This window comes from Mitsuaria sp. BK041, assembly GCF_014193085.1.
Taxonomy (GTDB): domain Bacteria; phylum Pseudomonadota; class Gammaproteobacteria; order Burkholderiales; family Burkholderiaceae_C; genus Roseateles.
On the sequence record NZ_JACHYT010000001.1, the window covers coordinates 3,384,662 to 3,440,725 of the forward strand.

Genomic DNA, 56,064 nt, shown 5'->3' on the forward strand with positions numbered 1-56,064 from the left:
TCCCTCCGGCGCATCGGTGCAGCACATCAGCTGGCTGGCGGAACGCCTGCAGCCGGGCCAGACGCTGGTCGTCGACGGCCAGGTGCTGGGGCTGGCGCTCGCGCAGCAGCTGCGCTCGGCGATGGGCGCCAAGGGCGTGCGCATCGACACCACGCTCGACCTGATCGACCACGCCTGGGACGAGCGCCCCGGCCTGCCCGACGCCCCGATCTACGAGCACGCCGCACCGCAGGCCACCGTCAGCCGCGCCGACAAGCTCCGGCAGGTCCGCGAGGCGATGACGCGGCACGGTGTCACCCACCACCTGATCTCCAGCGTCGACGACGTCGCCTGGCTGTTCAACCTGCGCGGCTCGGACGTCAGCTACAACCCGGTGTTCCTGGCGCACGCGCTGCTCGACGCCAACGGCGCGACCCTGTTCGTGCAGCCCGGCAAGATCGACGCCGCGCTCGCGCAACGCCTGGCCACCGACGGCGTGCGCATCGCCCCCTATGCCGATGCGCGTACCACGCTCGGCGCGCTGCCCGCCGATGCCCGGGTGCTGATCGATCCGCGGCGCGTGACCCTGGGCCTGCGCGAGTCGCTGCCCGCGACCGCCACCATCGTCGAGGCCATCAACCCCAGCACGCTGCTCAAGAGCCGCAAGAACGCCGCCGAGGCGCAATTCGTCCGCCAGGCGATGGAGCAGGACGGCGCGGCGATGTGCACCTTCTACGCCTGGTTCGAGGCGGCGATGGCCCGCGGCGAAGCGATCTCCGAGCTCACCATCGACGAGCGCCTGAGCGCCGAGCGCGCCAGACGACCCGGTTTCGTCGGCCTGTCCTTCCCGACCATCGCCGGCTTCAACGCCAACGGCGCGATGCCGCATTACCGCGCGACCGAGGACGCCTTCGCCCGGATCGAAGGCGACGGCCTGCTGCTGATCGACTCCGGCGCGCAGTACCTGGGCGGCACGACCGACATCACCCGGGTGTGGCCGATCGGCCGCATCACCGACGACCACCGCCGCGACTACACGCTGGTGCTCAAGGGCACGATCGCGCTGTCGCGCGCCGCCTTCCCGCGCGGCACGCTCAGCCCGATGCTGGACGCCATCGCCCGCGCCCCGCTGTGGGCCCATGGCCTGGACTACGGCCACGGCACCGGGCATGGCGTCGGTTACTTCATGAACGTGCATGAAGGCCCGCAAAGCATCTCCAAGGCCGTGCCCGACGCCAACATGGCGATGGAGCCCGGCATGATCACCTCGATCGAACCCGGCCTCTACCGCCCCGGCCAATGGGGGGTGCGGATCGAGAACCTGGTGCTGAACGTGTCCTTCGACACCCCCGAGAAGGGGCAGTTCGGCGAGATGCTGGCCTTCGAGACGCTGACGCTGTGCCCGATCGACACCCGCTGCATCGCGGTGGCGCTGCTGTCGGACGACGAACTGGCCTGGCTGAACGCCTATCACGCCGAGGTCCGCCGCCGCCTGGCGCCGCTGGTCGATGGCGAAGCCCTGGCCTGGCTGAACACCCGCACCGAGCCGCTGAACCGCTGAGCCGCAGCGTCGCTGCGCCGCTGACCGCGGCGCCGGTCGCAGGGATCCCGTCCACCTCCTGCGACCGGGTTTGCGACGGAGGGGGCAAAAGCGTGGCTGAGCCGCGCTTTTTTACCCGCGGCCTCGCTGGAAGCCCTTGGGGCCGCCACCTAGACTTGTTGCAGGCTGTCGGCTCGCGTGCCGCTCGATGTCTTCATCGCCGGGGCATGTCCGGTGAACCGGGCGGGCGATCCGACGGCCCTCGCAGAGACCAGGACCAGAGGACTTCGAGGAGCAGGCCATGGATACCAGACTCTCCCAGGCGTGGCACGGTTGGCGCCTCCACGCGCGCGCCGGTTCGCCGACCAACGACGAGCGGTCGATGCATCGCTTTTCCGACGGCGCGATGCACACCGCGCTGATGGCGGCAGTCATCGCGGTGGCCGTGATGGCGGTGGTGCAGATGATCAACGTCGGCGTCCAGATGTGGCAGCTGGAGCCGGTTGTCGTGCAGGGCAAGGCGCAGAACCTGCCGCTGCCGGCGGCGCCCCAGCCGCTTGAACCGGCGCAGCCCTCGCGCTGAACATCGATCCGGCGCCGTGCAGGCGCCGGCCTCGCGTCGACCTCGCGCCGGACCCCGGCGCGCTACATCTGCCGGAACAGATGCAGGTAACTGCGGCTGACCGGCAGCACTTCGGGGCGGGCCTTCAGGTGGAGGTCCGCGGTTTCGTTGGGGCCGCGGGTGACGTGGCTGATCGCATGCAGGTTCACGACCACCGACCGGTGGACCTGCACGAAGCGCTGCGGATCCAGCCGCTCGATCAGTTCGCGGATCGGCGTGCGGATCAGCGCCTCGCCTTCGGCGGTGACCACCAGCGTGTACTTCTCGTCCGAGCGCAGGAACAGGATCTCGTCGACCGGAATCAGCTTCAGCGTCGAGCCGACCGAGGCGCGTATCCACTGCAGCGGGCCGGTGTCGGCCGCCAGCGCGCCGCCGGCGGGCACGGAGAGCGCCGGCGCACGCGCCATCCGGCGCGAGAGTTCATCGATCACCGCCTCGAGCGCCGCCGGGTGCGCGGCCCCCAGCCCCGGACGACCGCCGAGCCGCTCCTTCAAGCGCCCGATCGTGTCGGCCAGCCGCGCCTCGTCGACCGGCTTGACGAGGTAGTCGATCGCGCCGCGTTCGAAGGCCTGCAGCGCGTATTCCTCGAAGGCGGTGACGAACACCACCTGCGCCTGACGCGCGATCTGCCGCGCTGCCTCCATGCCGTTGACGCCCGGCATGTGGACGTCGAGGAAGGCGATGTCGGGCCGGTGAAGCTCGAACATCTCCACCGCCTCGCGGCCGTTGCGCGCCTGCGCGACGACGCGCAGTTCCGGCCACAGCAGCGCGAGGCTGCGTTGCAGGCTGTCGCGCAGCAGCGGTTCGTCGTCGGCGATCAGGGCGGTTGGCGCGGTCGACGCGGTCGACACGGGGGGAGCAGCGGCACTCATCTCGTCGCGGGGGTGAAAGTCAGTTCGGCGCGCAGGCCGTGCGGGCGATTCTCGGTGAGCGCCAGGGCCGCGCCCAGGCCGTAGAACAGCGTCAGGCGCTCACGCAGGTTGCGCAGCCCGGTGCCGCTGCCCATCGCCTGCGTCATGCCGACGCCGGTGTCGCTGACCCACAGCCGCACCTGGTCGTCGACGCGCTCGCCGCCGACCTCGATGCGACCGCCCTCCTCGCTCGGGTCGATGCCGTGGCGCACCGCGTTCTCGACCAGCGTCAGCAGCGCCATCGGCGGGAAGCGCAGGCTGCCGAGCTCGGGCGGCAGGTCCACGAAAAAGTCCAGTCGGTCCGGCATGCGCAGGTGCATCAACTCGAGGTAGGCGCGCACCAGGCCCAGTTCGTCCGACAGCGTGGTGGCGTCGCCCTGCAGGCGCGGCATCGCGGCGCGCAGGTAGGCGATCAGGCTGCGCAACACCGGCGCCGCCTGCGGCGAGCCGGTTTCCACCAGCGCCCGGACATTGGCCAGGGTGTTGAACAGGAAATGCGGCTCGACCTGGGCCTGCAGCAGGCGCAGCCGGGCGTCCAGCGCCTGGCGTTCCAGCTCGCTGCGCTCCAGCTCGAAGCTGAGCGCCTGGCTGCGGGCTTCGGCATCGCGCTGGCGGTACAGCGCGCCCATGGCCAGCAGCGGGCCGACAACCAGGCCGGAGCCGGCGATCCAGAGGAAGCCGAGCATCCGGGATTCGGACTCGACGAAGCTGGAGAAGTCGCCGCCGACGGCGACCATGTAGACCGCCAGGGTGGCCAGCGGCACGGCCGCCGCGACCACGACCACCTGGAACAGCCAGCGCGCCCACCAGCGCGGCAGCCGGCGCGGCCACTGTCCGGCCGCGGAAAAGGCCAGCAGCGCCAGCATGCCGACGAACATCGTCCGTCCCAGCAGCACCGGGAAGGGCGTGATGAAGATCGGTTGCAGCGCCAGCGCGAAGACGGTGGCCAGCGCGAGCGCGAGCAGGACCCGCTGCGGCGTCAGGTAGGAGACGAAGCCGTGCCAGGCCGGATGCGCCGGTTCGGGCGGGTGGGCGGGAAGGACCGGGGTCGACATGCCCGCACGATAGCGGGGGCGCGGCGGTGAACCAAGGGCGCGGCGGGTCTCGCGCGACGAAGCACGGGTTGAGCCGCTTGAGCCACGGGCGCCGGGCCGGCAATCGCCCGCTCACGCTGGGCCGCTGGCGCGGCCACGCGGGGGAGCGTGGCGAGGAAGTCCTCGAACAGCGCGTCGGCCTTCATGCGTACATCCCGATGCGGCACATCACCGCTTCCTTGCCTGCGCTGATCGCGAAGCGCAGCGCCTCGGCCGGCGTCGCCCAGCCGTAGCCGCCGGCCAGGTTCTCGTCGCGGAAGGCCTCGCGCTTGTTCAGCGCCGGCGTGCCCTCGACCCGCATCACCACGACCGCGGCCACATAGCCGAACTGGCGCGGGCGCTCGATCGCCCCGGCATAGATGCGGTAGTCCCCGGTCTCGACTTCGGCGAAGTGCATGGCTGACTCCTTGAACGCGCAGCGGCCGGTGAGGCCGCGATGGAGTCAACTTTGCGCGCTGGAACGCGCACTGCCTACCCGACTGAGGAGGGCCCTCGGAAGGGGGAGGTCTCGACGAGCCCCCCTTTGGAGCGAAGCTCCCCGTGGATCAGAACTGCTTGTTGGCGATGGCGGTGTACTCGCGCAGCTCGGCGTCGACGACGCGCTTGGGCGGCACGTCCGCCGCGCGCTGGCCCAGGGTCGGATGGACGACGTCGTAGGCCCGGCGCTCGGCCGGCGAGATGACGCCGTTCTGGTCCGAATCGGCCTCGGCGTAGACCAGGTTGGGCACCAGGCTGATCGGCTCGGGGAATTTCTCCGGCTCCTCGGCCGCCAGGGACACGGTCTGCGTCGCGGCGGGCTGGGTGGGCGGCGCGGCGGTCACGGGCTGCGAGGTCGCGGTCTGCACGGCCGTGGCCGGACCGGTCGCCGCCTGGGCCGGCGCGGCGGCGCCCGACGCCGCCAGGCTCGCCGCCTGCGGCGACAGGCTCACCACGGCGGACGCCTCGGCCTGCGAGGTGGTCGAGGGATCATCGGCTTCGCGCACGCGTGCCGACTGCCCGGTGGTCGCACCGGGACCATTCGATGTCGTTATGTTGTTCAGGGCAGCAATCATGGCGAGCCTCCCAGGAGGTTTCCGCACATTTCGGCCAGCGGACGCCGGACCCGGAGCGCATTCCGGGTCGAAGCCCCTTCAGGGCATGTTCGGTTTATCGGCGGGCGATCTCCGGACTTTAGGCCTCGATTCCAGGGAATCGCACTTTCTTGATAGGTGAAAACCCTCAGTCTGGCGACGCGCGGGCGCGTGGAGGCTCAAGTCCACTCGTCGGAAACCCCTGCTGCCATCGGTTAAATTTCCACGCATGGGTCTCCGCTCCTTCGCCACCGCTCACATCCCCGGCCTGACGGGCCTGGCCGGTTCACGAACCGCGCCGGACACGGCCGCCGAGGCGTCGTCCTTCGACGCGCTCGTGGACCGCCTGCATTACCTGCCCAAGGCGGACGTCAAGCGCATCCGGGAGGCCTACAAGTTCGCCGACGAGGCCCACCTGGGCCAGTTCCGCGCCAGCGGCGAGCCCTACATCACCCATCCGATCGCGGTGGCCGGGCTGTGCGCCGACTGGCGCCTGGACGCGCAGGCCATCATGGCCGCGCTGATGCATGACGCGATGGAGGACTGCGGCGTCACCAAGACGGAGCTGATCGAGCGCTTCGAGGCGCCGACGGCGGAACTGGTCGACGGCCTGACCAAGCTGGACAAGCTGCAGTTCTCGACGCGCGAGGAATCGCAGGCCGAGAGCTTCCGCAAGATGCTGCTGGCGATGGCGCGCGACGTGCGCGTGATCCTGATCAAGCTGGCCGACCGGCTGCACAACATGCGCACGATGCAGCACATGGCCTTCGACAAGCGCCGCCGCATCGCCCGCGAGACCCTGGACATCTACGCGCCGATCGCCCACCGGCTGGGCCTCAACGAGATCTACCGCGAGCTGCAGGAACTCTCCTTCCAGTACATCCATCCGTGGCGCCACGGGGCGCTGGCCAAGGCCGTGACGAAGGCGCGCGGCCACCGCCGCGACCTGGTCGCGCGCATTGAACGCGACGTCCAGAAGGCCTTCTCCGAGGCCAACCTGCGCGTCGAGATCCAGGGCCGCGAGAAGACGCTGTTCAGCATCTACAAGAAGATGCGCGAGAAACACCTGAGCTTCGCGCAGGTCAGCGACATCTTCGGCTTCCGCGTGATCGTGCAGGACCTGCCCCAGTGCTACTGGTCGCTGGGCGTGCTGCACCAGCTCTACAAGCCGCAGCCAGGCAGATTCAAGGACTACATCGCCATCCCCAAGCCCAACGGCTACCAGTCGCTGCACACGACGCTGGTCAGCCCGCTGGGCACGCCGGTGGAATTCCAGATGCGGACCGAGGCGATGCACATGGTCGCCGAGAAAGGCGTGGCCGCGCACTGGCTCTACAAGAGCAAGGGCGACGCCAAGGGCGCGCAGCAGCTGGGCTCGCGCTGGCTGCAGTCGCTGCTGGACATCCAGGACGAGACCCGCGACGCGACCGAATTCCTGGAGCACGTCAAGATCGACCTGTTCCCCGACGCGGTCTACGTGTTCACGCCCAAGAGCAAGATCATGGCGCTGCCCAAGGGCGCGACGCCGGTGGACTTCGCCTACGCGATCCACTCGGACGTCGGCGACCACTGCGTCGCCGCCAAGGTCAACGGCGAGCCGGTGCCGCTGCGCACCGAGCTGCGCAGCGGCGACGTGATCGAGATCGTGACCGCCGCGGGCGCTCGTCCCAATCCGGCCTGGCTGAGCTTCGTGCGCACCGGACGTGCGCGCTCCAAGATCCGCCATTTCCTGAAGAACCTGGAGCAGGAGGAATCGCGCGAGCTCGGCCACAAGATGCTGGCCCAGGCGCTGCGCGCCGAGGGCCTGGCACTGCCCAGCCTGAAGGAAGAGGACGAGGCCGCCGCCGCGCTGTGGCAGGACCTGGCGCGCTGGGCCGGCAACCGCCATGTCGACGAACTGCTCGTCGAGATCGGCCTGGGTCGCAAGATCGCCACCATCGTGGCCAAGAAGCTGGCGCGCACCCTGTCCGACCAGGGGCAGCGTCCGGACGCGGTGCTGCTGACGATGGGCCGCTTCGCCACCGACGACGCACCGGCCCAGGGCCAGGTGCTGCTGGACGGCAGCGAAGGCGCGTCGGTGCGGCTGGCCACCTGCTGCCGGCCGATCCCCGGCGACGACATCAAGGGCTACCTGGGCCGCGGCGAGGGCCTGGTGGTGCACACCGCGGAATGCTCGGTGGGCCGGCGGCTGTTCCAGCGCGACAGCGAGCACTGGATCGCGGTCGGCTGGGCGGAGGAACTGACGCGCAGCTTCGAGGCCGAGGTCGGCGTGCTGATGCGCAACGGCAAGGGCGTGCTCGCGCAGATCGCGACGGCGGTCAGCAGCGCCGAGGCCGACATCACCCACATCGCCATGAGCGACGACTCGCAGCAGCGGGAGACGGCGGAAATGACACTGCTGCTCGCGGTGCGTGACCGGCTGCATTTGGCCGACACCCTGCGCACGCTCAAGCGCTCGAGCGCGGTGATGCGGGTCTGGCGCGTCAAGCCGTGATCGCGCCCTGACCAAGCGCGCGGCAATCGGAGCATGCGGGCCTCAAGGCCCGCATGCCTCCGCTTTCGGCCGACGGCCGCGAGTCAGGCGCCGGGCTTTGGATAACGGACTTCGACGACCTCGATCGTCTCGACGCCGACCGGCGTAACCAGCTGCAGTTCGTCGCCCTCGCGCGCCTTGAGCAGCGTGCGCGCGATCGGCGACACCCAGCTCACCTCGCCCGCGAGGCTATCCGCCTCGTCGATGCCCATGATGGTGATGGTGCGCTCCTCCCCCTTGGCATTGGCATAGGTCACCGTCGCGCCGAAGAAGACCTGGTCGCTGCCGTGGTGCGCGCTGGGATCGACGACTTCCGCGATGTCCAGCCGCTTGGTCAGGAAGCGCAGCCGGCGGTCGATCTCGCGCAAGCGCTTCTTGCCGTAGAGGTAGTCCCCGTTCTCGGAACGATCGCCGTTCTTCGCAGCCCAGGAGACGGTCTCGACGATCTTGGGCCGCTCGACATCGAGCAGCTGCATGAACTCCGCCCGCAAGCGCGCGTAGCCCGCCGGCGTCATGTAGTTGCGAGAGCCCTTGGGCAGCGCCGGCAGCGAGGGGCCGTCGTCCTCGTCGTCGTCCGGGGCGGCGTCGTTTTCCTTGGTGAATGCCTTGCTCATGGGGTTGGATTGTGTCGCCCTTCCACGGTGGCCGCGCGAGGGACGACGGAGCCCCGCGCGCGAACGCGGTATGGTGTCGCGACCCATCCCCCCGGAGGCACCGAGGCATGAGCGACACGACGGAAACCGGCAGCGGCCCCTTGGCCGGATTGAAGATCGTCGAGTTCGCGGGCATCGGGCCGGCGCCCTTCGCGGGGCTGGTGCTGGCGGACTTCGGTGCGACCGTTACCGTGGTGGAGCGACCCGGCGGCGAGCAGCGTCTTGGCGGCGGCGCCGCGCTGAACCGCGGCAAGCAGGTGGTGCAGGCGGACCTGAAATCAGCGCTGGGTCTGGCGAGGGTGCGGGAGCTGATCGCGCAGGCCGATGCGCTGATCGAGGGCTTCCGGCCCGGCGTGATGGAGCGGCTGGGGCTGGGTCCCGACACGCTGCTGGCGGCGCATCCAAGGCTGGTCTACGCGCGGCTGACCGGCTGGGGCCAGACCGGCCCGCTGGCGCGCACCGCTGGCCATGACATCAACTACGTGGCGCTCAGCGGGCTGATGCCTTTCGCGGGTCGGCCGGGGCAGGCGCCTGCGCTGCCGGCCACCTTGCTGGGCGACGTCGGCGGCGGCGCGTTGACGATGCTGTTCGGGCTGATGTGCGCACTCTGGGAGTCGCGTCGCTCCGGTCGGGGCCAGGTCGTGGACGCCGCGATCATCGACGGCGTCGGCTACATGGGGACGCTGATCCAGGCGCTGCGCGCGGGCGGCCGATGGGACGAGGACCCGGAACGCAACTTCTTCCTGCATCGCTCGCATTTCTACGACAGCTTCGAATGCGCCGATGGGCGCTGGTTGTCGCTGGGCGCCATCGAGGCGCCCTTCCACCACGAACTGATGGAGCGCCTGGGCCTGACGCCGCTCCCGGCGCAGGACGATCCGAGCCAGTGGCCGGCGCTGCGCGAGCGGGTGGCCGCGCTGATCCGCGAACAGCCGCTGGCGCATTGGGCCGCGGTGTTCGAGGACAGCGATGCCTGCGTCGCGCCCGTGCTGACGGCCTCCGAGGCGCCCCTGCACCCGCAGCATCAGGCGCGGCGCAACTTCTTCATGCAGGATGGGCTGGCGTGGCCGATGCCGGCGCCGAAACTCTCTCGCACGCCGGCGATGCCCGGTCCCGCGGCCGGGGCGACGAGTATGCCGCCGGGTTTATCCGACGCGGACGATATTCGCACCGGATAACCGGCCCGGGTATCCGGCCGGTATTCAGGAACGGTCTTGGGCAAACAAGCGCAGGGCGGAAATGAATCAGGCAAAGAAAAAGGCCAGTGTTTTTCAACACTGGCCTTTCGATTTGGCGCGGCTGGCAGGATTCGAACCCACGACCCCTTGGTTCGTAGCCAAGTACTCTATCCAACTGAGCTACAGCCGCACGACTTTTACTGATCAGGAACCGCCGTCGTGGAAGCGATTCCAGGTTTTTGTTGTTGCTTCTTCTTTGTTGCCGAATCTTCGGTTGCCCTGGGATTCAACAGTTTTTCTGGCGCGGCTGGCAGGATTCGAACCCACGACCCCTTGGTTCGTAGCCAAGTACTCTATCCAACTGAGCTACAGCCGCTGAAAGACTGCGACTATAGCATGCGTTTTTGGAGGTCCGCAAGAATCTCCCCGAAAAATCCTTCGGGCGACCGGTCGCGGTGCTTCAACCCAGACGCGCCGCTGCCTCGAAGCAGCGGGCGCGGCGCTCGCCGTCGTCGTCCTGGTCGGCCATCTCCGCCAGGCGCAGCCAGCTGCGGCGACGCGCGGCGACGGACAGTTCCCGGTCCTCCGCCGCCTGCTCCAGCATCAGGCGCGCCTTGCCCCACAGCTGGCGCTCCGCCAGCGCGTGGCCCAGGGCCAGCGCCATCGTGCCGTCGCGCGGGAAACGCTGCACCGCGCCCTCCAGGCGCTGCAGCCATTCGGGGCCCAGCCCCGGCGTGCACAGCACCAGCGCCTCGGCCAGGGCCTGGCGCTCATCGGCGCCCTGCTCCGTGATCGCTTCCCAGAACGGACGCAGCCAGCCGCGGCCATCCTCCGGCGCGCCCAGGGCCGCCGCGCAGTTCGCCGCGCGCGCGGCGACGAACACGTCGCGCCGGTCCGACGCATCCAGCTGCTGCCAGACCGCGCGCAGCTGATCGATGTCGCGTGCGGTCTCCAGCGCCTCGCAGGCCAGCGAGCGCAACAGCCCCTGCGCCGCCGACTTCGAAAAGCCCTGGTGCTTGGCCAGCAGGCGCGCGGTGCGCAGCGCCTCCAGCGGCTGATGCGCCAGCCGGCTGCCCTGCAGCTTCAGCCGCAGCGCCTGGGTGCGGCGCGCCACGCCGGGGGTCAGTTCGCCCAGCAGGCCGAGCGCGCGCGGCGCGTCCCGGTCGTCGAGCGCCCATTCGGCCGCCAGCAGCCGGGCGCCCTCTTCCTGCACCCGCGCGCCGGCCGAGGTCGCCGCCACCTGCAGCGCCTGGCGCAGGTGCTCGTCGCGGTTGCGCCGGTCCTGCAGCTTGTGCGCGCTCTGCGCGGCCACCAGGTGCGCCAGCGCCATGAACGCGCCGTCCTGCGCCAGGTCCGGCGTCTGCGACTGGATGTTGAGCGCGCGTTGCGCCGCCTTCTGGGCGCGGCTGTAGCGCGCGCCGAAATACTCGGCCCAGGCCTCGCGCAGCGCGACCTGCGCGCTGCGCTCCCGCTGGGCCATGCGCCAGAGCCGCGCGCGCTTGGGCAGCGTCAGCAGCGCATCCAGCGTCTGCATCAGCGTCATCAGCGCGAAGCAGCCCGCCACCAGCAGCAGCAGGAACAGGTTGAGCGACAGGTCCATCCGCCAGCCGCGCCAGTAGAAACTGGCCAGGCCGTCGTTGTTGCCCAGCGTCAGCGCCGCGACCACGGCCGCGACGAACAGCAGCACCAGCCAGATCACCATCCGCATGGCGATCTCCTCAGCGGGCCACCGCGCTCAGCGCGGCAAGCGTGTCGTCGGGCCGCGGCACGCTGACCTGGCGGGACTGGCCCTGCACCTGGCGCAGCAGCTCCACCGTCTGGGACAGCTTGCGCGACCGCGCGTCGAAGTAGCGGTCCAGCATCGCCTGCGCCTCGCGCAGGTCGACCTGCGCGGTGTCGAACTGGCGGCTCAGCAGCGCCAGGCGGGCGTTGAGCAGTCTGAGCTTCAAGTTCTCGCGCAGGAAGAAGGCCTGCTCCGGCGCGATCAGGGCCGCCTCCGGATGATCGATGCGCGTCACGCGCAGCAGCCCGCGGGCCTCGCGCCAGACTTCGCCCGACAAGTGGGTCCAGCGCTCGCCGGCCTGGTCCCACAGGCGCGACCACCAGCCCGGCTCGCCGTCGGCGGCGGCGAGCGACGCCGAGGACGCCGGCCGGCGCGCCGCGACCGGCTTCACCGCCGCCGCGCTGGCCGACGCCTGCGGCGGCGGCCCGCCTTCGCGGCCGGGCTGGGCCACGGCCAGCAGCGGCAGGTCGTCGACCTGGCGCACCACCTCGTCGAGCTTGATCGTCAGCGTCGAGACGTCGACGACGCTGACCGCCTTGATCCGTTCCAGGTCCCGCGTGACGGCGCGGCGCACGCCCTCCAGGCGCGGCTGCTTGTAGCGCGCCAGCCGCTCGTCGGCTTGGCGCAGCGCGGCCACCAGCGGCTCGGCGCTGCCGGTGATCGTGCCCTGCTGCATCGCGACCCGCAGCGAGGCCTCGATGTCGCCGACGACGTTCTCGTCGCGCGACCGGTTCATCGACTGCATCAGCCCCTCGAGCTGCTCGCGCTGGACCGCCACCTCGGCCAGCCGCGCGTCGAGCAGCGCGACCTTGGCCGCCGTGTCGCGGCTCAGGTCCTGGGCCTGGCGCGCCTGGTCGCGGGCGATGTTGGCCTCGCTCTGGCTGCTGTCCTGGCGCCGGACGAGTTCCTGTTCGACCTGCTTGAGCCGCTGCTGGCTCTGCCAGGCCAGGCCGAGGGCCAGCAGGGCCACGAGGCCGACGCCGGCCACGACGGCCTGGGTCAGCGTGGCGCCGGATTGCCGGACGGGCTTGTGGGGCGACGAAACGTCGGCCGCTGGGGTGTTGGTCTCGCTCACGTCGGCGATTCTAGGGTGGACCCTGACAGCATCCGGAACCCGGCCGCGACGGCCGCCGCGTCGGGTCGCACCAAAACCACATGCCCCACCCCGAGGGCCCGCGCACGGGCGGCGATCCGCTCATGGGTCGCGAGTGCCCTCACCCGCCCCCAGTCGGCGGGCATGGGCAGGGGGTCGGACGGGGGGGCGGCGGGATCGCGCGTCCCCTGTTCGAGGGAAGCCAGGTGGCCGATGGCCTCCGAGCTGCTGAAGAGCCAGACATGGCGGTCCGGCGCCTCGAGCGCCTCGCGCAGCAGGCGGCGCCCCGGCGCATCGAGGACGGGACAGGCGCGGCGGTAGACGCTCACGGCCGACACCGCCGCGCCCGCTTCGCGGAGGCGGTCGCCGAGCCATTCCCGCCCGCCATCGCCGCGCACCAGCAGCGCCCGGCGGCCGGTCCAGTCCGCGCCAGCGACGCGGCACAGCTCCGGCCAGAGATGTTCCGAATCGAGGCTGTCCGCCTCGGCCGGCGGCTGGACGATGCGGGCCGCGGGCACGCCGCGCTCGACCAGCGCGCGCGCGCTGCCGGGGCCCACCGTGGCGGCCCAGGTGCGGTCGGGCCATGCGTCCTGGCTGCCGTCCGCCCGGCGTCGGTCGAAGAAGTGCTCGACGGCATTGGGGCTGACGAACATCGCCAGGTCCGTCGCCGGCAGCGCCGACCACGCTTGCGCCAGGCCGGCAGGATCGGCGGCGGGGGCGATGTCGATCAGCGGCAGCGAGGCGGTGGGCACATCCAGCGCCGCCATCCGCCGGACCCAATCGTCGGCCTGGGCCCGGGGACGGGTCAGCAGCAGTCGGACCGGGGCGACCTCGCCCGGCATCAGGCGTCCTTCAGGTACTCGGCGGCGCCCCGCTCGCGCAGCGCGTTCGCGGCGGCGACGCCCAAGCCTTCGGCCTGGCCCAGGTCGGACACGGTCGCGGCCGCCTCCGCCCGCAGGAGGGCCCGCTCCGGCTGGGTCGGGTGCCCCAGGGCGGCGGACAGCGTCAGCCGGCCGTCAGCCGCCCAGACCGCGTGCGCGGCCAGCGGCATCGAGCAACTGCCGCCGAGCTCGCGCGACACCGCGCGTTCGGCGGCCGCGGCCAGCCAGGTGGGCGCGTGCGCCAGGGCGGCCAGGTGCTCGGCCAGGGGCGCCTGCCCGGCGCGGATCTCGATGCCCAGCGCGCCCTGTCCGGCGCACGGGATCATCTCGTCGACGCCGAAGTACTGGCGGATCCGGCCCTCGAGTTGCAGGCGCTTGAGGCCGGCGGCGGCCAGGACGATCGCGTCGTACTGGCCCTCGTCGAGCTTGCGCAGCCGCGTGTCGAGGTTGCCGCGCACCGGCTCGATGCGCAGGTCCGGCCGCATGTTCTTCAGCTGCGTCACGCGGCGCAGGCTGGAGGTGCCGACGCAGGCACCCTGCGGCAGCGCGGCGAGGCTGTCGTACTTCGAGGACACCAGCGCGTCGCGCGGATCCTCGCGCTCCAGCACCGCGGCGAGCACGAAGCCCGCCGGCAGCTCCATCGGCACGTCCTTGAGCGAGTGCACCGCGAGCTGGGCGCGACCGTCCTCCAGCGCCGTTTCCAGCTCCTTGACGAACAGGCCCTTGCCGCCGACCTTGGACAGCGTGCGATCCAGGATCTGGTCGCCTCGGGTGGTCATGCCCAGCAGCCGCACCGCCAACCCCCGTGCGCGCAGCAGGGCCTGCACATGTTCGGCCTGCCACAACGCCAGCCGGCTCTCGCGCGTGGCGATCACGAATTCTTGGTTCATGGGGCGGGATGCTAGCCGAGCAGGCACGGCCTTCCTCCCCGCCCCCAGGGACCACCGCTTGCCGCGAAGCGTCGCTTGCGCGATCCCGGAGCGAGTCGCGGCGTCCGCGCCACGCCGCCGTGCGGGCCGCGCACGGAGAAACTGCTAAAGTGGACCGGAGGTAACTCCGTTACATCACCAGTCTCCGCTCACCCCTCCGGTCTCTGACGAACTCCTGACGCCACCATGCCCGCCAGTACCGCTCCCCGCCCCGCCCGCCCCGCCGCCCGTTCCGCCGCCAAGCCGTCCTCGACCCCGCGTGCCAAGGCCGCCGCCACGCCCGCCTCGAAGAAGGCCGAGAAGGCCGGCAACGCCAAGGCCACCACGCGCTCGATCCAGATCGTCAAGGACAAGAACCAGCCGCTGATGGACGACATCCGCCTGCTGGGCCGCATCCTGGGCGAGGTGATCCGGGAGCAGGAGGGCCGCGAGGCCTACGAACTGGTGGAGCGCGTGCGGCAGCTGTCGGTGGCCTTCCGCCTGAAGCGGGATGCGCAGGCCGGCAAGCAGATGGACAAGCTGCTCAAGAGCCTCTCGGGCGAGCAGACGGTCAGCGTGATCCGCGCTTTCAGCTACTTCTCGCACCTGGCCAACATCGCCGAGGACCGCCACCACGTGCGCCGCCGCGAGGTGCACGACCGCGACGGCTCGCTCCAGCCCGGCTCGCTCGCCTATGCGCTGGAGCGGCTCTTCGACGCTGGCGTGCGGCCGGCCGAGGTCGCGCGCACGCTGGAGAACGGCTTCGTGTCACCGGTGCTGACGGCCCATCCGACCGAGGTGCAGCGCAAGAGCATCCTGGACGCGGAGCGGGCGATCGCCGAGCTGGTCGGCGCCCGCGACCGGCTGCACACCGAGCGCGAGAAGGCCGCCAACGAGCATCTGATCCGCGCCCGCGTCACGCAGCTGTGGCAGACGCGCATGCTGCGCTACTCGAAGCTGACCGTCGCCGACGAGATCGAGAACGCGCTGAGCTACTACCACGCGACCTTCCTGCGCGAGATCCCCAAGCTCTACACCGAGCTCGAGGAGGCGCTGCCCGGCGAGGAGGTGGCGCCCTTCCTGCGCATGGGCCAGTGGATCGGCGGCGATCGCGACGGCAATCCCAATGTCACCGCCGACACGATGCGGCTGGCGCTGCGCCGCCAGAGCGAGCTGGCGCTGCGCCACTACCTGACCGAGCTGCACGAGCTGGGCGCGGAGCTGTCGATCTCGCTGCGGCTGGCGGGCGTGACGCCGGCGATGCAGGCGCTGGCCGAGCGCAGCCCCGACCAGAACGAGCACCGCATGGACGAGCCCTACCGGCGCGCGCTGACCGGCATGTATGCGCGGCTGGCCGCGACGCTGCAGGCCTTGACCGGTACCGAGGCGCTGCGCCACGCGGTCGCGCCGCAGGACCCGTACCTGACGCCCGAGGACCTGCTGGCGGACCTGCGCGTGATCCAGTCCTCGCTGGAAAGCCACCATGCCCATGCGCTGATCGCGCCGCGGCTCAAGCCGCTGATGCGGGCGGTGCAGGTCTTCGGCTTCCACCTGGCCACCCTGGACCTGCGCCAGAGCAGCGACCAGCATGAGCTCACCGTCGTCGAGCTGCTCAAGACCGCGCGCGTCTGCGAGGACTATTCGGCGCTGGGCGAGATGGAGCGCCGCGCGCTGCTGGTGGACCTGCTCAACCAGACGCGCCCGCTGCGCGTGCTGGGCGCCGACTACAGCGAGCGCACCCTGGGCGAGCTGGCGATCTTCGAGACGGCGCGCGAGTCGCTCAAGCGCTTCGGCCGCGAGGCCCTGCGCCACTACATCATTTCGCACACCGAGGACGTCAGCGACCTGCTCGAGGTGCAGCTGCTGCTCAAGGAGGTCGGGCTGCTGCGCGGCACGCTCGATGGCGAGGCGGTCAGCGACCTGATCGTCGTGCCGCTGTTCGAGACCATCGCCGACCTGCGCAACGCGCCCGGCATCATGCGCGGCTTCTACGAGCTGCCCGGCATGGCGGCGCTGGTGCGCCGCTCCGGCGGCGAGCAGGACATCATGCTGGGCTACTCCGACTCCAACAAGGATGGCGGCGTCTTCACCAGCAGCTGGGAGCTGTATCGCGCGGAGATCGCGCTGGTGCAGCTGTTCGACGAGCTGCGCGCCCAGGGGCCGCTGACGCTGCGCCTGTTCCATGGTCGCGGCGGCACGGTCGGCCGCGGCGGCGGCCCGAGCTACCAGGCCATCCTGGCCCAGCCGCCCGGCACGGTGAACGGCCAGATCCGCCTGACCGAGCAGGGCGAGGTCATCAACTCCAAGTACGCCAATCCGGAGATCGGCCGGCGCAACCTGGAGACGCTGGTCGCCGCGACGCTGGAGGCCACGCTGCTGCATCCGACCAAGCCGGCGCCCAAGGCCTTCATGGACGCGGCGCAGGCGCTGTCCGACAGCAGCTTCGCGGCCTATCGCGGCCTGGTCTACGACACGCCGGGCTTTGCCGACTTCTTCTTCGCGACGACCCCGATCCGCGAGATCGCCGAGCTCAACATCGGCTCGCGGCCGGCGTCGCGCAAGGCGACCCGCGCGATCGAGGACCTGCGCGCCATTCCCTGGGGCTTCAGCTGGGGCCAGTCGCGCATCACGCTGCCGGGCTGGTGCGGCTTCGGCTCGGGCATCCAGGAGTTCCTGGGCAAGGACAAGGCGGGCCGCGACGAAAAGCTCGCGCTGCTCAAGCGCATGTACAAGCAGTGGCCCTTCTTCCGCACCCTGCTGTCCAACCTGGACATGGTGCTGGCCAAGGCCGACCTGGACATCGCCCGCCGCTACCTGGAGCTGGTGGAGGACAAGCGCCTGGGCAAGAAGATCTTCGGCGCGATCGAGACCGAGTTCGCCCGCACCGAGGCGGCGCTGGCGCTGATCACCGGCGAGAACGACCGGCTCGCGGCCAACCCGGCGCTGGCGCGCTCCATCGAGCACCGCTTCCCCTACATCGATCCGCTGAACCACCTGCAGGTCGAGCTGATGCGCCGCTACCGCGCCATCCCGGCCGAGAAGCGCGCCGAGGACCCGCGGCTGGAACGCGTGCAGCGCGGCATCCACCTGTCGATCAACGGCATCGCGGCGGGGCTGCGCAACACCGGCTGAGGATCGCCTCAGCGCTGGCCGGCCAGCGCCTCCCGCACCGCGGCGACCTGGCGGCGCGACACGGCCAGCCATTCGTTGACGTGGGCGATGCGGACCGCCCAGCCGAGTTCGCCGCCGTTGTCGCCGTCGCCATCCGCCGGCCCGTCGGTGGGCACGTGGCGCTCGAGCTCGCGCACCGCCGCCTTCGCGACCAGCGCATTGCGGTGCACGCGCAGGAAGCGGTCGCCCAGGCGCTGCTCCAGCTCGCTCAGGGACCCGTCCATCACATGGCTCTGCGTGGCGGTGCGCAGCGTCAGGTACTTGAGCTCGGCCTTGAAGTAGAGGACCTCCGCCAGCGGCACCCGCAGCAGGCGGCCGCGTTCGGTGATGTTGATGACGGGCGCCTCGGCGGCCGGCGCGGCGCCCGGGCCGTGCGGCGCGCCCGCCTCGCGCGCCTTCGCGGCCGCGCGTTCGTCCAGGCGCTGCGCCGCCCGCGCGAGGCTGGCCTGCAGCCGCTCACGCCGCACCGGTTTGGTCAGGTAGTCCAGCGCCTCCAGCTCGAAGGCCTGCAGCGCGTGCTGCGCATGGGCCGTCACGAACACGATCGCCGGCGCGAAGGGCCGGCCGCGCAGCGCCTGCGCCAGGCCCAGGCCGTCCAGGCCCGGCATCTGCACGTCGAGCAGGATCAGGTCGCAGGCATGGTCCTTGAGCCAGGCCAGCGCCTGCTCGCCGCTGCCGGCCTCGGCGGCAACCTCGGCGCGCGGCTCCTCGTTGGCCTCGACCAGGCCCCGCAGCCGCAGCCGCGCCAGCGGCTCGTCATCGACGATCAAGACCCTCAGCGGCGGATGCGTCAGCATGTCTTCCTTCCCTGTCCTCGTTCCCGTTCCGGTTCAGCTCCGGTCGTGTGATCGCGTCATCGCGGCATCACGATGCGCACGACAAAGCGGCCCTCGCCCGGCCCGGCCTCCAGCCGCGCCGCCACGTCGTGCATCAGGCGCAACCGCTGCCGCACGTTGCGCAGCGCCAGGCCATGCCCCTGGGCGCGCGACGGCAACCCGACCGTGTTGACGACGCGGATCTCGACCTCGCTGCCGCGCGCGCGGGTCACGATGTCGACGTCGCCGCCCTGGTCGTTGGGCTCGATGCCGTGACGCACCGCGTTCTCCACCAGCGGCTGCAGCAGCAGCGGCGGCACGCGCGCGTCGGCCGCATGCGGATCGAGCTGCCAGTGCACGCGCAGGCGGTCGCCGAAACGCAGCTGCTCGATCGCGAGGTAGCGCCGCGCCAGCTCGACCTCCTGGTCCAGGCGCACGCCCTCGGCCGTCGGGCCGGCGTCCGCCAGCGCGACGCGGAACAGCTCGGCCAGGTCCTCCAGCACCTCCTCGGCGCGGTTGGGATCGACGCGCACCAGCGCGATCGCCGTGTTCAGCGTGTTGAAGAGGAAGTGCGGCCGGATCCGCGATTGCAGCTCGACCAGCCGGGCCAGCGCGTCGGCCGGCGCCTGGGCGCGTTCGCGCAGCTTCAGCCAGCCCAGCAGCACGCCGGCCGCGAGCCCGCCGGTGAGCGCCGCGGCCACGAGCGGCAAGGCGCCCAGGTGCCCCAGCTCCACCGCCTCCAGCAGCAGCGCGCCGCCGTGGGCGCAGGCGGCCCCCAGCGCGATCGGCAGCGTCCATTGCGCCCACTCCGGCAGCCGCGCCAGCAGCCGCTTGGCGGCGCACACGATCAGCAGCCAGGCCAGCACCGCGCTCAGGGCGGCGACGGACGCGCCGCCCATGGCCCAGGCCCATTGCGCCAGCGTCTCCGACATCAGCGCCAGTCCGAGCGACAGCACCAGCTGCACGCCCAGCACCGCGCGCAGCACCAGGCCGACATGGCAGACGTCGAAGCGGCGCTGGGCATCGATCAGCCGCGGCGCCTCGACCGTGCGCGCGTCCAGGCGGGTTTCCTCCCAGGCGGGCTGCGTGGGCAGCGGCTGGGTGCTCATGGGCTGGGTGCTCGCCGGCTGCGTCGAGGCCTCGCGCGTGTCGCGCGCGTTGCGAGAGGGGTCGGCCGGGCGTCGCGGCGCGTCGCCCGACGTCCGTCCGCTGCTTGCCTTGCTGGCCATCGGCTCCTCCCGTCCCCGCACTGTCCTTGCCCTCTGCCTGCGCCCGGGCGCCGGGATGGCGCCCCCTTTAGAATCGGCGGCTCATTCTCTCCCAGGCGTCCGGCCGCGACCAATGCGGGCCCGCCCGGGGCGCCGCGAAGTCGTAACGCCTTGCAAGCCGATGTCCTCCTCCCCTGCTGACTCCCTGGCCGACGGCCAACCCGCCGACAACCAGCTCGCCAACAAGTCGCAAGCCTGGTCCGCCCTCTTCTCCGAGCCGATGAGCGAGCTGGTCAAGCGCTACACCGCCAGCGTCGACTTCGACAAGCGCCTGTGGGCCGCGGACATCCAGGGCTCGCTCGCCCACGCCGACATGCTGGCCGCGCAGGGCATCATCGGCGCCGACGATCTGGCCGCGATCCAGAAGGGCATGGCGCAGATCCGCGAGGAGATCGCGTCGGGCCGCTTCGAATGGAAGCTGGACCTGGAGGACGTGCACCTGAACATCGAGGCGCGCCTGACCGAGCTGGTCGGCCTGGCCGGCAAGCGGCTGCACACCGGCCGCAGCCGCAACGACCAGGTCGCCACCGACGTGCGGCTGTGGCTGCGCGGCGAGATCGACACGCTGGTCGGTCTGCTGGGCGAGCTGCAGCGGGTGCTGGTCGAGCAGGCCGAGCGCCATGCCGACGTGATCCTGCCCGGCTTCACCCACCTGCAGGTGGCGCAGCCGGTGGCCTTCGGGCATCACCTGCTGGCCTACGTCGAGATGTTCGCGCGCGACGCGGAGCGCCTCGTCGACGCGCGCAAGCGCGTGAACCGACTGCCGCTGGGCGCGGCCGCGCTGGCCGGCACCAGCTATCCGCTGGACCGCGAGCGCGTGGCGCGCACGCTGGGCATGGAGGGCGTCGCGCAGAACAGCCTGGACGCGGTCAGCGACCGCGACTTCGCGATCGAATTCAGCGCCGCCGCCGCGCTGATCATGGTGCACATCTCGCGCCTGTCGGAGGAACTGATCCTGTGGATGAGCCAGGCCTTCGGCTTCATCGCGCTGCCGGACCGCTTCTGCACCGGGTCGAGCATCATGCCGCAGAAGAAGAACCCCGACGTGCCCGAGCTGGCGCGCGGCAAGAGCGGCCGCGTGGTCGGCCACCTGATGGGCCTGATCACGCTGATGAAGGGCCAGCCGCTGGCGTACAACAAGGACAACCAGGAAGACAAGGAGCCGCTGTTCGACACCGTCGACACGCTCAGCGACACGCTGCGGATCTTCGCCGAGATGATGGCCGGCCTGACGGTCAAGCCCGAGGCGATGGAACGCGCGGCCCTCAAGGGCTACGCGACGGCGACCGACCTGGCGGACTACCTGGTGAAGAAGGGCCTGGCCTTCCGCGACGCCCACGAGGTCGTCGCCCATGCGGTGAAGACCGCGCAGGCGCAGGGCATCGACCTGTCGGCGCTGCCGCTGGACGCGCTGCGCCAGTTCGACGCCGGCATCGGCGAGGACGTCTACGAGGTGCTGTCGCTGAAGGGCTCGCTGAACGCGCGCAACATCCTGGGCGGCACCGCGCCGGCGCAGGTGCGCGCGCAGGTCGCGCGCCATCGCGAGCGCCTGGGCGCGGCCGTCGCCGCGAAGGGCTGACCGATGAGCACGCTGGCCTGGACCGACGAGCTGGTGCTCAACCAGCCGGAGCTCGACCACACGCACGAGGAATTCGTCGCGCTGCTGAACCGCTATGGCGAAGCGCTCGATGGCGGCGAAGACGCGCTGCCGGCGTTCAAGGCGCTGCTGGCGCACACCGAGGAGCACTTCGCGATGGAGGAGCGCTGGATGGCGGCCACCGGCTTCGAGCCGGAGAACTGCCACAGCAGCCAGCATGCGATGGTGCTCAACGTGATGCGCGAGGTGGTGCGTTATGCCGAGGACCTCGGCGACCGCGAGCCGCTGGGCATCGTGCGCACCGAGCTCTCGCAGTGGTTCCCCGGTCATGCGGAGATGATGGACGCGGCGCTGGTCTACACGATGCAGCAGCGCGGCTTCGACCCGAAGACCGGCGAATGCCGCGATCCGATCCGCCCCGCGGCCGAAGCGACGGACGCGGTCTCGGCTTGCGGCTCGACGTCCTGCGGCCACTGAACCGCCCTGGCTGAAGGGCGGCTCCGGCCCTGCTGACAGCGCCTGTCAGCCGGCGCCGCCACAATCCGCCGCATGGCCGAGCCGACGCCCGCCCTGCCCGATCGCCTGATCGCCCACCTGGACATGGACGCGTTCTACGCGTCCGTGGAGCTGCTGCGTTATCCGGAGCTCAAGGGGCTGCCGGTGGTGGTCGGCGGACGGCGCGCCCACACGCCGCAGGAACGCCCCGACGGCACGCGCGAGTTCTTCAAGCTGGCCGACTACACCGGCCGCGGCGTCGTGACGACCTCGACCTACGCGGCGCGCGCGCTGGGCGTGTTCTCGGCGATGGGGCTGATGAAGGCGGCGCTGCGCGCGCCGCAGGCGATCCTGCTGCCGGCCGACTTCGATTCGTATCGCCATTACTCGCGGCTGTTCAAGGCGGCGGTGCGAGAGATCGCGCCGGTCATCGAGGACCGCGGCATCGACGAGATCTACATCGACCTGACCGACGTGCCGGGCGCGCGCGAGCCGGTCGGCCACGATCCCCTGGGCGGCGTGCGGGCGGTGGCGCGGGAGATCAAGAACTCGGTGCAGAGCGCGACCGGGCTGACCTGCTCGATTGGCGTGACGCCCAACAAGCTGCTGTCCAAGATCGCGTCGGAGCTGGACAAGCCCGACGGGCTGACGCTGGTGACGATGGCCGATCTGCCGACGCGGATCTGGCCGCTGCCGGCGCGACGGATCAACGGCATCGGCCCCAAGGCCGGCGAGAAGCTCGAGGCGCTGGGCCTGCACACGATCGGGGAACTCGCGGCCGCGCCGCTGGAGCTGCTGCAACAGCATTTCGGCCCCGGCTACAGCGCCTGGCTGCACCAGGCGGCCTGGGGCCTGGACGACCGGCCGGTGGTCACGCACAGCGAGCCGGTCTCCATCAGCCGCGAGACCACCTTCGAGCGCGACCTGCACGCACGTCGCGACCGGCCCGAGCTGTCGCGCATCTTCACCGCGCTGTGCGAGCAACTGGCCTCGGACCTGCAGCGCAAGGGCTACCTGGGCCGCACCATCGGCATCAAGCTGCGCTTCGAGGGCTTCCGCACGGTGACGCGCGACCTGACGCTGGACCAGCCGGTGCAGGACGCCGCGGCCATCCGGCATGCGGCGGGGCTGTGCCTCAAGCGGGTGGACCTGAGCCAGCGGCTGCGCCTGCTGGGCGTGCGCGTGGGCAAGCTGAGCCGCCCCGGGGAGATCGAGCCGCCCCGGCGCGGTCGCGCCGGGGCGGCCAGCAAGCCGGAGGACCCGCGACCGCGGCCGGAGAACCTCAACCTGTTCGGCTGATCAGGCGGTGGGCAGGCGCCAGAGCCAGATCCCGACCGCGAGGCAGCACACCGCCGGCAGCCAGGGCAGCACCGGCATGACTGCCCAGGAGATCGCCGAGCTCAGGGCCATCATTCCCCAGGCCAGCTGCTTGGCCCGCAGCGGCACGGCGCGACGGGCGCGCCACTGGACGACCATCGGCCCGAAGCGTGGATGAGCGAGCAGCCAGGCCTCGCAGCGCGCCGAGCCCCGCGCGAAGCAGAACGCGGCCAGCAGCACGAACGGCGTGGTGGGCAGCAGCGGCAGGAAGATGCCGATCACGCCGAGCAGCAGGCTCAGCGCGCCGCCGACCAGCCAGGGCAGGCGCCGCCACAACGCGGCCTCCTCGAGCGCGCTGGTCGTCGCGTCATCGGCGACGACAGCATCCACGGCTTCAGGAGCCTCGGTCGGGCGCTCGGGATCGACGGCTTGGGACATCGCGCGACTGTAGCGGCGACGCGCGGCGGCCGGTGCGGCGGCCGCTCAAGTCCGCTGGCGAGGCGGGACCTCCGGCGGCTACAGTCGCCGCCATGAGCGATGCCCCCAGCGACTCCCCGCGCCTGCCCTCCCTCGACGGCCTGTTGGCCTTCGAGGCCGCCGCGCGCCTGGGCAGCCTGGAGCGCGCCGCCGAGACCCTGCACGTCAGCGCCAGCGCCGTCGGCAAGCGCATCGCGACGCTGGAGGAGCGCCTGGGCCTGCCCTTGATGACGCGCCAGCCCTTGCGCCTGACGGCGGCGGGCAAGGAATACCTGGCGCAGGTGCGCACCGCGCTCGCGCTGCTGGCGGCCGTGCCGCTGCACCAGCGCGAGCGGCCACGCGTCACGCGCCTGAGCGTCAGCAGCCCGCCGACCTTCGCGCGGCAGGTGCTGGTGCCGGCACTGCCCGGCTTCGCGGCCGCGCATCCCGATGTCGAGCTCGAGCTGCTGCTGTCGACGCCCTTCCTGGATCAACCCGCGCCGCCCGCGGAGGTCGAGATCTTCGCCGGCACCGTGCCCGCGGGCGGCGAGGTCCTGCTGGACGACATCGTCACGCCGATGGCGGCGCCGGCGCTGCTCGCGCGGCTCGGCGCGATCGAGACGCCGGCGGACCTGGCCTCCGCCCCGCTGCTGCGCACGCCGCTGCAGCCGTGGCAGCCCTGGCTGCGCGCCGCGGGGCTCGATTGGCCGGAGCCCGCGCAGGGCACGCGCTTCGTGGACCTGGGTTTGACGCTGGAAGCGGCCGCCTGCGGCCAGGGCGTCGTGCTGGGCCGCCCCAGCCTGGCTGCCACCGCGCTGCGCAGCGGCGCGCTCAAGCGGCTGTTCGACCTGGCCGTGCCGGCCGCCATGCCCTATGGCCTGGTGCGCCATGGCGACGGCGAGGCGGCCCGTGTGTTCTCGCGCTGGCTGGTCCGGCATTGCGAGGCGCTGAGCGCCGAGGCGCACCCAGCCTGACGCTCACGCCCAGGGAAGTCCCTGACCGATCCGGAACGATCTTCCGGCGCGCGCGTCCAAAGTTTCCGGCCGGGCCAGCGGTGGCTCGCCTAGCATCCGGCCCCATGAGCGTCATCACCTGCATCGAAGACCTGCGCGTGCTCGCGCAGCAGCGCGTCCCGCGGATGTTCTACGACTACGCGGACTCCGGTTCCTGGACCGAGAGCACCTATCGCGCCAATGAATCGGACTTCCAGTCGATCAAGCTGCGCCAGCGCGTGGCAGTCAACATGGAAGGCCGCAGCACCGCCGCGACGATGATCGGCCGCCCGGTCGCAATGCCGGTGGCGATCGCGCCGACCGGGCTGACCGGCATGCAGCATGCGGACGGCGAGATCCTGGCCGCCCAGGCGGCCGAGGCCTTCGGCGTGCCGTTCACGCTGTCGACGATGAGCATCTGCTCGATCGAGGACGTGGCGGCGAACACGACGGCGCCGTTCTGGTTCCAGCTCTACGTGATGCGCGATCGCGGCTTCATCAACAGCCTCATCGACCGCGCCAAGGCCGCCAGGTGCGAGGCGCTGGTGCTGACGCTGGACCTGCAGATCCTGGGCCAGCGGCACAAGGACCTGAAGAACGGCCTGTCCGCGCCGCCCAAGCTGACGCTGCCCAACCTGATCAACATGGCGACCAAGCCGCGCTGGTGCCTGGGCATGCTGGGCACGCCCAGACGCCAGTTCGGCAACATCGTCGGGCACGTGAAGGGCGTGGGGGACATGGGCTCGCTGTCCGAGTGGACGGCCAAGCAGTTCGATCCGCAGCTGAGCTGGGACGACGTGCAGTGGATCCGCGAGCGCTGGGGCGGCAAGCTGATCCTCAAGGGCATCATTGACGAGGAGGACGCGAAGCTCGCCGCCGCCACCGGCGCCGATGCGCTGATCGTCAGCAACCACGGCGGCCGGCAGCTCGATGGCGCGGAGTCCAGCATCCGCGCCCTGCCCCGCATCGTCGACGCCGTCGGTGACCGCATCGAGGTCCACATGGACGGCGGCATCCGCTCGGGGCAGGACGTGCTCAAGGCCTGGGCGCTGGGGGCGCGCGGCACCTACATCGGCCGCGCGTTCCTGTATGGCCTGGGCGCGATGGGCCGCCCCGGCGTGACGAAGGCGCTGGAGATCATTCACCGCGAGCTGGACCTGACGATGGCCTTCTGCGGCCACCGTGAGCTGCGCGGTGTGGATCGGAGCATCCTGCGTTAGAACGGGAACATGCGCCCCGTGCTCGATGCGTCGTCGCCGAACACGACGACCGGGTTGGACGCCGATGTGACCAGCACGACGTCGGGATTCGTGAAGTCTCCCGCCCCGTCCCAATCGATCAGGATGGCCTCCTTCCCCTGATAGCTGCCGCGCTGGAAGCGATGCTCGCGCTCGCCGAAGAAGCGGTTGGAGTCCAGCCCCAGAGACCTCAGGTCGATGGTGTCCCGGGCGTCGAGATCCACATCGAACACGCCCTTGATGCCGCCGGAGAAGACGAAGGTGTCGAAACCGTCGCCTGAAATCAAGGCGCCTCCGCCGTTCGGGGCGGTCAACACGTCATGGCCGGACGTTCCCATGACCACCTGCGTGGCCAGGATCTCCCCGCCTTGCACCTGCACGTGCTTCATGCCGCCCGCAGTCGTCGCCGCAGCCAGGTTGCCGGCCGTGTCACTGAAGACCACGCGGTAGTAGCCATCGCGAAGCCCCGTCAGCGCCGACGGCTCGATGCGGCCGCCGGAGGCGGAGACATCGACGCGTCGGCACTCGTCGGGCGAGAGCGCATCGAGCGCGGCCATGGACGAGGTGTCGGCCGCATACGCGGAAACGACATAGGCGAAGCCCTCCTCCGAGGCATCGAATTCCGCCTTGGACCCGGCCGCCGGCATCCTGATCGTCGGGGCCACGACTAGCGTGTCCTTGTGGACCGTGATCGAGCTGTTGGCGCTCAGGTTGCCGGCACGATCGATCTGCGCGACCGTCACCGTGTTAGCGCCCTCGCTCAGCGCGCTGCCGGTGATGGTCTGGCCCGTGCCCGTCGTCCAGGTGGTGCCGCCGTCGAGGCTGTACTTCCACGTGGCGTCGCCCTCCAGCCGCGAGAGCCTGATGCCGGCATCGCTGGTCCGGCCGTCGCCGGCCACGCCGGTGTCGTTCAGCAGGGAGAGGTCGACCGCGTCGGGCGCTGTCGTGTCGAGCGTGAAGTCGAAGCTCACCGTCGCCGATTCATTGCCGGCCGCGTCGACCTGCTTGACGCGGATGGTCTTGGGGCCGTCCGAAGCGAATCCCGGCAGGTGGAAGAAGCCTGTTTCGGCGTGGGCCTCATAGACGTACCACTGTCCCTCCTTGAACACGTGGATCTTGCTGCCGACTTCCAGGCCGGACAGTTTCAGATCCGGACTGTTGGTGAGCGGGTTGCCCGGGCTGCCGCCGTCGTAGCGCAGCGAGACCTGAGGCGTGACCGGAGCGGCCTTGTCGATGGTGAAGGTGAAGGTGGATTCGGCGCTCTGGTTGCCCGCGATGTCGGTCTGACGCACGCGTACCGCGTGCGTGGCGTTGGCGTAGCCGGGATCCGCGATGGACCCTCCGGAACCGTCCTGCCAATCGCCACCATCGATGCTGTATTCCCAGCGGGCATCCTTCTCGAGTCCGCTCACGTTGAGGATGCCGCTGTTGGTGAGGCCGTCGCCGGCGGCGCCGGAATCTGTCGCCAGCGACAGCTTGGGGGCCTCGACGCGGATGTCCTTCTCAACAAGAACGGTCGACGACGCGCTGTTTCCTGCCAGGTCGGTCTGCCGAATGATGAGGATGTTGTGGCCTTCGTTCAGCACGCTGCCCGGGATCTTCGGCTCCGTGCCATCTGTCCAGGTCTTTCCGTTGTCTAGGCTGTAGGCCCACTTCGCGCCGCTTTCGATCAGTCCCACGTTCACCCAGCCTGCGTCGTTGATCGCGCCGCCCGTGCTGGTGGTCGCGGTGGGCTCATCGACCTTGAGGTCCTTGCTCACCGTGATCGCGTTGATGGCTTCATTGCCCGCGGCGTCGGTCTGCTTGACGATGACCGTGTTGTCACCTTCATTCAGTTCTGCGCCGGAGATCGCGTTGCCCGTGCCAGGCCGCCAGGTCTGACCACCGTCGATAGAGAACTCCCACTTGCCGTTGTTCTCGATACCGGAGACCGTGACCGAGCCCGTGTTGTTGATCGAACCGGTGCCAGTGCTTGTCCCAACGATCGGCTTGTCGATCAAGGTGTCCTTCACCACGGTGATGGTGGCGGTGGCGACGTTCCCTGCGGCGTCCGTCTGCTTGACGATGACCGTGTTGTCACCTTCCTTCAGATCCGCACCGGAGATCGAGCCGCCCGTGCCCGGCCGCCACGTCTGACCGCCATCGACAGAGAACTCCCATTTGCCGTTGTTCTCGATGCCGGAGACCGTGACCGAGCCGCTGTCGTTGATCGAACCAGTGCCGGTGCTCGTCCCAACGATCGGCTTGTCGATCAGGGTGTCCTTCACCACCGTGATGGTGGCGGTGGCAACGTTCCCCGCGGCGTCCGTCTGCTTGACGGTGACCGTGTTGTCACCCTCGTTCAGCTCCGTACCCGAGATCGAGCCACCGGTGCCCGGCCGCCAGGTCTGGCCGCCGTCGATAGAGAACTCCCACTTGCCGTTGTTCTCGATGCCGGAGACCGTGACCGAGCCGGTGTTGTTGATCGAACCGGTGCCGGTGCTCGTCCCAACGATCGGCTTGTCGATCAAGGTGTCCTTCACCACCGTGATGGTGGCGGTGGCAACGTTCCCCGCGGCGTCCGTCTGCTTGACGGTGACCGTGTTGTCACCTTCCTTCAGCTCCGCACCGGAGATCGAGCCACCCGTGCCCGGTTTCCACGTCTGACCGCCGTCGACAGAGAACTCCCACTTGCCGTTGTTCTCGATGCCACCGACGCTGATCGAGCCAGCGTCGTTGATTGCACCCGTGCCTGTGCTGGTCTCGAGCACCGGCTTCTCGATGAGGGAATCCTTCACCACATCGATCGTCGCCGTCGCCACGTTGCCGGCTTCGTCGGTCTGCTTGACGGTGACGGTGTTGTCGCCTTCGTTGAGCTCCGCGCCGGAGATCGAGCCGCCCGTGCCGGGCCGCCAGGTCTGACCTCCGTCGACCGAGAACTCCCACTTGCCGTTGTTCTCGATGCCACCGACGCTGATCGAGCCAGCGTCATTGATGGCGCCCGTGCCTGTGCTGGTCCCCAGCACGGGCTTCTCGATGATCGAATCCTTGATCACGACGACAACCACCGCATCGCTGCGATTCCCGTCCTTGTCGGTCTGCACGATCGTGATCGTGTTGGGACCCTCGACCAGATCACTCGCGGAAACGCCGCTGCCGTCGCCCTTGTGCCAGGTATCGCCATCGTCCAGGCTGAATTCCCATTCAGCGCCGTCCACCACACCCGAAACCGTCACCACCCCCTGGCCATTGATCGGCTTTGGGCCCACGCCAGGCACCTGCACCGGCGGCGGCCTGCTATCGCTCCCCGCTGGCTGCGACGGCACCTGCGGCTCGCCATCGTCCCCCGACGGCTGCGACGGCGCCTGCGGCTTGCCATCTTCCCCCGACGGCTGCGACGGCACCTGCGGTTTGCCATCGTCCCCCGACGGTTGCGACGGTACCTGCGGCTTTCCATCGTCCCCCGACGGCTGCGACGGCACCTGCGGCTTGCCATCGTCCCCTGACGGTTGCGAGGGCGACTGCGGCGTCCCTTTCGAGTCACCGCCGCCGCCACCGCCCGCCACCGCGGCGGCCAGACCGGCGAGCGCCAGGGCGCCAAGTCCCAGTTTCGACAGGTTCGAGCTCGTCGGCGACGCGGCCGCCGTTTCCACGGCCAGCGCCGACGACTCTTGCGCGGACGGCGCTTCGCCCGTCGCGGACGCCGCGTCCACCGGTGCCGTCGCCTCGTCGTCCCTCTGCGCTTCGGCGGTCAGCGCCGCGTCGACCGGCACGGTGGCCTCCTGATCGTGCGACGTGAACTCCTCATCGGGCAGGCGCTTGCCAGTACGCGACGTGACAGGCGAGACCGTGCTCTTGACTGCATCGGGAGGAGAAACAGCCCGCTCGGTGGACGAGGGGCCTTGCGGCGCGCTGGACAGCTTGGACTGGCTCATGGATTTGCTTTCAGGAAAGGAGGGGCGCAGTTTCCAGATCCAACTCGATGCGCTCCATGGCTTCCAGAAGGCTCATCCACCCCGCCTTTCACCACATCCAAGCCACTCCCCCACCCATCGATGCCAAAGCGAGCCGGGACGCGCCCGCTTCACCGCCCCGTTCATGCGCAGTTCGAGCCAGGCCGCACCAGGGCCAGAAAACAAAACGCCCCGCATCAAGCGGGGCGTTCTCGCGTCTGCACGCGTGCGGAGGCGTCCGGAGGACGCCTCAACCGGGTCGCGCGATCACAGCGCGTTCATTTCCTTCAGCAGACGATCCGCCTTGTCGACGACCTTCATCTGCCACAGCATGTAGCGCGCATCCAGGCAGATGCTGCGGTTCATGTGGTCGTTGTAGTCCCAGTCCGAGATCACCGCATCCAGCGTGCCGTCGAACAGCAGGCCCACCAGCTCGCCATGGCCGTTGAGCACCGGCGAACCCGAGTTGCCGCCCGTCGTGTCCAGCGTGGCCAGGAAGTTCACCGGCACCGAGTCCAGCGCCTTCACGCCGTACTTGTCGAAGCGCTTGGCCTTGATCGCAGCCAGTTGCTCGGCCGGCGCGTTGAACTCGCCATTGCCGGTGTGCTTGGCGACGATGCCGCGCAGCGTCGTGAACGCCGTCCAGGTCGTGCCGTCCACGCCCGGCGCGCGGCCCTTCACCTGGCCGAAAGCCACCCGCAGCGTGCTGTTGGCATCCGGATAGACCGGCTGGCCGCGGCTGGCCTTGAAGTCGATCTCCGCCTGCATCGTCGCGGCATAGGCCTGCTGCAGCTTGCCGGCCAGTTCCTTGTCGCGGTTCTCGCGCGCCAGCTCGTCGGCATGCAGCGCCACCGCGGCCTTGACCAGGGTGTCGTCACTCGCATCGAAGGCCGACGCGTCGCGCGACAACCAGGCGCCGCGCTCGGCCTTGTCGGTGAGCTTCGTGCCGGCATACAACGCGTCCACCCGCGCGGTCACCGCCGCGGCGTCCATGCCGGCGCGCACGCCCAGCGCGTTCAGCAGCGCGCTGTTGAGCTGGTCCGCCGGCAGCGCCAGGTACTGCGTCAGGAAGTGGCTGACGACCTTCTTCTCGGTGATCTCGTCGAAGCGGCGGTCCACCGTCTCCAGCGCCTGCCGGCGACGCAGCTGGTCGCGGTCCTGGTAACCGGCCTTGCGCTCGGCATCCGGCTTGCGGCGCTGCAGCGCCTGCTCGTACAGGTCGCCCGCGCTCTTGACCAGCGTCGGCGTCGCATAGCCCAGCAGGAACTCGCGACGGGTGATCTCCTGGCGCTCGGCGATCAGGCGGTCCACCTCGACCAGCGACGCGCCGTAGGTCGCGCGACGCTTGGCGTCGGCATTCACCCAGGCCTTCATCTCGTCGAAGGCGGCCTGCTTGCGCGCGAGGATGTCGCTGCCCGCGTAGCTGGCCATCTGGCCCTGGTAGTTCTTGTAGTAGTTGTTGACGCCGGCCACGGTGTTGGCCAGCTTGATCTCGGCGTCACGGCGGCCAGCGGTCGCCTCCTTGATCAGGTCGAGCTGCTCGCCCATCGCCTTGACGCGATGCGGGAAGTCCCAGGCGAAGGCGAAGTCCACTTCCTTGGGCAGGCGGTGGCGGTTGGTGCGGCCGGGATAACCGGCCACGGCGACGAAGTCGCCCTCGTTCAGCGGCGCGCTCGCCAGCTTCAGGAACTGCGACGGCTGGAAGGGCTTGTTGTCCTTGCTGAAGTCGGCCGGCTTGCCGTCCGGACCGACGTAGGCGCGATAGAAGCTGTAGTCGCCGGTGTGGCGCGGCCACATCCAGTTGTCGGTGTCGCCGCCGAAGACGCCCACGCCCTCGGCCGGCGCGTGGACCAGGCGCACGTCGCGGATCTCGAGCTGCTTGGTCAGCTGGTACATCAGACCGCCGTAGAACGCGCCCACCGAGCAGCGATGGCCGGCGTCCTTTTCGCAGGCGGCGACCAGCGCCTTCTCGTTGGCCTCGATCGCATCGATGCGGGCCTTGCCCTGCAGCGCGGCGGTCGCCTTGTCGATCACCTTGTCGGTGACGTCGGTCAGCGCGACCGTCACCAGGATGCGGCTGCCCGGCGCGGCCGGCAGTTCCTCGCCCAGCGAGGCGGCCAGGAAGCCGTTCTTCAGCAGGTCCTTCTGCGGCGTCGAGTTGTACTGGATGCTGCCGAAGGCGCAGTGGTGGTTGGTCACCACCAGGCCCTGCGGCGACACGAAGGACGCGGTGCAGCCGCCCAGGCTGACGACCGCCCCCATCGGATAGCCCAGCGGCTGCGACAGGCGCGCCGGATCGAATTTCAGGCCCAGGGCCTTCATGTCCTTGGCCACCAGCGGCAGCTGCTGCGGCATCCACATGCCTTCATGCGCCTGGGCGCCGGCCGCGGCGCCCAACGCCAGCGCGGCCCACATCAGTCGTTTCATTCGCGGGACTCCTGTCCACCTTCTTGAGAAGGGGCGAACCATACACGAGCCCGCCGCCCGCCCACCGTGCCGGTCGACACCCGTGCCCATGCCGCATCGCGGAATCCCCCGCGGCGCCACTCGGGCTCCTCGTTCGTGGGATGGGGGAATCCCTGACTCAAAACTTACAATTCCGCCCATTCGATCGCCGCCGTCCGATGGCCCTCCGGACGCCGCCGCGCACCCTCTCTCCGGCCGTCCAGGAGCCCGCCATGACCCTCAAGCAGCTCAGCCAGGTGAAGCGCTGGATGGTGATGCACAGCGCGCGTCACCCGGTCGAACTGGCGGTGTGGAACGTCGTGCTGACGATCTGGATGCTGGGCTTCATGGGCGTTCCGGGCGCGTTATTGATCCAGGCATGGATCGCACTGCCGTTGTGCCTGGTGGCCTGGATGCTGCCGATGGCCTACACCGGCGGCCGGCGCCGGCTGCACCGCTCGGGCCGCCTGCGCTGCGACTGGCTGACGGCGCTCTGAGCCCGCCGGCGCCTTGACATCATCGTCACTTCTGACGATGATCCGCCGCATGAAGTATCCAGGCGGCAAGGGCAAGACGTACCAGCACGTCATCAACCTGATGCCTCCGCACCGGGTGTACATCGAGACGCATGTCGGCGGCGGCGCGGTCCTGCGCCACAAGCTGCCGGCGGCGCGCTCGATCGCCATCGACGCCGACGACCGGGTCATCGCGCACTGGCGCGCCATGGCCCTGCCCGGCGTCGAACTCGTCCACGGCCGCGCGGAGGACTTCCTCGCGCGGCACGCGTTCGAGGGCGACGAGCTCGTCTACGTGGACCCGCCCTATCACCCCGAGACGCGGCGCCAGTCACGCATCTACCGGCACGAATACGGCGCCGCGGACCACGAGGCGCTGCTGGCGCTGCTGGCGACGCTGCCGTGCCGGGTGATCGTGTCGGGCTACGCCCATCCGGTGTACGACGCCCTCCTGCGAGGGTGGCGCACGACCGAGTTCCGGGCGAAGACCCACACCGACGTGCGCACCGAAACGCTGTGGTTCAACTTCGAGCCGCCCGAGATCCTTCACGACAGCCGGCACCGCGGGACGAACTTCCGCGAGCGCCAGACCAACAAGCGGCGTCTCGAACGCCTCCAAGAGCGTGTCCATGCCATGGATCCGGTCGAGCGCGCCGCGTTCCGCCAATGGTTGGACACCACCTATCCAGCCGCCCAGAGAGGCGGCGTCCTTGCAGTCCCATGACCCAGATCGTCGCCATCGTTTCCCGCCACGGCTCCCTTCACCGAGCACTTCCCGATCCCGATCACCTCCTCCTCACCGGCGTGCGCTGGGGCGCCGTCGAGGAGTTCCCGACCCCCGCCTACTGGACGCAGCAGGCGCTGCGGCACCGCCTCGACGGCCCGGCGCCCCGCGCCTCGGGCCGCTCGCTGGCCGAGGAGGTCGGTGCCGCCTTGCTGGGCGGCCCCGGCATCCCGGCGGCCGTGGGCCAGGCGGCCTTCGCGCGGGTGCGCGAGCGCGGCGCCTTCGTGCAGCCCGGCGTCTGCGAGGCGACCTTGACCGCCTGGCTCAGCGAGCCCCTGGACGTGCAGGGCCGCGCGCTCGGCTTCCGCTTCGCGGCCCAGAAGGCCAGGCACCTGGCGGCGGTGATGCCGGCGCTGCTCTCGGCGCCGGACTTCGAGGCGGGCCAGGAGGTGCGCAACTGGCTGATGGCCCTGCCCGGCGTCGGGCCGAAGACGGCATCGACCATCGTGCGGGGCTGGTCGGCGTCGGAGGAGGTCGCGCTGCTGGACGCCCACCTGCTGCGCGTGGGCCAGGTCATCGGCCTGTTCCCGCGCAAGCTCGGCATCGAGCGGCATTACCTCGAGCTCGAGGCGCGCCTGCTCAAGCTGTGCGCGGCGATGGAGGTGAGGCCGTCCGAGCTGGAGGCGGTGGTCGCGGCGGAGATGAGCCGCTCGCCGGAGACGGCGCGCTTCCTCGTCGACCACCTGAAGGCGACCGAACCGGCGCCGGCCCGCAAAGCCAGCGCGGCCCGCATCCCCGAGCAGATCGCGCTGGTCTTCACGGCCTGAGCGCCGCAGGTGTCCGCGTCAGCCGCCAGCGCGGCTTCACGACGTCGCGCACGCACCCTCGTGAGCGATGAACGACGGCGGCTGAAGTCAAGGCGAACTTGCTTCGACGGCCGGCTCGGGCCCCTCCCCTTCTCCGACTTCCGCGGACGCTGATGACGCCGATGACGCGGCCAGCGCGGCGGCCGGTGCCGCGGGCACCGCTGGCGCCGTCAACCAGTAGCGGCGACGCCGGGTCCGCTCGCAATCGGCCAACGGCAGCGTCCAACGGTCGCTGCGCCATTGCCAGGCGCCACAGTCGACGGTATTGAGCACCGTCGCGCCGGTGGCCAAGTAACGCGCCACCACCTCGGGCCGGGGATGACCGAAGCGGTTCAGATGGCCGGACTGCAGGGCCGCCACGCGCGGCGCCGTCGCCTGCACAAAGGCGGTCGCCGACGAGGTCCGGCTGCCATGGTGCGGCACGACCAGCACCTCCACGCGCAAGTCATTCGTCTCCGTCTCCGTCTCGGTCTCCGGCTCCACCTCTGCCCTGGCCTCGCCGGCCAGGCGCAGCAGCTGCGCCTCCTGTGGCGATTCGATGTCGCCGGTGAGCAGCAGGCGACGCCCCGCCGCGTCGACGCGCAGCACGCACGAAGCCCCGTTGCGCTTCGCGCCCGCCGCGTTCTCCCGCAGCGCCGGCGCCTCGAGCGGCCACAGCACCTCGAAGCGCACGCCGTCCCACGCCCAGCGCTGCCCCCGGCGGCACCCCTCCGCTCCCGGCGCCGCCCCGAGCCGCCGCTCGACCGGCAGGCCCCGCAGCAGGCTGCCGGTGCCGCCGGCGTGGTCCTGGTCCGCGTGACTGACCATCAGCAAGTCCAGGCGCCGCTCGCCCAATCCGCGCAGCAGCGGCAGCAGCACGCGCTGCGCCGCGTCGCTGTCGGGGCCCCAGCGCGGTCCGGCGTCGAAGACCATCGTGTGGCCGTGGGTGCGCAGGATCGCGGCGCCGCCCTGCCCGACGTCGGGCAACCAAAGCTCGACCGCCCCCGGCGGCGGTCGGTCGACGACCGGCCACAGCAGCGGCACGCACAGCGCGAACCCGCCCAGCCGCAGCCGCCACGGCCAGGGCATCGCCAGCAGGACGCCGCCGACCAGGCCCAGCGCCTGCGCCCAAGCGGGCGCCCAGGGCAGGTGCCAGACGGCGAGCGGCCAGGCGCGCAGGGCCTCGAGCAGCAGGTTCAGCGCGGCGACCAGCCAGGTGCCGAGCGTCCACAGCGGCGGACAGGCCGCGCCGAGCAGCGCCAGCGGCGTGATGACGTAGGACACCAGCGGGATGGCGACCGCGTTCGCGACCAGGCCGACGAGCGACAGCTGCTGGAACAGCAGCAGCGTCAACGGCGCCAGGCCGAGCGTCACCACCCATTGCGTGCGCCAGGCCGCACGCAGCGCGCCGCGCCAGCCGGGCGTCGCGCGCGAGTCGGCCGCCATCAGCAGCGCGACCGCGCAGAACGACAGCCAGAAACCAGGCTGCGTCAGCGCCCAGGGATCCGCGACGCAGACGACCGCGGCGGCGGCGCCCAGGCTCATCGGCCAGGGCCAGCGCACGCCCGCCTGCCGCAGCAGCGCGAGGATCGCCAGCAGGCCGAAGGTGCGCTGGGCCGGCACGCCCCAGCCGGCGAACAGCGCATAGCCGCCCGCCGCGGCGACGCCCAGCCACATCGCCGCGCGCGGCGCGGGCAGCCACAGGCACAGGCGCGCGCTGCGCCGCCACGCCCAGCCTCCGGCGGCGCCGGCGAGCCACGCGAACAGGGTCACGTGCAGGCCGCTGACGCTGAGCAGGTGCGCGACGCCGGTATCGCGATAAAGCGCCCAGTCGGCCGCGCTGACGGCGCCCTGGTCGCCCAGGCTCAGGGCTGCCAGCACGCCGGCGCCGCGCCGGTCGCGCGCCTGGCCGAGCTCGCGGTCGATCGCATCGCGCAGCGACTGCCGCAGCGCATCCACGCCCGGCGCCGAGGAGGACAGGCGCTGCTGCCCCTGGCCACGACAGCTCGCGGCGGCGGGCAGGTCCTGTTCGAGCATCCACAGCGCCTGGTCGAAACCCTGCGGATTCAGCAGCCCATGCGGGCGGCGCAGCTTGAGCGCCAGTTGCCAGCGCTCCCCAGCGCGCGGCGTCGCGGGCATCTGGTAGCAGGACAGCAGCAACCGCGGCGGTGCCCCGGCGACGATCGAGGCGGCATCGGCGGCGAGCACGAAGCGCCAGCCCTCGGTGCCGCCCAGGCCGGTGGTGCGCTGCGGCAGGCTGGCGACGCGGCCGGCGATCATCATGACTTGGCCCTCGCGCGCCGCCGGCAGCACCTCGGCCAGGCGCGACGCGGCGCGGTGGGCGGTCAGGCCCGCACCAGCCAGCGCCGCGAGCAGCGCCCACGCGAGCCAATGGCTCGACCATCGCGGTCGCGGTCGCGGTCGTGGTGGTGACGTCCCTCCTTGCCATGCAGGCCTCCCCAGCCATGGCGCCCATCGTGCCCATCGCGGCCAGGGCCGGTCCACGTCGCCGTCGGCCGCCGCCGATCGATCCCGCACCAGGGCGACCGGCAGCACCATCGTCAACACCAGCGCGACGACGCACGCGAGCCAGGCGCCCCATGCCTGCGGTCCGGGCAGGACCGGCAGGCGATGGACCAGCCCCATGCCGACCAGGGCTGCTGCGGGCACCAGCGTCCAGCGCCATGCCGGGGTGTAGGATTCGCGGCGCTTTTTTTCACTTCCGCGCACATCCTCATGAGCACTTCCGTCTATGACCGCCTGACCCAACTCGGCATCGAGCTGCCGCCGGTGGCGGTGCCCGCCGCGGCCTACGTGCCCTTCGTCCGGACCGGCAACCTGGTGTTCCTGTCGGGTCATATCGCGAAGAAGGACGGCAAACCGTGGGTGGGCCAGCTCGGCAAGGACACCGACACGGCCACCGGCCAGCAGGCGGCACGCGCGATCGCGATCGACCTGCTCGGCACGCTGCACGCGGCGGTCGGCGACCTGAACAAGGTCAAGCGGGTCGTCAAGCTGATGAGCCTGGTCAACAGCACCGGCGACTTCACCGAGCAGCACCTGGTGACCAACGGCGCCTCCGAGCTGATCGGCGAGGTCTTCGGCCCCGAGAAGGGCGCGCATGCGCGCAGCGCCTTCGGCGTGGCGCAGATCCCGCTCGGCGCCTGCGTCGAGATCGAGCTGATCGCCGAGATCGCGGACTGATGCGCGCGCTGACCGCCTCGCGCGTGCTGGCCTTCAGCGCGCTGGTGTCGCTCGCCGGCGTGGCGGCGGCGCTGGTGGCGCAGTACCAGTTCGGGGTCAAGCCCTGCCCCTGGTGCGTGATGCAGCGCGGCATCTTCCTGCTGATCGCCGCGGTGAGCGCGCTGGGCTGGCTGCTGCAGCGCGTGGGCGCCGCGCGCGTGGTGGCGCTGCTGCTGACCGCGGCGCTCGGCGTGGCGGGTCTGTTCGCCGCGGGCTACCAGCATGAAGTGGCCTCCAAGCTGGCCACCTGCGACATGACCTTCGCCGATCGCGTGCTGACGGCGCTGGACTTGGAAACCAGGCTTCCGAGTGTCTTCATGGTCACGGCCAACTGCAGCGAGGCCTCCGCGTACACGCTGCTCGGTCTACCTTATGAAATCTGGAGCGGCGCGCTGTTCACCCTGATCGCGCTGCTGTGTCTGCTGACGCTCAAGCGCGGCGCGGTGCATCGTCGGTGAGCCGACGCGCCGATGTCCTTGCGATCGGTCAACCTGACGGGAGTCTCCCCATGAAGCGTGTGACAGGCATCGGCGGCATCTTCTTCAACGCCAAGGACCCGGCGGCCTTGCGCGACTGGTACCGCACGCACCTCGGCGTGGACGTGCTGCCCTGGGGCGGCGCGGCGTTCCAGTGGACGGACGAGGCGGGCCAGCCCACCGGCGGCACGACGATCTGGTCGATCGGCGCGGCGGACCCGGCCGGCTTCGGCCCGCACGGCAAGTCCTTCATGATCAACTACCGCGTCGCCGACCTGGCCGCCCTGCTGCAGGCGCTGCGCGCCGAGGGCTGCGAGGTGCTCGACAAGACCGACGACTCCGAATACGGCAAGTTCGGCTGGGTCATCGACCCCGAAGGCAACCAAGTCGAGCTCTGGGAGCCGCCGGCCGGGCAGTGAGCACCACCCGCGCCGCCGGCGCGGGATCAGAAGTTCAACTGGCCGGGCCGGATGCCCAGGGCCTTCGCGATGCGCTCGCGCGACGAGCGCCGCGGTCGAGGGCTGGCCTCCAGTTGCGCGTAGGCGCCCTGCGTGATCCCGAGCCGATCCGCCACCGCTTGCTGCGTCAGCCCGAGGTGCGTGCGCCAAGCCTTGGCGCCGGTCATCTGCTCGTTGAACACCAACTGCGCCACGGCGTCGGGGATCAAGTCGCCCACGGCCTCGAAATGCCGCACGAATTCGTCATACGGAAGCACGACGAATGCGGGCAGGCCGTCCGCGCCCACGATGGTCTGGAAATCAATAGGTTTGTTCATCGCGCTTCTTCACTTCCTCGATCGAGACAATCCTGACCTCGACGGCGAAGTCGAAGAACACGCGATAGTCCCCGACTCGCAGTCGATAAGCGTAGGGATGGTTCATCAGTCGCTTCACGTTGCGCGCGGCCCGGAGGTCCGCCAATTCGATGACCACGGCTCCGGCGATCGCCTTCACCGCCTCGCGAGGCAGCTTCAGCATCTGCCGCATCGCCTTCTCGGTCCAGTTGATGCGATTCATGCATGCTATACGGTTTGATTAGCTTTATCGACACTAATCTGATGCGCATAGGGGCGCTTTGACATCACGCAACATTGGATTTCGCCTCGCCCTCAAGAGGGAGCAAATGGGGGATGGGCCGCGTTGCGAATGAGCGCGCCGTCAGCTTCGTTCAAGCCTGTTCACCGCCGCGTCATACCCCGCCGGCAGCATCGCGGGCTTTGCCACTTCGCCGGGAGACCCGCATGGACCGCCGCCGCTTCCTCCACGCCAGCACCTTGCTCGGAGGCGGCACGCTGCTGGCGCCCCACGGCCTGCGCGCGCAGGGCACGCCGCAGGCGCCGGCCCTCATCACCCGCGATGCGATGCGGCCGCAGATGCCCCATGGCATCCAGTCCGGCGATCCGATCGCCGATGGCGCCATCATCTGGACCCGCGCCGACCGCCCCGCCCGGCTCTGGCTCGAGTGGTCCACCACCGCCAGCTTCGCCAACACGCAGCGGGTGCGCGGTCCGCATCTGCTCGAGGACTCCGACTTCACCGGCCGCGTCGACCTGCGCGGCCTGCCCGCCGGCCAGGAGATCTTCTACCGCGTCATCCTGCAGGACCTGCGCAACGAGCGCGTCCTGTCCGAGCCGATGCCCGGCCACCTGCGCCTGCCCGACGCCTTCGGCAGCCGGTCGGTGCGCGACCTGCGCTTCGCCTGGAGCGGCGACACCTGCGGTCAAGGCTGGGGCATCAACGAGGCCTGGGGCGGGATGAAGATCTACGAGCAGATCCGCCGCATCAATCCCGACTTCTTCCTGCACAGCGGCGACACCATCTACGCCGACAGCCCCATCCCCGCCGAGATCACGCTGCCCGACGGCTCGCTCTGGCGCAACCTCGTCACCGAGCAGACCAGCAAGGTCGCCGAGACGCTGGACGAGTACCGCGGCCGCTACCGCTACAACCTGATGGACGCCAATGTCCGCCGCCTGTCGGCGCAGGTCCCGCAGATCTGGCAGTGGGACGACCACGAGGTCACCAACAACTACTCAGACAGCAAGGACCTCTCCGGCGACGCCCGCTACACCGAAAAGAATGTCCCGCTGCTGGTGGCCCGCGGCACGAAGGCCTTCCAGGAATACGCGCCGATGCGCCGCTTCGGCGACGCCGAGAGCGAGCGCATCTACCGCCACCTGCCGCAGGGGCCGCTGCTGGACGTCTTCGTCGTCGACATGCGCAGCTATCGCGGCCCCAACAGCGCCAACCTGCAGACCGAGGAGAGCGCCGCCAGCGCCTTCCTGGGCCGCCCGCAGATCGGCTGGCTGCTGGACGGGCTCAAGCGCTCGAAGGCGGTGTGGAAGGTGATCGCGGCCGACATGCCGATCGGCCTGCACGTGAACGACGGCAAGGACGCCGAGGGCCGCGACAAGTGGGAGGCCATCGCCAACGGCGACGACGGCGCGCCTCGCGGCCGTGAGCTCGAGATCGCGCGCCTGCTCAGCGAGATCAAGCGCCACCGCCTGCACAACATCGTCTGGCTCACGGCCGACGTGCATTACACGGCCGCGCACTTCTTCGACCCGGCCCAGGCGAAGCACACCGACTTCCTGCCGTTCTGGGAATTCGTCTCCGGTCCGCTGCACGCCGGCGGCTTCGGCCCCAACAAGGCCGATGGCACCTTCGGCATGCAGGTGGTCTACCAGAAGGGCCCGGGCGTGGCCAACGCCGCGCCGGCGGTCGACACCCAGTTCTTCGGACAGGTCGACATCGACGCGAAGACCCGCGCGATGACGGTCACGCTGAAGGACCTGGCCGGCACCGCCCTCTTCAGCAAGACGCTGGCGCCGCGGCGCGGCTGATCAACGCAGCTCGACCACGCGCAGCACGCCCTGCATCGGCGGCAGCTGCGCCACCATCGCGACCAGGTCGCGGATGCTCTCGGTGGCCGTCTTCGCGCGCACGCTCGCGATCTGCGTGCGCACCGTCGAGATCGCCACGCCGTGGCGCAGCGCGATCTCCTGCGGCTGCAGGCCGGCGCACAGCGCCTGCAGCACCTGCTGCTCGGCCGCGGTCAGCTGATGCTCGCGCGCGAAGGCCAGCATCGGCAGCTCGCCGCACAGGTTGCGCTTGCCCAGCACCAGCAGCGCCTGCGCGGTGCGCCCCAGGCCGTCCTGCAGCGGCAGCACCGACAGCGACAGTCGCCCGGCACCCCGCCCCAGGCAGATCAGGTGGCGCAGGCCGCGCTGCACGTCGGCCAGCGCGCCCTCGAGCCGGAGCTGGTCGTTGCGCTGGGGAGCCACCAGCTGGCCGTCGACGACCTGCAGCGGCGAGGTCTCGTCGAGCTGCCGCCTGGCGGTGCTGTTGGCATACAGCAGTTGCCCGTCGCCGCCGACGAGGCAGACCCCCAGGTCGATCTCCTCCAGCGCGTGGCGCCACCACCGGTCCGGCGATCCCCGCCGGCGCTCCGGACCGCGATAGGACATGAGCCGGCCCGTCTCGGGGCCCCTCCCCAACACCATGCCATCCATCTCAGCCTCCCTGTTCAGGCGCGTGTGGAACGCGGCCCCCGAACCTGCACGGTCTTCGCCGCGATGAAATGGAGGGCCTTCGGGGATGTTAGGAGAACCGCCCGACATTGCGTAGCGGAACTTCGCGCGCGCGGCCCCCTAGGGCTGGGGGGCCGGCGATGTCGGGTCCGGCGCCGATATACCGGGAGGCCTGCCGGCCGCGCGACCCGTCGTCATCGGTGATCCACGCTGGTGCACGTCAGCCCAGGAAGCCCAGGTCGGCGGCCGCGAAGTTGCCGATGTTGGGCAGCACCGTCCGCAGCTCGCTGGCCGGCACGCCCATCCACAGCGCCAGCGTCGCGGCGAGTTGGTCCACCGAGGTCGTCGGCAGCAGCCGCCCCTGGCCGACGTCGTCGGGACCGTTGACGCTCACCGACGGCGCCGTGCCGTAGAAGCGCCCGCCCCGCACCGCGCCGCCCATCACGAAGTGGTGCGCGCCCCAGCCGTGGTCGGTGCCGTCGCCGTTGCTGCTCAGCGTGCGGCCGAAATCGGAAGCGGTGAAGGTGGTGACCTGGTCCGCCATGCCCAGCTCGCGCAGCGCCGCATCGAAGCTGCCCAGCGCGCCGCCGAGCTGCTGCATCAACTGAGGGTGCCGCGAGGTGAGGCCGTCGTGCAGGTCGAAGCCGCCCATCGAGACGAAATAGACCTGCCGCGTCATCCCCAGCGAGGCGCGCGCCGCGATCAGGCTCGCCACCGTCTTGAGCTGGCGCGCCAGCGAGTCGCTCGCGAAGGCCGTCGTGATCGTGGCGCCGCCCGCCAGCGCGGTGCTCAGCGTCGACTGCAGCTCGATCGAGCGCGCCGTCACGCGGTTGAGCTCGACCTCCATGGGATGGCTCCGCTGCTCGGTGATCAGCGCCCGCAGCAGCGTCGCGCAGGAGCTGGACCCGAACATCTGGCTGCCGATGCCGTTGATCGGCTTCTTGCCGCCCGGCCCGGTCAGGTACTGGAAGGCCTGCTCGCCGGCCTGGAACACCGCGTTGCCCGAGACATTGATGCAGGTCAGCCCGGCACGGCCATTGGCCGAGAGCATCAGGTCGGCCATGCGCCCGCCCCAGCCGGTGCGCGCACCCTCGACGCTGGACGACTGCCAGAGGCTGGCCTGGTCGTTGTGCGAGAACAGCTTGGGCGGCGCCGGCACCGCGCCCGAGCGGTACTGCGCCAGCGTCATCGGCGCCATCAGCGTGCCGATGTTCAGCATCACCGCCAGCCGGCCGCCGTCGAAGACCGGCTTGATCGCCGACAGCCCCGGCGCCAGCGCCATCTGCCGACCGTCCGGCAGCGCCACGGTGGGCGCCAGCGCGGTCGCGGCCAGCGCGTCGCGGCCGATCGCCAGCGTCGGCCGGATCGCCGCGTAGGCCTGGTGGTTGACGGTGTCGTAGGGGATCACCGTGTTGCCGTGGTCGTTGCCGCCGTGCAGGAACACGCACACCAGCGCCTTGTAGTCGCCGCCGCCGGTGGCGGCCGCCGCATCGCCGATCGCGGCGAGCTGCAGCGCCCAGGGCGCGGCCGCTCCGGCCACGGACACGACCGAAGCGCGCTTGAGGAATTCGCGCCGATGCAGCGCGGACAGCTTGGACACATGGGCCACGGGAGGTCTCCGGTGTAGGTCGCGCGGACAGCGCGACGCGGTCATTTCTGGATCTGGTATTCGGGGCAGGCGAGCAGCAGCATCCAGCCGGCGCGAGCGCGGTTGGTCCTGCCGTCATCGGTGCTGGCGGCGATCGTGGCCGCCGCCGCCGCGATGCGCTGCTGCGTCGCGTCGGAGATGGCGCCGCCGCCCAGCAGCAGCGCCTGGCGCGCCACCATCGCGCGCGGGTCGGTCGAGAGCGCCATGTCGGTCGAGAGGTCCGGCTTGGCATCGCCCTGCCCGGTCGTCAGCAGCGTCTGCATGAAGTTCAGGTAGCCGGTGACCGTCACCTCGTTGAGCAGCTGGAACTCCGGCGCGGTGGTGCCGGCGGCCGTCATCGGGGAATTCGGCGGCACGTAGCCCGGCCGGTAGAAGTTGAAGACCGACGGACTGAAGAAGGGGCTCTGGCCGAGCCGCGTCTCCGGATCGCTGGTCTCCGGGATGGTCCACAGGCCGGCCGAGCTCAGCCCGACCGCGCGCGCCACCTGCACGAAGCGCAGCACCGGCTCGCGCAGCTTGCCGGAGTTGCTGGCGCCGGGCTCGATCAGGCGCGCCTCCGGGTCGAGCAGCACCGCGCGCAGCACCGCCTTCAGGTCGCCGCGCTCGCCGCGACCGTTGTCGTTGAAGGCCTGGGCGACGCGCTGCACGTAGGCGGCGCTGGGGTGCGAGCAGACGAAGCGCTGGATCAGCTGCCGGCCGAAGAACGGACCGACGTTGGGATGGTTGGCGAGGATGTCCAGCGCCTGGCGCAGCGCCGCGGGGCCGTCGGCGCCGGCGGAGATGGTGGTGCCGAGCACCGTCTTCGCGCCCTCCGAGAAATTGGCCGCCTTGTGCACCATCGGCCGTCGCATGAAGCCGGGATCGGCGCCGGCGGGCGCGTTCGTGTCGAGGTCCCAGCCGGTGAAGGCGCGCGCCAGCTGCGTCACCGTGGTCAGGTCGTAGGTCTCGACCGGACGACCGCCGGCCATCTGCACCGAGCCGTCCAGGTTCAGCTGCACCAGGCCGATGGTGAAGAGCTGCATCACCTCGCGGGCGAAGTTCTCGTCGGGCTGACGGCCCTTGCCGTCCTCCTTCTTGCTGCCGCGCATGGCCAGGAAGGCGCCCATCGCCGGCGACAGCGTCACCGCCTCCAGCAGTCCGCGGAAGGTGCCGAAGGCCTGTTCCTCCAGCACGTCCGCGTAGGCGCCCATCATCATCGTGCGCCACGGCAGCGTGTTGCCCACCGCCGAGACGACGAAGATCTCCGACAGCGCCAGCACCATGCGCTGGCGCAGCTGGTCCGGCGAGGTGATGAACTTGCGCCAGACGCTGCCCGGCAGGCCGTCGAAGTAGGCGTACTTGTTGGCCTCGGTGGCGAAGCCGTTGCGGGTCAGCCAGTCCCAGTGAGACTCGGTGCGCGGCGCCAGGAACTGCAGATCCAGCCAGGACGCGTAGCCGATCGACTTGAGCGTGGCGATGTCCGCCTCGCTCGCGCCGAAGCCGGCCTGCGCCAGGAAACGCGCGGCCTGCGCGTCGCCGGGCAAGGGCAGCAGGGTGGCGGCCGCGGGCGCCGGAGCCGGCTGCGGCGCGGGCGCCGGTGTAGGCGCGGGGCTTGGCGCCGCGCTGTCGACCGGTGCGGGCGCTGGCGCCGGTGCTGGCGCAGGTGCGGGGCTGGGCGCCGGGCCGGGGGTGCCGTCGGGCGCGGGAGCGGCGCCGTTGGGCGTGGCCGGCGTGTCGCCACCACCACCCCCGCCGCCGCAGGCGCTCAGGGCAGCGGCGGCAGCCGTGGCGGCTGCGGAAGACCAGGGAAATCGGAACATGGCGGTGGGGCGTCGGTACTGCTGACGCCCGGCACTCTAGAGAGTCCGCCCGCCCGAATCAGCCGCCAAACCGCAACAGCGGAAAGGCTCGGCAACGTCTCGGGTTACCGTGGTTTTCGACCTCGACGGCCGGCCGCGATCCCCGTCACCATCGGCCCTGCCGGCGATCAAGGGGCGATCGCGGGGTCGATCAGGGGCCGCTTCGTGCGGCTTCTCACGGCCCGCCTCCCGGCCGCGCCGGCGCTGTCCCTGCGCGAGGCCTTCAGGTCCTCGCGGCTCGCGGCCCGGCGCTGTAATTGGCCGCGACAAACCCGCCAGTTCCGGCGATCGACGCCCGAATCAGGCCGCGAAGAGACCGAGGTCTTTCTGGTTGAAGTTCACGATCCCCGGAAGGATGCCCGGCAGGTCGGTCGCCGGCACGCCCATCCACATCGCCAGCGTCGCGGCCAGCTGGTCCACCGAGGTCGTCGGCAGCAGGCGGCCCTGGCCGACGTCGTCCGGCCCGTTCACGCTCACCGAGGGCAGCTGGCCGTAGAAGCGGCCGCCCTTGACCGCGCCGCCCATCACGAGGTGGTGGCTGCCCCAGCCGTGGTCGGAACCGTCGCCGTTGGAACTCAGCGTGCGGCCGAAGTCCGAGGCGGTGAAGGTCGTGACGTTCTGCGCGACGCCCAGCTCGCCCAGTGCCGCGTCGAAGCTGGCCATCGCGTTGGCGACGGTGCCCAGCAGGCCGGGATGCTGGGCCATCAGGTTGTCGTGCAGGTCGAAGCCGCCGATCGACACGAAGTAGACCTGCCGCTGCGCGCCCAGCGCCGAGCGGGCACCGATCAGCCGGGCCACCGTCTGCAGCTGGGCCGCCAGGCCGCCGGTGTCGAAGGGTGTCTGCAGCGTCGAGTTGGCCAGCGCCGTCGAGATCGTGCCCTGCGCGCTGATCGAGCGCGCGGTGACGCGGTTGAGCTCCTGCTCCATCCAGTGCTGGCGCTCGGCGGTGACCAGGGCGCGCAGCGCTTCCGAGCAGGCCGCGGACCCGAACAGCGACCGCGTCGCGCCATTGATGGCGACGGCGCCGCCGCTGCTCATCTGGTACTGCACCGCCTGCCCGCCCGACATGAACACCGCGTTGCCGGAGACGTTGATGCAGGTGAAGGTCGCGTTGCCGTTGCTGCCCAGGAACTGGTCGGCCACCCGGCCGCCCCAGCCGGAGGTCGCGCCCTCGGGCCGGGACGATTGCCAGAGGCTGGACTGGTCGTTGTGCGAGAACAGCTTGGGCGGCAGCGGCACGTTGCCGGCCTTGTACTGGGCCAGCGTGGTCGGCTGCATCAGCGGACCGATGTTGAGCATCACAGCCAGGCGCCCGGCGTCGAAGACCGGCTTGAGCCGGGTCATCGTCGGCGCCAACGCCATCTGACGGCCGTCCGGCAGCGCCGTGGCCGGCGTCAGCGCGGTGGCGGCGAGCTGGTCGCGCGGCGTCGTCAGCGCCTGGCGGATGGTGGCGTAGGCCTGGTGGCTCGCGGCGTCGTAGGGCACCACGGTGTTGCCGTGGTCGTTGCCGCCATACATGAACAGGCAGACGATGGCCTTGTAGTCGCCGGGCGCGACGGCGGCGGCGGCCTCGTTGATCGCGGCCAGCTGCAGCGCCCAGGGCGCGGCGGTGCCCGCGACGGACAGCGCCGAGGCGCGCTGGAGGAATTCGCGGCGACGCAGCGACGCCAGTTTCGAGATGTGGGGCATGGCTGTCGCTCCGCTCACTTCTGCACTTGGTATTCGGGCGCCGCCAGCACCATCAGCCAGGAGGCCTTGACGCGGTTGAGCTTGCCGGCGTCGGTGTCCGCCTTGATCGTGGCGACGGCGGTGGCGATGGTGGTGATGGTCGTGGCCGACAGGTCGCCGCCCGCCATCACCAGGGCCTGGCGCTGCACCATCGCCGCCGGGTCGGCGGCCAGCGCGAGGTCCGCCGTGTAGTCGGGCTTCATGTCGCCGATGCCGTTGCCGATCAGGCTTTGCATGAAGTTCAGGTAGCCCGCCACGGTGCTCTCGTTGCAGAGCTGGAACTCCGGCGCGGTGACGTTGTTGGTGCCGAGCTGGGAATTCGGCGGCACGTAGCCCGGCCGGAAGAAGTTGAAGACCGAGCCGCTGCGCAGCGGGCTCTGTCCCAGGCGCGTGGCCGGGTTGCTGGTGTCGCCGATCGCCCAGAGGTCGCCGGGCGACGTCAGGTTGACGCTGCGGGCCCACTGGATCAGGCGCAGGATGGGCTCGCGCAGCTTGCCGCCGCCGGGCGCGGTCGAGGGCTGGCGGGCCTCGCTGTCGAGCAGGATCGCGCGGATCACCGCGCGCAGGTCGCCGCGCTCGCCCTTGCCGTTGTTGTCGAAGACCGCGGCGATGCGCTGCACGTAGGCGGGGCTGGGGTTGGACGCCACCAGGCGCTGGATCAGCTGCCGGCCGATGAACGGCCCGACGTTGGGATGCGCGACCAGCGTGTCCAGCGCCTGCTTCATCGCGGCGGGTCCGTCGGCGGTCTCGGGGATGGTGACGTCCAGCACCTTCTTGGCGCCGGTGGAGAAGCGGCTGGCCGTGTGCTTCATCGGCCGGGTCATGTAGCTCGGATCAGCGCCGTTGGCGTCGGTGGTGTCGAAGTCCCAACCGGTGAACACCCGTGCCAGCTCGGTGATCTGCGGCAGCGTGTAGGTGTCGATGGTCTTGCCGTTGCTGGTCTTGGGCGTGCCGTCGGGATTGAGCTGGTTCAGGCCGATGGTGAACAGCTGCATCACCTCGCGGGCGTAGTTCTCGTCGGGCTGGCGGCCGGTGCGGGGATCTTCCTTGCGGTTGCCGCGCATCGCCAGGAACACGCCCATCGCGGGGGACAGGGTCACGCCCTCGATCAGCGCGCGGAAGCTGCCGAAGCAGCGCTGCTCCAGCATGTCGACGTAGCCGGCGGTGGCCATGTTGGCCCAGCTCACCGGCAGGCCGGTCATCGACACGACGAAGATCTCCGACAGCGCCAGCACCACCCGCTGGCGCAGCTGGTCGGGCGAGCCGATCAGCTTGCGCCACAGCGTGGCGTCGACGCCGGAGAGGCTGTTGCGGAAGGACTCGGCGTTGTAGCCCTTGGCGACCAGCCAGTCGTAATGCCCCTGCGTGCGAGGCGCGGCGAACTGCTGGTCCAGCCAGCGGGCGTAGCCGGAGGACTTGACCGCGGCGATGTCGGTGGCGCTGGCCGCGAAGCCGGCCTGGCCGAGGAAACGCGCGGCCTGCGCATCGGTGGGCGGGACGCTGTTCTGCGGGTCGCTGTCGGGGCCGCCGCCGTCGGCGGTCTCGCCGCCACCGCCGCCGCAGGCGGCCAGCAGGGCCGCCGCGGCCGCCGCCGCGAGCGCGGCCGAGGTCCCGGAGGTCGACGTCGCATCGACGACGCGGTCGTCGTCGGTCGGAGCGAAGGGGGTATGAGCGGCGGCAGTCATCTCGGCATCAGCCCGAAGCAGCGGATGCGGGATGGTGGCGAGGCGGCGCGCTCAATACACCGTCATTCGTACAACAGGTGAAAGGCGCGGCAACAGGTTGTTGCCGCGTGATTTCTGCACGCGCGGAGTTTGTCGGACTCGGATACGGCGTGGAAACAAGTCGGTGAGGAATGGCGGACGCTTCGCCGGCGCCGCTCCCGCTTCGCGTCCGCGCGCGGGGCTGGGCGGGGTCGCGCTCAGGCTGGCGACGCCATGACAATTTCCCGTACCGCCGGGGGACCGCTCGCGCCGACCGTCGGCGCCGACCACGCGCCCTCGCCCGCCGCGCCGGTCACGCCACCCGCTCGCTCCCCCACGCATCCCTCGGAAGACGGCCTCCTGGACCAGCTCAAGCGCAAGCTCCGACCCGGTCCGTCGAGCGTCGCCGCGGGGCCCTTCTATCTCCGCACCTCGATCGCGCCGCTGCGGATGCCGGCGACGCCCGGCCCCGCGGTCGAGCTCCCCACCGGCACCGAGTTCCGCCCGGCGACCGCGCAATGGATCCAGGAGCGCTCGGCCGCGCTCGTGGACCGGCTGAATCCCGCGGCCCAGGCCAGCACGGGCGCTGCCGGCGCTCTCGGCGCAGCGGGCGCTGGGGCGGCGACGGATGCGACGGATGGGACAGGTGCGCCAGGCTCGATCGTCGGCACGCCAGGGCCGACGCCGGACGCGCCGCAGGCGGCCGTGCCGGTGGTCGCCAGCGCCGCGGATTTCGCGTCGGCCACGGCCGCGCTGTTCACGCGTGGCTCCCAGGAGGCGGCGGAGTCGCCAGCGCTCCAACGACTGATCGACACCTTGCTGCCCGGCGCCCAGACGCCCGCGACGCTCACCGCCGCCGGGCCATTCGGTCCATCGCTCCAGGTCGCGCGCGCCCTGTCCACCGCCACGCGCGGTGATGCGGACGCGGCGCTCGCGGCGCTCGAGCACCTGCGCCGGATGCCGATGGTGCCGTCGCTCGTGCGCGGGCTCGTTCCAGCGCACGTCCAAGGGGCCGAGGCGGCCACCGCAGACGCGGCTGGCGTGGATGGCACGCCCGGCGCGGAAGGCGCACCCGGCGGCGTCCATCACCACGCCTGGCGCGCGGCGCTGCTGCTGGGCGCCACCCGCAGCGGACTCGAGGGACTGATCCGCCTGAGCGCGGACGCGAGCCTGCGCGCCCGCGGCGAAGCCGGCGAGATGAAGCGCGAGAGCCTGCGGACCTTCCTGCAGGCCGCCGCGCACATCGAGTCGGCCGGCACCGCTGCCGCCGGGGACCCGACGCGGCGGACGCACGCCACCGACGCGTTGCTGTGCGCGGCCAAGCTGTACGCCGATCCGATGGCCACGGCGGCCCAGATCGACGACCCCGCCCAGGTGTCGGCCTACGTCTCCTGGCGCAGCGGCTACCGCGACCGCGGTCCCGGCACGCCGCTGGCCCGCACGCAAGCGCGCATGGCCAAGTTCACCACCTGGATCCGCCGCGCCGAGCGCCGGGCGACCCAGCCGCGCGCGGCCTTCGATCCCCGCCGCCTGGTGGGCATGAAGAAGTCGCCGCTGAACGCCACCGCCTTCGCCGCGGGCGGGACCAACCTGGGGCTGGCGTCCACCGAGGCCCAGCGGCTTCAACAGACGCTCGGCGAGGCGCTCGGTGCCGCTTCGGCCCGTCTCGGCGCCCTGTCGAGCTGGCGCGTGCTGCCGAACGCGCGGCGCGCGGAACTGCTGCTGCGCCAGCAGTGCCTGGCGCGCTGGCGCCATGTCGCCGGGCAAGCGGGAGCGGCGGTCGAATGGAAGCCCTCGAGCCAGGACCGCGCCACGATCGCGACCGCCGCGGCCGTGCTCGCCCCGAGGCTGGGCCTCGATCCCGCCAGCGTGAAGCACCCTCCGGCCCTGGCCGAGCTGAAGCGGCTGGACCTGAAGACGCTCGCCCGCTGGCTCCAGGAGGCGCCGCAGGTCGGGGCTCCCGGAACCGGCGACGCGCCCGGCGCCAGCGCCGAAGCGCTCCTGGCCCGGTTGCGGGACCTCGACGCCGGCCGCCCCATCCGCCCGGCGGGCCCCGCTCGCGGCGACATCCAGGCGGCGCTGGCCGAAGTCATCGACACCACGCCGCTGGGCAACAACGTCCGCTACTTCGATGGCGCGACCTACGGCCTGAACGCCAACCAGTCGCTGAACATGCAGGACTTCAAGGCCATGATCGGCCTCTCGGTGGGACCGGGCTTCAAGGCGCTGCGCGGCCGGCACGCGTTCCTCGAGATCGGCTCCTCGTCCTACGGCGGCGAGGTCTTCATGGGCATCGACCAGCGGTCCTCGAAGGGCCTGAGCCTGGGCGTGTTCGGCGGCATCGCGCTGGGCGCCGGCGAATCGACCTTCCACGCCTCGCTGGGCGGCGGTGTCGGCTACGGCTACTCGCACGACACGAGCGGGCCGAGCGGCGTGATCATCCGCACCCGCGTCGAGCGCGACGAGGCCAACAAGCCGACCGACTCGTGGCGCGGCAAGGCCAACGAGGTGCTGGCCTTCCTCTTCGCGCAGAGCGAGCGCGCCGAGGGTGCGCGCGGCGCCGCGCCGGAGCAGCTCTGGCAGGACTTCAGCGAGCACTTCTTCCGCGAGCGGGACATCTCGGTGAACTGGCGCGATCAGCGGCGCGGCAGCCACACGGTGTCCAAGGTCGCGAACGCGATGGCACGCCTGTCACTGGCGGGATGGAACTTCGGTCCGTCGCTGAGCGCCAGCCGCGATCACCTGCTGGCCGGCAAGAACGAACGCATCGACGCCAACGGATGGCTCCGCGGCGTGGAGCGCTCGCGGGCGCAGTCGTCGGCGCTCAATGTCAATGCGGCGCTGGTGTCGGCCTCGGCCAGCCCGGGCCACTTCGCCCGGCATCCGGGCCAGCCGGAATCGGTCAGCCTGCCCAGCGTGCCGCTGGTCGGCGTCTCGGCCGCGCTCGTTCCGAAGGGCGCGAGCGTGACGCTGCGCATGGTCGATGAACACGGCGACCTGCATCCGGGCTACATCCGGCGGCTGGTCGAGTTCGTGGATCCCGCTTCCTTCAACGAGTACCTCGGCGCGCGCGCCAACGACATCGCGAAGACGCCGCAGAGCAAGCAGCGGCTGCAGGATTTCGTCTCGGAAGTGAACCAGGCCGCGGTGCGCGGCAATCAGTCGTTCGGGGAAAGCCTCAAGCTGCGACCCGAGGTGGTGGAGACGATCAACCTCCAGCGCGATGAGATCGAGATGATCCGGCGATGCGCGGCGGTGTCGCGCGGCGAGCAAGGCCTGGCCCTGGAGGGCGGTGCCGCTGCGAGTGGAAATCCGGAGAGCGACGCGTCCGTCGACGCCCAGGCCGCGCGGCTGGAAGCGGAGATCGCGCGGCTGCTCAACGAGCCGGCGAGCTGGAAGGTCTCCGGCTACTACACCTACGAGATCAACACCACCGGCTACACCGCCGGGCCGGCCTTCATCGCGCAGGCCACCGCGAGCACCGCCACCAACGGCGAACGCGTGCTGGCCGAGCTGGCGGTGAGCGAGCTCGAAGCGCTCGACCTCACTCCCTCTCCCGCTTGCGGGAGAGGGCGGGGGTGAGGGCTGGCGGTCGTTGCAGGAATCAAGCCCTGCGGGAGGTTGCTCACCCTCACCCCTGCCCTCTCCCGCAAGCGGGAGAGGGAGCTCAAGAGGGGGAGCTCAAGAGAGGGAGCTCAGGAGAAAGAGCGAAGTGAGCGCGCGAGCAGCCGCGCGCGGACGGCGACTTACAGCAGGGTCACGCCGGTCTTGCTCTGCACGAAGTCCCGCGTGACCTCGGGCGCCAGCTCCACCAGCTTCAGGCCCTGGGGCGTGACGTCCATGACCGCCAGGTCCGTGATGATGCGGTTCACCACGCCCACGCCGGTCAGCGGCAGCGTGCACTTCGGGATGATCTTCAGGTCCTCGGTGCCGTCCTTCTTGCGGGCCACGTGCTCCATCAGCACGATCACGCGCGGCACGCCCGCCACCAGGTCCATCGCGCCGCCCATCCCCTTCACCATCTTGCCGGGGATCATCCAGTTGGCCAGGTCGCCGTGCTCGCTGACCTGCATCGCGCCCAGGATGCTCAGGTTGATCTTGCCGCCGCGGATCATCGCGAAGCTGTCGTGGCTGCCGAAGATCGACGAGCCGGGAATCGTCGTCACCGTCTGCTTGCCGGCGTTGATCAGGTCGGCGTCGACCTCGTCGTCGGTCGGGAACGGGCCGATGCCGAGCATGCCGTTCTCGCTCTGCAGCCACACTTCCTTGTCGGCCGGCACGAAATTCGCGACCAGCGTCGGAATGCCGATGCCGAGATTCACATAGAAGCCGTCTTCCAGCTCCTGCGCGGCGCGTGCCGCCATCTGGTCTTGGGTCCAGGGCATGTCGGTCTCCTCAGGCGGCGGGTCGGGTGGTGCGCTTCTCGATGCGCTTCTCGGGATTCGGGTTGTGCACGATGCGGTGCACATAGATCCCGGGCAGGTGAATGCTGTCGGGATCGAGCTCGCCGACCTCGACGATCTGCTCCACCTCCACCACCGTGACCTTGCCCGCCATCGCGCAGGCCGGATTGAAGTTGCGCGCGGTGCGGCGGAACACCAGGTTGCCGCTCTTGTCGGCGATGTGCGCCTTGACCAGCGCCACATCCGGATTGAGCGCCCGCTCCATCACGTACTGATGGCCGTCGAATTCGCGGATCTCCTTGCCCTCCGCGACCATCGTGCCCACGCCGGTGCGGGTGAAGAAGGCCGGGATGCCGGCGCCGCCGGCGCGCAGCTTCTCGGCCAGCGTGCCCTGCGGCGTGAACTCCAGCTGCAGCTCTCCCGCGAGGTACTGGCGCTCGAATTCCTTGTTCTCGCCGACGTAGCTGGAGATCATCTTGCTGATCTGCCGCGTCTGCAGCAGCTGGCCCAGGCCGAAGCCGTCCACGCCCGCGTTGTTGCTGATGACGGTCAAGCCCTTGACGCCGCTGTCGCGCAGCGCGGCGATCAGCGCCTCGGGAATGCCGCACAGGCCGAAGCCGCCGACCGCCAGCAACTGGCCGTCCTTCACGATGCCGTCCAATGCCGCATCGGCACTGGGGAAAAGCTTGTTCATCCGATGTCTCCTGCTTGCCGTGCGATCCACGGGGTTCAGAACCAGCCGACGATTCTGCTACGTAAGACATTAGGTATCGCTACGTAGAATTGATTAAGCATCATCCCCGCCACCGCCCCTCGAAGGAAGCCCGATGACCCTGCCCCTGGACGAACTGCGTGCGCAGATCCCCAAGATCTTCGCCCCCTGGATCGTCGCGCTCGGCCTGGAGCCGGTCCATGCGGAGGACGGTCTGCTGCGCCTGACGATGCCGGTGGCGCCCGATCTGGTGCATGTGGGCGGCGTGATGTGCGGCCAGGCCTCGATGGCCGCGGCCGACACGGCCATGGTGCTGCTGATGATGCGCGAGCTCGGCGAGTTCCGCCCGATGACCACGGTGCAGCTGCAATCGACCTTCATCCGCCCGGTCTCGGGCGCGCGCTGCACGATCGAGGCCCGCCTGCTGCGCCGCGGCAGGAACCTGGCGTTCGGGCAGATCGACCTGCTCGACGAGCAGGGCCGGCTCGCGGTGCAGTCCACCACGACCTACGCGCTGCTGTGACGCGCGGATCGACCGCCCCCATGAGCCTCGACTACCGCACCGCCTTCGACCAGGCCCCGATCGGGCTGGTCCTGTCCGAGAACCGCCTGATCAAGGACTGCAACCGCCTGGTGCTGGAGATCTTCGGCGCGCAGCGCGAGCAGCTGATCGAGCACAGCTTCGCGCTGCTGTATCCGAGCCCGGTCGAGTTTGAGCGCACCGGCGAGCGCATCGTCGCCAGCCTCGATGCCTCCGGCTACTACGCCGACGAGCGCGTGATGAAGCGCGTCGGCGGCCCGCGCGCGGGCGAGCTGTTCTGGTGCCATGTGTCGGGCCGCGCGCTCGACCCGGCGCGGCCCCATGCCAGCGGCATCTGGAGCTTCGAGGACCTGTCGGCCACGCGCCAGCTCAAGGCCGACCTGACCGCGCGCGAGCGCGAGATCGCCGCGCTGCTGATCGAGGGCCTGACCAGCAAGCTGATCGGCAAGCGGCTGGGCGTGAGCCCGCGCACCGTCGACGTCTACCGCGCGCGGCTGATGAAGAAGTACGGCGCGGCCAGCACGCCCGATCTGGTGCACCGGCTGCTCGTGTCCTGAAGCGTGCTGTGACAAATTCCCGGGCCAGCCCTGGCGCCGGGAAGGCCGATGGACAGGACCATCGCGCAAGACGTGACCCCGGATGTGCGATTTCATCGGTGATTTGCGGGGCAACCCGGGGATGCGGGCCGGATTTCTCGCGCACAATACGCGCCGTCCGGCTCCTGCCGGGCCTTAACTTGCAGAGTCAACGAATGAACAAGACCGAACTGATCGAACACCTGGCTTCCAAGCACGAACTGACCAAGGCCGAAGCCGGCCGCATCCTGGAAACGCTGCTGGACGCCGTGGTCACCACGGTGAAGAAGGGCGGCGCCGTCTCCATCCCCGGCTTCGGCTCCTTCAAGCAACACGCCCGCGCCGCGCGCACCGGCGTGAACCCCAGCACCGGCGACAAGATCAAGATCGCCGCCGCCAAGCTGCCCAAGTTCACCCCGGGCGCCGGCTTCAAGGCCGCCGTGGACCCGAAGGCCGCCGCTCGCAAGGCTGCCGCCAAGCCGGCCGCCAAGCCCGCCAAGAAGGCCGCCAAGAAGTAATCCACTTCTGGCATGCGCCGATCGCCGGAGCCCTCCGGCGATCCCGAACAAACCCGGCCCATGCCGGGTTTGTTTTTTTGCTTCTACAGTGCTGTCCATGTCCGCCGCCGCGCCCGCCCTCCGCGTGCTGTCGCTCATCCCGCCGATGACGCAGCTCAACACGCCCTACCCGTCCACCGCGTACCTGACGGGCTTCCTGCGCTCGCGCGGCATTCCGGCGGCGCAGCGCGACCTGGCGCTGGCGCTGGTGCTCAAGCTCTTCTCCCGCGACGGCCTGCGGCGCGTGCGCGCCGCGGTGCAGGCGATCCCGCTGCCCGACCGCGGCATCGCCTCGCGCCACTTCGACGAGGACTTCGACCGCTACCTGGCCACGATCGCGCCGGTGATCGCCTTCCTGCAGGGCCGCGATCCGACGCTGGCGCACCGCATCAACACGCGCACCTTCCTGCCTGAGGGCAGCCGCTTCCAGACCCTGGACGTCTACGTGTCCGAGGAGGGCGAGGATCCGCTCGCCTGGGCCTTTGGCGCGCTGGGCCTGCAGGACCGCGCGCGGCACCTGGCCACGCTCTACCTGAACGACCTGGCCGACGTGCTGCGCGAATCGGTCGATCCGCGCTTCGAGTTCGTCCGCTACGCCGAGCAGCTGGCGACCAGCCAGCCGACCTTCGACCCGCTGCGCGAGGCGCTGGACGCGCCGCCCAACCTCGTCGACGAGCTGCTGCGCGAGCTGACGCTGGCCGCCATCGATGCCGAGCGGCCCGACGTGGTGCTGCTCTCGGTGCCCTTCCCCGGCGCGGTCTACGCGGCGCTGCGCATCGGGCAGACGATCCGGCGCGAGCGGCCGGGCATCAAGATCCTGCTCGGCGGCGGCTTCGTCAACACCGAGCTGCGCGAGCTCGCCGAGCCGCGGCTCTTCGACTACGTCGACTTCGTGACGCTGGACGCCGGCGAGCGCCCGCTGCTGGCGCTGCTCGAGCACATCGCCGGCCGGCGCGGCCAGCAGCGCCTGGTGCGCTGCTTCGTCCGCGAGGACGTCGGCGAGCTGGCGGGCCAGGTCCGCTACATCAACTTCGTCGAGCCCGACGTGCCCTTCGA

Annotated in this window: 46 protein-coding genes and 2 tRNA genes (2 of these 48 only partly in view); 22 read left to right on the forward strand and 26 right to left on the reverse strand. The window is 70.7% G+C overall.

Annotation, left to right across the window (positions count from 1 at the left end; all coding sequences use genetic code 11):
* A protein-coding gene (locus FHT38_RS14255; protein WP_183492165.1) for an aminopeptidase P family protein crosses the window boundary here: on the forward strand, positions 1-1,540 show its 3' portion. 278 nt of this gene lie to the left of the window's left edge; only the last 1,540 of its 1,818 coding nucleotides appear in the window; its start codon lies beyond the left edge, outside the window; its stop codon occupies positions 1,538-1,540.
* A gap of 361 nt (positions 1,541-1,901) precedes the next feature.
* Positions 1,902-2,102, forward strand: a complete 201-nt coding sequence (locus FHT38_RS14260; protein ID WP_091732506.1) for a hypothetical protein — start codon at positions 1,902-1,904, stop codon at positions 2,100-2,102.
* 62 nt (positions 2,103-2,164) lie between these two features.
* Here FHT38_RS14260 and FHT38_RS14265 read toward each other — a convergent pair whose 3' ends face one another.
* The 4 genes from FHT38_RS14265 to FHT38_RS14280 form a co-directional block, all read right to left on the reverse strand.
* Positions 2,165-3,013 carry a LytTR family DNA-binding domain-containing protein gene (locus FHT38_RS14265; RefSeq protein WP_091732503.1) on the reverse strand — a complete coding sequence of 283 codons (849 nt, stop codon included), beginning with the start codon at positions 3,011-3,013 and terminating at the stop codon, positions 2,165-2,167.
* Positions 3,010-4,107: a sensor histidine kinase gene (locus FHT38_RS14270; protein WP_183492166.1), complete on the reverse strand. Its 1,098-nt coding sequence runs from the start codon at positions 4,105-4,107 to the stop codon at positions 3,010-3,012. The genes FHT38_RS14265 and FHT38_RS14270 overlap by 4 nt, the downstream gene beginning before the upstream one ends.
* Positions 4,108-4,288: 181 nt before the next feature.
* A complete protein-coding gene (locus FHT38_RS14275; protein WP_091732496.1) occupies positions 4,289-4,543 on the reverse strand; it encodes a hypothetical protein in 255 nt (84 codons plus the stop codon).
* 148 nt (positions 4,544-4,691) lie between these two features.
* Entirely contained in the window at positions 4,692-5,198 is a 507-nt protein-coding gene (locus FHT38_RS14280; RefSeq protein ID WP_183492167.1) for a hypothetical protein, read from the reverse strand.
* Positions 5,199-5,445: 247 nt separating this feature from the next.
* On the opposite strand from FHT38_RS14280, the gene FHT38_RS14285 reads away from it, so the two are divergent.
* Complete coding sequence (locus FHT38_RS14285) at positions 5,446-7,710, forward strand: bifunctional (p)ppGpp synthetase/guanosine-3',5'-bis(diphosphate) 3'-pyrophosphohydrolase (RefSeq protein WP_183492168.1); 2,265 nt, start codon at positions 5,446-5,448, stop codon at positions 7,708-7,710.
* Positions 7,711-7,793: 83 nt separating this feature from the next.
* On the opposite strand, the gene greB is transcribed toward FHT38_RS14285, so the two are convergent.
* A complete protein-coding gene (gene greB / locus FHT38_RS14290; RefSeq protein ID WP_091732486.1) occupies positions 7,794-8,363 on the reverse strand; it encodes a transcription elongation factor GreB in 570 nt (189 codons plus the stop codon).
* 107 nt (positions 8,364-8,470) lie between these two features.
* On the opposite strand from greB, the gene FHT38_RS14295 reads away from it, so the two are divergent.
* Positions 8,471-9,580 carry a CaiB/BaiF CoA-transferase family protein gene (locus tag FHT38_RS14295; protein ID WP_183492169.1) on the forward strand — a complete coding sequence of 370 codons (1,110 nt, stop codon included), beginning with the start codon at positions 8,471-8,473 and terminating at the stop codon, positions 9,578-9,580.
* A 113-nt stretch (positions 9,581-9,693) separates the two neighbouring features.
* On the opposite strand, the gene FHT38_RS14300 is transcribed toward FHT38_RS14295, so the two are convergent.
* From FHT38_RS14300 to hemC, 6 genes are all read right to left on the reverse strand, one after another.
* Positions 9,694-9,770: transfer RNA gene (locus FHT38_RS14300), tRNA-Arg, on the reverse strand.
* A 109-nt stretch (positions 9,771-9,879) separates the two neighbouring features.
* A tRNA-Arg gene (locus FHT38_RS14305) sits at positions 9,880-9,956 on the reverse strand.
* Between the two features lie 84 nt (positions 9,957-10,040).
* Entirely contained in the window at positions 10,041-11,288 is a 1,248-nt protein-coding gene (locus tag FHT38_RS14310; protein ID WP_183492170.1) for a heme biosynthesis HemY N-terminal domain-containing protein, read from the reverse strand.
* A 10-nt stretch (positions 11,289-11,298) separates the two neighbouring features.
* On the reverse strand, positions 11,299-12,438 hold the full coding sequence (locus FHT38_RS14315) for a uroporphyrinogen-III C-methyltransferase (protein WP_310737379.1): 1,140 nt from the start codon (positions 12,436-12,438) through the stop codon (positions 11,299-11,301).
* Positions 12,435-13,298 (reverse strand): uroporphyrinogen-III synthase, encoded by an 864-nt coding sequence (locus tag FHT38_RS14320; protein WP_183492171.1) that lies wholly within the window; start codon positions 13,296-13,298, stop codon positions 12,435-12,437. The genes FHT38_RS14315 and FHT38_RS14320 overlap by 4 nt, the downstream gene beginning before the upstream one ends.
* Positions 13,298-14,227 (reverse strand): hydroxymethylbilane synthase, encoded by a 930-nt coding sequence (gene hemC, locus FHT38_RS14325; RefSeq protein WP_183492172.1) that lies wholly within the window; start codon positions 14,225-14,227, stop codon positions 13,298-13,300. Before hemC ends, FHT38_RS14320 begins: the two co-directional genes overlap by 1 nt.
* A gap of 225 nt (positions 14,228-14,452) precedes the next feature.
* Between hemC and ppc the strand changes: the two genes are divergently transcribed.
* On the forward strand, positions 14,453-17,377 hold the full coding sequence (ppc, locus tag FHT38_RS14330) for a phosphoenolpyruvate carboxylase (RefSeq protein ID WP_183492173.1): 2,925 nt from the start codon (positions 14,453-14,455) through the stop codon (positions 17,375-17,377).
* An 8-nt stretch (positions 17,378-17,385) separates the two neighbouring features.
* Here the strand turns inward: ppc and FHT38_RS14335 are convergent, their stop codons facing one another.
* Together FHT38_RS14335 and FHT38_RS14340 are read right to left on the reverse strand one after the other, a co-directional pair.
* Positions 17,386-18,213 carry a LytTR family DNA-binding domain-containing protein gene (locus tag FHT38_RS14335; RefSeq protein WP_091732467.1) on the reverse strand — a complete coding sequence of 276 codons (828 nt, stop codon included), beginning with the start codon at positions 18,211-18,213 and terminating at the stop codon, positions 17,386-17,388.
* A 56-nt stretch (positions 18,214-18,269) separates the two neighbouring features.
* Positions 18,270-19,460 carry a sensor histidine kinase gene (locus tag FHT38_RS14340; protein WP_255488689.1) on the reverse strand — a complete coding sequence of 397 codons (1,191 nt, stop codon included), beginning with the start codon at positions 19,458-19,460 and terminating at the stop codon, positions 18,270-18,272.
* 160 nt (positions 19,461-19,620) lie between these two features.
* Here FHT38_RS14340 and argH point away from each other — a divergent pair, with 160 nt between their 5' ends.
* The 3 genes from argH to dinB all read left to right on the forward strand — a co-directional run bounded on the left by argH (position 19,621) and on the right by dinB (position 22,890).
* Positions 19,621-21,078, forward strand: coding sequence for an argininosuccinate lyase (argH, locus tag FHT38_RS14345; RefSeq protein ID WP_183492174.1), 1,458 nt, complete (start codon positions 19,621-19,623; stop codon positions 21,076-21,078).
* A gap of 3 nt (positions 21,079-21,081) precedes the next feature.
* Positions 21,082-21,573: a hemerythrin domain-containing protein gene (locus FHT38_RS14350; protein ID WP_183492175.1), complete on the forward strand. Its 492-nt coding sequence runs from the start codon at positions 21,082-21,084 to the stop codon at positions 21,571-21,573.
* 72 nt (positions 21,574-21,645) lie between these two features.
* A complete protein-coding gene (dinB, locus tag FHT38_RS14355) occupies positions 21,646-22,890 on the forward strand; it encodes a DNA polymerase IV (RefSeq protein ID WP_183492176.1) in 1,245 nt (414 codons plus the stop codon).
* Here dinB and FHT38_RS14360 read toward each other — a convergent pair whose 3' ends face one another.
* Entirely contained in the window at positions 22,891-23,346 is a 456-nt protein-coding gene (locus tag FHT38_RS14360) for a YbaN family protein (protein WP_183492177.1), read from the reverse strand.
* A gap of 92 nt (positions 23,347-23,438) precedes the next feature.
* On the opposite strand from FHT38_RS14360, the gene FHT38_RS14365 reads away from it, so the two are divergent.
* Positions 23,439-24,338, forward strand: a complete 900-nt coding sequence (locus tag FHT38_RS14365; RefSeq protein WP_183480696.1) for a LysR family transcriptional regulator — start codon at positions 23,439-23,441, stop codon at positions 24,336-24,338.
* Positions 24,339-24,442: 104 nt separating this feature from the next.
* Positions 24,443-25,576 (forward strand): alpha-hydroxy acid oxidase, encoded by a 1,134-nt coding sequence (locus FHT38_RS14370; RefSeq protein ID WP_183492178.1) that lies wholly within the window; start codon positions 24,443-24,445, stop codon positions 25,574-25,576.
* Here the strand turns inward: FHT38_RS14370 and FHT38_RS14375 are convergent.
* Positions 25,573-29,508, reverse strand: a complete 3,936-nt coding sequence (locus FHT38_RS14375) for an Ig-like domain-containing protein (protein WP_183492179.1) — start codon at positions 29,506-29,508, stop codon at positions 25,573-25,575. The two genes, FHT38_RS14370 and FHT38_RS14375, sit on opposite strands and share 4 nt — an antisense overlap.
* Positions 29,509-29,793: 285 nt before the next feature.
* Positions 29,794-31,953 (reverse strand): S46 family peptidase, encoded by a 2,160-nt coding sequence (locus tag FHT38_RS14380; RefSeq protein WP_183492180.1) that lies wholly within the window; start codon positions 31,951-31,953, stop codon positions 29,794-29,796.
* Positions 31,954-32,204: 251 nt separating this feature from the next.
* On the opposite strand from FHT38_RS14380, the gene FHT38_RS14385 reads away from it, so the two are divergent.
* From FHT38_RS14385 to FHT38_RS14395, 3 genes are read left to right on the forward strand one after another with little or no spacing between them, the layout of a single operon-like run.
* Complete coding sequence (locus FHT38_RS14385) at positions 32,205-32,468, forward strand: hypothetical protein (RefSeq protein WP_091732438.1); 264 nt, start codon at positions 32,205-32,207, stop codon at positions 32,466-32,468.
* Between the two features lie 49 nt (positions 32,469-32,517).
* Positions 32,518-33,210: a DNA adenine methylase gene (locus FHT38_RS14390; protein WP_183492181.1), complete on the forward strand. Its 693-nt coding sequence runs from the start codon at positions 32,518-32,520 to the stop codon at positions 33,208-33,210.
* Positions 33,207-34,037 (forward strand): 8-oxoguanine DNA glycosylase, encoded by an 831-nt coding sequence (locus FHT38_RS14395; protein WP_183492182.1) that lies wholly within the window; start codon positions 33,207-33,209, stop codon positions 34,035-34,037. Before FHT38_RS14390 ends, FHT38_RS14395 begins: the two co-directional genes overlap by 4 nt.
* 87 nt (positions 34,038-34,124) lie before the next feature.
* Here FHT38_RS14395 and FHT38_RS14400 read toward each other — a convergent pair whose 3' ends face one another.
* Complete coding sequence (locus FHT38_RS14400) at positions 34,125-36,725, reverse strand: DNA internalization-related competence protein ComEC/Rec2 (RefSeq protein WP_310737380.1); 2,601 nt, start codon at positions 36,723-36,725, stop codon at positions 34,125-34,127.
* A 66-nt stretch (positions 36,726-36,791) separates the two neighbouring features.
* On the opposite strand from FHT38_RS14400, the gene FHT38_RS14405 reads away from it, so the two are divergent.
* The 3 genes from FHT38_RS14405 to FHT38_RS14415 are packed head-to-tail and all read left to right on the forward strand — an operon-like array spanning position 36,792 to position 38,193.
* A complete protein-coding gene (locus FHT38_RS14405) occupies positions 36,792-37,259 on the forward strand; it encodes a RidA family protein (protein ID WP_099862122.1) in 468 nt (155 codons plus the stop codon).
* Positions 37,259-37,756 (forward strand): disulfide bond formation protein B, encoded by a 498-nt coding sequence (locus FHT38_RS14410; RefSeq protein ID WP_091732419.1) that lies wholly within the window; start codon positions 37,259-37,261, stop codon positions 37,754-37,756. Before FHT38_RS14405 ends, FHT38_RS14410 begins: the two co-directional genes overlap by 1 nt.
* A gap of 50 nt (positions 37,757-37,806) precedes the next feature.
* Positions 37,807-38,193: a VOC family protein gene (locus FHT38_RS14415; protein WP_183492183.1), complete on the forward strand. Its 387-nt coding sequence runs from the start codon at positions 37,807-37,809 to the stop codon at positions 38,191-38,193.
* 26 nt (positions 38,194-38,219) lie between these two features.
* On the opposite strand, the gene FHT38_RS14420 is transcribed toward FHT38_RS14415, so the two are convergent.
* Both FHT38_RS14420 and FHT38_RS14425 read right to left on the reverse strand, forming a co-directional pair.
* Positions 38,220-38,549, reverse strand: coding sequence for a helix-turn-helix domain-containing protein (locus FHT38_RS14420; RefSeq protein WP_147239805.1), 330 nt, complete (start codon positions 38,547-38,549; stop codon positions 38,220-38,222).
* Positions 38,533-38,790 (reverse strand): type II toxin-antitoxin system RelE/ParE family toxin, encoded by a 258-nt coding sequence (locus FHT38_RS14425; RefSeq protein WP_091732409.1) that lies wholly within the window; start codon positions 38,788-38,790, stop codon positions 38,533-38,535. Before FHT38_RS14425 ends, FHT38_RS14420 begins: the two co-directional genes overlap by 17 nt.
* 224 nt (positions 38,791-39,014) lie before the next feature.
* Between FHT38_RS14425 and FHT38_RS14430 the strand changes: the two genes are divergently transcribed.
* Positions 39,015-40,616: an alkaline phosphatase gene (locus FHT38_RS14430; protein ID WP_183492184.1), complete on the forward strand. Its 1,602-nt coding sequence runs from the start codon at positions 39,015-39,017 to the stop codon at positions 40,614-40,616.
* On the opposite strand, the gene FHT38_RS14435 is transcribed toward FHT38_RS14430, so the two are convergent.
* From FHT38_RS14435 to FHT38_RS14455, 5 genes are all read right to left on the reverse strand, one after another.
* A complete protein-coding gene (locus FHT38_RS14435; RefSeq protein WP_183492185.1) occupies positions 40,617-41,240 on the reverse strand; it encodes a helix-turn-helix transcriptional regulator in 624 nt (207 codons plus the stop codon).
* A 283-nt stretch (positions 41,241-41,523) separates the two neighbouring features.
* Positions 41,524-42,912, reverse strand: a complete 1,389-nt coding sequence (locus tag FHT38_RS14440) for a DUF1501 domain-containing protein (protein WP_254783549.1) — start codon at positions 42,910-42,912, stop codon at positions 41,524-41,526.
* Between the two features lie 41 nt (positions 42,913-42,953).
* On the reverse strand, positions 42,954-44,750 hold the full coding sequence (locus tag FHT38_RS14445) for a DUF1800 family protein (RefSeq protein ID WP_183492186.1): 1,797 nt from the start codon (positions 44,748-44,750) through the stop codon (positions 42,954-42,956).
* A gap of 339 nt (positions 44,751-45,089) precedes the next feature.
* Complete coding sequence (locus FHT38_RS14450; RefSeq protein ID WP_183492187.1) at positions 45,090-46,478, reverse strand: DUF1501 domain-containing protein; 1,389 nt, start codon at positions 46,476-46,478, stop codon at positions 45,090-45,092.
* A gap of 14 nt (positions 46,479-46,492) precedes the next feature.
* Complete coding sequence (locus FHT38_RS14455) at positions 46,493-48,202, reverse strand: DUF1800 family protein (protein WP_091732387.1); 1,710 nt, start codon at positions 48,200-48,202, stop codon at positions 46,493-46,495.
* A 252-nt stretch (positions 48,203-48,454) separates the two neighbouring features.
* Between FHT38_RS14455 and FHT38_RS14460 the strand changes: the two genes are divergently transcribed.
* Positions 48,455-51,802, forward strand: coding sequence for a hypothetical protein (locus FHT38_RS14460; protein ID WP_183492188.1), 3,348 nt, complete (start codon positions 48,455-48,457; stop codon positions 51,800-51,802).
* A gap of 164 nt (positions 51,803-51,966) precedes the next feature.
* Here the strand turns inward: FHT38_RS14460 and FHT38_RS14465 are convergent, their stop codons facing one another.
* Together FHT38_RS14465 and FHT38_RS14470 are read right to left on the reverse strand one after the other, a co-directional pair.
* Positions 51,967-52,605 carry a 3-oxoacid CoA-transferase subunit B gene (locus FHT38_RS14465; RefSeq protein WP_147240842.1) on the reverse strand — a complete coding sequence of 213 codons (639 nt, stop codon included), beginning with the start codon at positions 52,603-52,605 and terminating at the stop codon, positions 51,967-51,969.
* 10 nt (positions 52,606-52,615) lie between these two features.
* A complete protein-coding gene (locus FHT38_RS14470) occupies positions 52,616-53,317 on the reverse strand; it encodes a CoA transferase subunit A (protein ID WP_147240843.1) in 702 nt (233 codons plus the stop codon).
* Between the two features lie 133 nt (positions 53,318-53,450).
* On the opposite strand from FHT38_RS14470, the gene FHT38_RS14475 reads away from it, so the two are divergent.
* The 4 genes from FHT38_RS14475 to FHT38_RS14490 form a co-directional block, all read left to right on the forward strand.
* A complete protein-coding gene (locus tag FHT38_RS14475; RefSeq protein WP_255488690.1) occupies positions 53,451-53,858 on the forward strand; it encodes a PaaI family thioesterase in 408 nt (135 codons plus the stop codon).
* Positions 53,859-53,878: 20 nt separating this feature from the next.
* On the forward strand, positions 53,879-54,433 hold the full coding sequence (locus tag FHT38_RS14480) for a LuxR C-terminal-related transcriptional regulator (RefSeq protein ID WP_091732371.1): 555 nt from the start codon (positions 53,879-53,881) through the stop codon (positions 54,431-54,433).
* A gap of 194 nt (positions 54,434-54,627) precedes the next feature.
* Entirely contained in the window at positions 54,628-54,969 is a 342-nt protein-coding gene (locus tag FHT38_RS14485) for an HU family DNA-binding protein (protein ID WP_091732368.1), read from the forward strand.
* Between the two features lie 97 nt (positions 54,970-55,066).
* On the forward strand, positions 55,067-56,064 hold the 5' portion of the coding sequence (locus FHT38_RS14490) for a radical SAM protein (RefSeq protein ID WP_183492189.1). 925 nt of this gene lie beyond the right edge of the window; the window shows 998 of its 1,923 coding nt (coding positions 1-998); the start codon lies at positions 55,067-55,069; its stop codon lies off the right edge, out of view.

What these genes read in the sequence shown, in the direction of transcription:
- FHT38_RS14260 (WP_091732506.1), top strand. Translation starts at nt 1,902, where the DNA reads ATGCATCGCTTTTCCGACGGCGCGATGCACACCGCGCTGATGGCGGCA.
- FHT38_RS14265 (WP_091732503.1), bottom strand. Translation starts at nt 3,013, where the DNA reads ATGAGTGCCGCTGCTCCCCCCGTGTCGACCGCGTCGACCGCGCCAACC.
- FHT38_RS14270 (WP_183492166.1), bottom strand. Translation starts at nt 4,107, where the DNA reads ATGTCGACCCCGGTCCTTCCCGCCCACCCGCCCGAACCGGCGCATCCG.
- FHT38_RS14275 (WP_091732496.1), bottom strand. Translation starts at nt 4,543, where the DNA reads ATGCACTTCGCCGAAGTCGAGACCGGGGACTACCGCATCTATGCCGGG.
- FHT38_RS14280 (WP_183492167.1), bottom strand. Translation starts at nt 5,198, where the DNA reads ATGATTGCTGCCCTGAACAACATAACGACATCGAATGGTCCCGGTGCG.
- FHT38_RS14285 (WP_183492168.1), top strand. Translation starts at nt 5,446, where the DNA reads ATGGGTCTCCGCTCCTTCGCCACCGCTCACATCCCCGGCCTGACGGGC.
- greB (WP_091732486.1), bottom strand. Translation starts at nt 8,363, where the DNA reads ATGAGCAAGGCATTCACCAAGGAAAACGACGCCGCCCCGGACGACGAC.
- FHT38_RS14295 (WP_183492169.1), top strand. Translation starts at nt 8,471, where the DNA reads ATGAGCGACACGACGGAAACCGGCAGCGGCCCCTTGGCCGGATTGAAG.
- FHT38_RS14310 (WP_183492170.1), bottom strand. Translation starts at nt 11,288, where the DNA reads ATGCGGATGGTGATCTGGCTGGTGCTGCTGTTCGTCGCGGCCGTGGTC.
- FHT38_RS14320 (WP_183492171.1), bottom strand. Translation starts at nt 13,298, where the DNA reads ATGCCGGGCGAGGTCGCCCCGGTCCGACTGCTGCTGACCCGTCCCCGG.
- hemC (WP_183492172.1), bottom strand. Translation starts at nt 14,227, where the DNA reads ATGAACCAAGAATTCGTGATCGCCACGCGCGAGAGCCGGCTGGCGTTG.
- ppc (WP_183492173.1), top strand. Translation starts at nt 14,453, where the DNA reads ATGCCCGCCAGTACCGCTCCCCGCCCCGCCCGCCCCGCCGCCCGTTCC.
- FHT38_RS14335 (WP_091732467.1), bottom strand. Translation starts at nt 18,213, where the DNA reads ATGCTGACGCATCCGCCGCTGAGGGTCTTGATCGTCGATGACGAGCCG.
- FHT38_RS14340 (WP_255488689.1), bottom strand. Translation starts at nt 19,460, where the DNA reads ATGGCCAGCAAGGCAAGCAGCGGACGGACGTCGGGCGACGCGCCGCGA.
- argH (WP_183492174.1), top strand. Translation starts at nt 19,621, where the DNA reads ATGTCCTCCTCCCCTGCTGACTCCCTGGCCGACGGCCAACCCGCCGAC.
- FHT38_RS14350 (WP_183492175.1), top strand. Translation starts at nt 21,082, where the DNA reads ATGAGCACGCTGGCCTGGACCGACGAGCTGGTGCTCAACCAGCCGGAG.
- dinB (WP_183492176.1), top strand. Translation starts at nt 21,646, where the DNA reads ATGGCCGAGCCGACGCCCGCCCTGCCCGATCGCCTGATCGCCCACCTG.
- FHT38_RS14360 (WP_183492177.1), bottom strand. Translation starts at nt 23,346, where the DNA reads ATGTCCCAAGCCGTCGATCCCGAGCGCCCGACCGAGGCTCCTGAAGCC.
- FHT38_RS14365 (WP_183480696.1), top strand. Translation starts at nt 23,439, where the DNA reads ATGAGCGATGCCCCCAGCGACTCCCCGCGCCTGCCCTCCCTCGACGGC.
- FHT38_RS14370 (WP_183492178.1), top strand. Translation starts at nt 24,443, where the DNA reads ATGAGCGTCATCACCTGCATCGAAGACCTGCGCGTGCTCGCGCAGCAG.
- FHT38_RS14375 (WP_183492179.1), bottom strand. Translation starts at nt 29,508, where the DNA reads ATGAGCCAGTCCAAGCTGTCCAGCGCGCCGCAAGGCCCCTCGTCCACC.
- FHT38_RS14380 (WP_183492180.1), bottom strand. Translation starts at nt 31,953, where the DNA reads ATGAAACGACTGATGTGGGCCGCGCTGGCGTTGGGCGCCGCGGCCGGC.
- FHT38_RS14385 (WP_091732438.1), top strand. Translation starts at nt 32,205, where the DNA reads ATGACCCTCAAGCAGCTCAGCCAGGTGAAGCGCTGGATGGTGATGCAC.
- FHT38_RS14390 (WP_183492181.1), top strand. Translation starts at nt 32,518, where the DNA reads ATGAAGTATCCAGGCGGCAAGGGCAAGACGTACCAGCACGTCATCAAC.
- FHT38_RS14395 (WP_183492182.1), top strand. Translation starts at nt 33,207, where the DNA reads ATGACCCAGATCGTCGCCATCGTTTCCCGCCACGGCTCCCTTCACCGA.
- FHT38_RS14405 (WP_099862122.1), top strand. Translation starts at nt 36,792, where the DNA reads ATGAGCACTTCCGTCTATGACCGCCTGACCCAACTCGGCATCGAGCTG.
- FHT38_RS14410 (WP_091732419.1), top strand. Translation starts at nt 37,259, where the DNA reads ATGCGCGCGCTGACCGCCTCGCGCGTGCTGGCCTTCAGCGCGCTGGTG.
- FHT38_RS14415 (WP_183492183.1), top strand. Translation starts at nt 37,807, where the DNA reads ATGAAGCGTGTGACAGGCATCGGCGGCATCTTCTTCAACGCCAAGGAC.
- FHT38_RS14420 (WP_147239805.1), bottom strand. Translation starts at nt 38,549, where the DNA reads ATGAACAAACCTATTGATTTCCAGACCATCGTGGGCGCGGACGGCCTG.
- FHT38_RS14425 (WP_091732409.1), bottom strand. Translation starts at nt 38,790, where the DNA reads ATGAATCGCATCAACTGGACCGAGAAGGCGATGCGGCAGATGCTGAAG.
- FHT38_RS14430 (WP_183492184.1), top strand. Translation starts at nt 39,015, where the DNA reads ATGGACCGCCGCCGCTTCCTCCACGCCAGCACCTTGCTCGGAGGCGGC.
- FHT38_RS14435 (WP_183492185.1), bottom strand. Translation starts at nt 41,240, where the DNA reads ATGTCCTATCGCGGTCCGGAGCGCCGGCGGGGATCGCCGGACCGGTGG.
- FHT38_RS14445 (WP_183492186.1), bottom strand. Translation starts at nt 44,750, where the DNA reads ATGTTCCGATTTCCCTGGTCTTCCGCAGCCGCCACGGCTGCCGCCGCT.
- FHT38_RS14450 (WP_183492187.1), bottom strand. Translation starts at nt 46,478, where the DNA reads ATGCCCCACATCTCGAAACTGGCGTCGCTGCGTCGCCGCGAATTCCTC.
- FHT38_RS14455 (WP_091732387.1), bottom strand. Translation starts at nt 48,202, where the DNA reads ATGACTGCCGCCGCTCATACCCCCTTCGCTCCGACCGACGACGACCGC.
- FHT38_RS14460 (WP_183492188.1), top strand. Translation starts at nt 48,455, where the DNA reads ATGACAATTTCCCGTACCGCCGGGGGACCGCTCGCGCCGACCGTCGGC.
- FHT38_RS14465 (WP_147240842.1), bottom strand. Translation starts at nt 52,605, where the DNA reads ATGCCCTGGACCCAAGACCAGATGGCGGCACGCGCCGCGCAGGAGCTG.
- FHT38_RS14470 (WP_147240843.1), bottom strand. Translation starts at nt 53,317, where the DNA reads ATGAACAAGCTTTTCCCCAGTGCCGATGCGGCATTGGACGGCATCGTG.
- FHT38_RS14475 (WP_255488690.1), top strand. Translation starts at nt 53,451, where the DNA reads ATGACCCTGCCCCTGGACGAACTGCGTGCGCAGATCCCCAAGATCTTC.
- FHT38_RS14480 (WP_091732371.1), top strand. Translation starts at nt 53,879, where the DNA reads ATGAGCCTCGACTACCGCACCGCCTTCGACCAGGCCCCGATCGGGCTG.
- FHT38_RS14485 (WP_091732368.1), top strand. Translation starts at nt 54,628, where the DNA reads ATGAACAAGACCGAACTGATCGAACACCTGGCTTCCAAGCACGAACTG.